This window comes from Variovorax sp. KK3 (assembly GCF_001984055.1).
In the GTDB taxonomy this organism is placed as follows: Bacteria; Pseudomonadota; Gammaproteobacteria; order Burkholderiales; family Burkholderiaceae_C; genus Variovorax.
In genome coordinates, this window is record NZ_LYVO01000068.1 from 1 (window position 1) to 41,349 (window position 41,349).

The window sequence follows — 41,349 nt, forward strand, 5'->3', positions numbered from 1 at the left end:
GGCGCAAAGCGCCGACCGCCCCAGCAGGAGCCCGGGCCGCAGACCGCCTTCGGCGGCGCGCACGCACTCAACACGCACAGCACTCAGCACACATCACGCACATCACGCACATCACGCACATCACGCACATCACTCATCCTGCTCGAACGCCAACCGCCACTGACTGTCCACCGCAAAACTGTGCGCCAGAAAGTCGACGAACTCGCGCACCTTGGCCGACGGCTGCCGCGGCTGCGGGAACACCGCGTAAAGCGTGCGCGACTCGGGTGTCCACTCCGGCAGCACCGCTCGAAGGTTGCCCGCGGCGATGTCGTCCGCCACCAGGAAGGTGGGCAGCAGTCCGATGCCAGCGCCTTCGAGCAGCGACTCGCGCAGCACCAGGCTGTTGTTGCAGCGGCAGTTTCCAGCCACACGCACCGTGCGGTCCCCGCTGGCGGCGGTGACGTGCCATTCGTCCGGCAGCTGCCCGCGGTTGTAGACCATGCAGTTGTGCCGCTTGAGTTCTTGCGGCGTCGCCGGCTCGCCGTGCCGCGCCAGGTAGGCAGGTGAGGCCACCATCGCGCGCGCCATGCGGCCGATGGGCCGCGCGCCGCGCATCGGTTCGCGGTCGTTGCCGGCGATGAGGATCGACACGTCGAAGCCGGCCTCGGCCGGGTCGACGAAGTAGTCGTTGAGCGTCAGCTCCAGCTTGACCTCCGGGAAGCGCGCCAGAAAGTCCGCGATGCTGCGCCCCAGGTGGGCCGACCCCAGCGACACCGGCGCCCGCGCCTTCAGCAGGCCGCGCGGCGTCGGGTGCAGCTGGCCGGCGGTCTTCTCGGCTTCCTCGATGTCGTCGAGGATGCGGATGCAGCTCGCGTAGTAGGTGCGGCCCGCCTCGGTGAGGCTGATGCGCCGCGTGGTGCGCGCCAGCAGCGGCGTGCCCACGTGGGTTTCGAGCGCCGCGACGTATTTGCTCACCGAGCCCGCGGACATCGCGAGCTCTTCTGCCGCATCGCTGAAGCTGTGGCGCTCCACCACCTTCCGGAACACGGCCATGCAGGTCAGTCGGTCCAAACTCTTTCCAATCTCGAAAGTGATTTTTCTCAGTCGAGATGTTTATGCCCGATAAGGAAACTGTCAACATGCCGACATAGAGCAACAACAGGCCCTCCCCACGGGGCCGCGAGGAAAAACGATGAGCCTGCGCACGCGCACCCTGCATCTCGTCATCGCGATGGGCCTGGCCTGCGGCCTCGGCGTCGCGGCCGCCGCGCCCAGCGGCACCTTGCGATTCGGCACCAACCAGCAGCTGGACGACTGGGAGACGCTCACCAAGGCCAACAGCACCTACACCTCGCTGGTCTACGAAGGCCTGGCCGAGATGGCGCCCGACGGCGTGACGATCGTGCCGCGGCTGGCCACGGCCTGGAAGGAGAGCCCGACCAAGGTCGAGATCACGCTGCGCCAGGGCGTCACCTTCCACGACGGCACGCCCTTCGATGCCGCCGCGGTGGTGAAGAACCTCGAACGCGTGCGCGACACGCCCGGCCAATGGCGCGGCGTGATGGACGGCGTGGACAAGTTCGTCGCCGTTTCGCCCACGCAGGTCGACGTGCTGCTCAAGCGGCCGTCGCCCAACCTGCTGCCCAACCTCGCGCGCCGCGGCGCTTTCATGGTCTCGCCCAAGGCGTTGGAAAGCGGCAGCTGGAAGACCGCGCCTGTCGGCACCGGGCCGTGGAAGCTCGAGGCCAAGGACGTGGTCAAGGGCCTGCGCCAAGTGGTGAGCTACTACGACGGCTACTACGCACCCGACAAGGTCGGCGTGGCCCGCATCGAAGTGACCTACATCAACGACCCCGACAGCCTCTACAACGCATTGCGCACCGGCCAGGTCGATATCGTGTGGACCAACGCCTCCATCGCCACCCGGGCCGAGCGCGAGAACATGAAGGTGAGCTGGTTCCCCTCGGTGCTCTGGCACCTGCAGATGATGGACACGGCCAAGACCTTCAACAGCACCAAGCTGCGCCAGGCGGTGTGCCATGCGATGAACCCGCAGGACTACATCGACGCCCAGCTCGGCGGCCGCGGCAAGATCCACACGCAGCGCGTGCGACAGGGCGTTCCGGGCTACGACGCGTCGATCAAGGGCTACCCCTACGACCTCGCGAAGGCGAAGCAGCTCATGGCCGAGCTGGGCAACCCCAAGCCGCAGATCACCCTCGCGAGCTTCGACAACCAGCGCACCATCGCCGAGCTGTTCAAGAGCCAGATGGCGCAGATCGGCATCGAGGTCAAGCTCGACCTGATGACCTTCGGCCAGTTCTTCAGCACCTTCCGCAGCGGCAAGTACGCCGCCGCCATCCTGACCGACTCGCAGGACACCGGCCCCTACGACTACTACCTCTATCACTTCGCCACCAACGGCGCCGGCAATCCGCTCGGGACCTCGTTCCCCGGCGTGGAGGCCGCCGTGAAGGAAGCGCTGGCCGCCGACGATCCGAAGGCCCAGAACGCCGCCTGGCAGAAGATGCTCAAGGTGGTGAACGACGAGGCGCTGGACTGCGGCTTCTTCGACTACGCCGCCTACTGGGCCTACAACCCCAAGAAGATCTCGAAGGTGGTGTCCACCATCGGCGACGTGGCGGTGTTCCGCTACACCGACGTGCAACTCGCCCGCTGAAGAAGGAAGGCCGCATGACCGCCTCCTTCGACTACACCGGCCACGGCACCGGCACCAGCCTCCTGATCGAGGGCGCCACCATCGTCAGCATGGACCCGCAGGTCGGCGACCTCGCTCGCGGCGACGTGCTGGTGCAGGGCGCGCGCATCGCCGCCGTCGGCCCCGCGCTCGAAGCGCCGGCCGGCGCCGAGCGCATCGATGCCGAGGGCATGATCCTCATCCCCGGCCTCATCGATTCGCACACCCACATGTGGCAGGCGCCGCTCAAGGGCCTGGGCGCGGGCCTGTGGGGCGCGGCCGACTACAGCCGGCACGTGTTTCCGCTGCGCGAGAAGTTCTCGGCGCTCGACATGCACGAGGCCACCTTCGCGTGCGGCGTCGAGATGCTCGACAACGGCATCACCACGGTGCTGGACTTCTGCCACAACGTGATGACGCCGGCCCATGCGGAGCAGTCGATCGCGGCGCACCGCCGCACCGGCCAGCGCATCCTGTTCGACTACGGCATGCTCGGCGCCTTCGACACGCTGGCGGCCGAGCATGGCTGGCGCCTGGCGCAGATCCGCGACCTGGCCGGCGGCATGGAGCCGGGCGGGCTGCTGCGCCTGGGCATCGCGCTGGGCTCGCTCGAATACGCCGGGCTGGACCTGGTGCGCACCGAGATCGAGCTGGGCCGCGAACTGGGGCTGCCGATGAGCTTTCACCAGAACCCGCCCGGCCAGATCTTCGCGCTGCACGAGGCCGGCCTGCTCCGCGGCGACCTGTTGCCGGTGCATGCCAACGTGGCGACCGACCACGAACTGTCGCTGCTCGCGGCGCACGGCTGCGGCATCTCGTTCACGGTCGAGGGCGAGTTCGGCGGCGGCCGGCCGATGAGCATCATCAGCCGAGCGCACCGCGCCGGCGTGACGCCTAGCCTGGGCGTGGACATTCCGTCCCGCGTGGCGCTGGACCTCTTCGCCCAGATGCGCCTGACCTTCCAGGTGCTGCGCAACGAAGAAGCCACGGTCGAGCGCATCGCCGGCCGCTGGCCGCTGGCGCGCCGCCCCGGCACGCCGCATGCACAGCCGCGCCACATGCTGCAGTACACCACCGTCAACGCCGCCCGCGCGCTCGGCCTGGGCGACGAGATCGGCCGCATCGCGCCCGGCCTGCGCGCCGACCTGGTGCTGCTGCGCACCGGCCCGTACGGCATGTCGCTGGGCGACCCCGCGGCGCACGTGGCGCTGCAGAGCTGCGCGGCCGACGTCGACACGGTGCTCGTCGACGGCCGCGTGCGCAAGCGGCATGGCCGGCTGCTCGATCTCGACCCGGCAGAGGCGGCGGCCGCGACCCGGCGGGTGCGCGAACGCGTGCTCGGGCCGGCGCATGCGGCGCAAGCGGACCAGGCGGGCCAGGCGGACCGGGCGGTGAGCGCATGAGGCAACTGGTCCTCGCGCGGCTGGCGGCGGTGCTGCCGATCCTGTTCGCGGTCTCGCTCTTCACCTTCGTGCTGACGCGGCTGACGTCGACCGACCCGGTCAGCCAGATCCTGGGCCCGGGCGCTTCTGTGGCCGACCGGGCCGAGTACGCGCGCGGCCTGGGGCTCGATCGTCCGCTCGCCGAGCAGTTCCTGGCCTGGATCGCCGGCGCGCTGCGCGGCGACCTGGGCCAATCGCTCTACACCAGCCTGCCGGTCGCGTCGTCGATGGCCGACGCGGTGGGCGTGACCCTCTCGCTCGCGCTGGCCGGCATGCTGCTCGCGCTGCTGCTCGGCCTGCCGCTGGGCATCGCTGCCGCGGTGCGCCACGGCTCCTGGGCCGACCGGGCGCTGACCCTGCTGGCCTCGCTGGGGCTGGCGGTGCCCAGCATCTGGCTGGCACTGCTGCTGTCGCTGGCCTTCGCGGTGGAACTGCAGTGGTTCGACGTGGTGGGCTACACGCCTTTTTCCGACAGCCCGTTGCAGTGGGCACGCGGCCTGGTGCTGCCGGCCGTGGCGCTGAGCGTGCACACCGCGGCGGTGATCGCGCGCCAGATGCGCAGCGCGATGATCGAGGTGCTGCAGTCGGCCTACGTGCATGCGCTGCGAGCGCGCGGGCTGTCGCCGCACGCCATCGTCTGGCGCTACGCCATCCGCAATGCGATGGTGCCGGTGCTCAGCGTGATCGCGATCCAGATGTCGGTGCTGGTCGGCGCGAGCATCGCGATCGAGCGGATCTTCGCGGTGCCCGCGCTCGGCACGCTGCTGATCGACAGTGTCGTGCGCGGGGACTTCCCCATGCTGCAGGGCGCCGTCGTCGTCATCGCACTCATCGTGCTGGCGGTCAATCTGGTGGCCGACATCGGCTACGGGCTGATCAATCCCAAGGTGCGCATCCATTGAACACCACCACCGCCCCCGCCGAGACGCTGTCTGCCATGGCCGCCCCGCCCATCGCCGCCAATGACGAATCCGCGCGCCGCGCCCGACTGCTGCCGCGGCTGAAGGCGCTGGCACGGCCCTTCGTGCTGCTGCCCGCTGCCTGGCTGCTCCTGCTGGTGGTCTGTGCGCTGGCGGCACCGCTCGTGGCGCCGTACGACCCCTTCCATCCGGACCTCAAGCACCGGCTGGAAGCGCCGAGCGCGCTCTATTGGCTCGGCACCGACGACCTGGGCCGCGACACGCTGTCGCGCCTGGTGTTCGGTGCCCGCACCGCGCTGCTGGCGTCGCTCGAGAGCGTGGCCATCGGCGCCGCGCTCGGCATCGGCATCGGGCTCGCGGCCGGCTACCTGGGCGGCTGGCTCGACCGCATCGCGATGCGCCTGGCCGACGTGATGCAGTCCATTCCCGCGGTGCTGCTGGCGCTGGCCCTGATCGGCGTGTTCGGCAAGGGGCTGACCAACGCGATGCTCGCGGTCGGTCTGATCTTCTCGGTCAGCTTCATGCGCATCACCCGCGCGGTGGTGCTGGCCGAGCGCGAACGGCTCTACGTGGATGCGGCGCGCGTGCTGGGGCTCGGTCCGTTCGCGATCATGCTGCGCCAGGTGCTGCCCAACGTGGCCGGGCCGCTGGTGGTGCAGGGCTCCATCGCGTTGGGCACCGCCCTGCTGATCGAGGCCATGTTGAGCTTCCTGGGCGTGGGCGCCGACAGCACGCAGGTGAGCTGGGGCGCGATGCTGGAAACCGCGCGCCAGTTCCAGAGCGAGCAGCCGTTTCTGCCGGTACTGCCGGGCGTGGCGATCACGCTGACGGTGCTGTCCTTCAACCTGCTCGGCGATGCGCTTCGTGACAGCCTGCTGCCGGGCGGGCCGAGGGTAGCCCGGCGCGCGGCGGCCGTGCCCGCCGCGCCGCGCTTCGAAGCCGCCGCCGACGCGGAACCGCTGCCGGCCGACACGCTGCTGCGGGTGAGCCACCTCACGGTGCGCCTGCAGGGCCCGCAAGGCGAGGCCGAACTGCTCAGCGACGTGTCGCTGCACCTTCGCCGCGGCGAGGTGCTGGGCTTGGTGGGCGAATCGGGCTGCGGCAAGTCGATCACCGCGGCCGCCGTCATCGGCCTGCTTCCGCCGGCCGCGCGCGTGGCGGCGGGCTCGGTGCGGCTGGGCCATACCGAGCTGGTGGGCATGAAGGAGTCGCTGGCGCGGCAGGTGCGCGGACGCCGCATCGGCATGGTGTTCCAGGACGCGGCCGCGGCCCTGTCGCCGGTGCATACCGTCGGCCGGCAACTCGTTGACGCGGTGCGTGCCCACAGCGCCCTCGATGCGAAGCAGGCGCGTGCGCGCGCCGTCGCGTTGCTCGAGATGGTGGGCGTGCCCGACGCCGAACGGCGCCTCGACGACTACCCGCACCAGTTCTCCGGCGGCATGGCACAGCGCGTGGTGATCGCCGGCGCCCTGGCCTGCGAGCCCGAGCTGCTCATCGCCGACGAGCCGACCACCGCGCTCGACGTGACCATCCAGGCCCAGGTGCTGGACTTGCTGATGGACCTGCGCCAGCGCCTCGGCATGTCGATCTTGCTGATCACGCACGACCTGGGCGTGGTGGCCGATGCCTGCGACCGCGTCGCCGTGATGTATGCGGGCCAGATGGTCGAAACGGGCCCGGTGCGCGAGGTGCTCGCGCACCCGCGCCACCCGTACACCGCGGCGTTGCTGGCGGCGATGCCGCGGAGCGGCGCCGGCACCGCGCTCGCCACCATCCCGGGCCGCGTGCCGCCGGCCTGGGCCTGGCCGGCGGGCTGCCGCTTCCATCCGCGTTGCCCGCACGCGGTCGAGGCCTGTGCGGCCGCGCCGGTGGCGCTGGCAGGCGGCGTGCGGTGCATCCGCGTCGAGGCGCTCGCGGCGCAGCAGGCAGAAGCGAGGGTGCTGCCATGACGACCGGCCCGCTGCTGAGCGTCGAGAACCTGTCGGTGGAATTCCACCTGCGCCACGGCATGTTCGGCCGGGCGCGCACGCTTTCGGCGGTGCGCGACGTGAGCTTCACCATCGAGGCCGGCCAGACCTTCGGGCTGGTCGGCGAGTCCGGCTCGGGCAAGAGCACGATCGGCCGCGCGATCCTGCGGCTGGCGCCGGCCACGGCGGGCCGTGTGCGCTTCGACGGCGAAGACGTCACCGCCTTCGGCCCGCGGACGCCGCTGCACTACCGGCGCGACGTGCAGGTCGTGTTCCAGGATCCGATGTCGTCGTTGAATCCGCGCCAGACGGTCGGAGAGACCATCGAGCAGGCCATCCGCCGGCATCGCCCGATGGATGCGGCGGCCAGCCGCCGCGAGGTGGCGCGCATCGTCGACAGCGTGGGCCTGGCGGCCTACCACGCGCAGCGTCATCCGCACGAGCTGTCGGGCGGGCAGCGGCAGCGCGTGGCCATCGCGCGGGCACTGGCGGTGCAGCCGCGGCTCATCGTCTGCGACGAGCCGGTGAGCGCGCTGGACCTGAGCACGCAGGCGCAGGTCATCAACCTGCTGGTCGACCTGCAGCACGAGTTCGGGCTGAGCTACCTATTCATCGCGCACAACCTCGACGTGGTGCGCCATGTGAGCCACCGCATCGGCGTGCTCTACCTGGGTCGGCTCGTGGAGACCGGGCCGGCGGCGGACGTGCATGCTGCGCCGCGCCATCCCTACACGCGCATGCTGGTGGCCTCCACGCTGGTGGCCGATCCGCAGCTGCAGGCCGAGCGCTCGCGCGAGCGCCGTCTCCAGGTGCGCGGCGAACTGCCCAGCCCGCTGGCGCCACCGCCGGGCTGTGCCTTCCACACCCGCTGCCGCTGGGCCGACGAAGGCTGCCGACAGCGCATGCCCGAGCTGGAAGCTATCGACGGCGAGAGCCGCGCGGCCTGCATCCGGCTGGCGGAGATCGAAGCGGAGGAGCTCGCTGCATGAACGCATTCCGTACACCCGGCACGTCAGATGCCGCGTTGCTGATCCGCGGCGCCACGGTGCTCAGCATGGACCCGGTGCTGGGCGACCTCGAAGGCGTCGACGTGCGCATCGAAGGCCATCGCATCGCGGCCGTCGGGCCGGCGCTCGACGTGACCGGCGCCGAATGCATCGACGCGCACGGGATGATCCTGATCCCGGGCCTGATCGACTCCCACACCCACCTCTGGCAGGGCCCGCTGAAGGGCCTGGGCGCGGGCATGTGGGGCATGGGCGACTACAACCGCCACATCTTCCCGCTGCGTGAGCGCTTCGGTGCCCAGGACGTGGGCGATGCCACCTTCGCCACCGGCGTGGAGATGCTCGACAACGGCATTACCGCCGTGCTCGACTTCTGCCACAACGTGATGACGCCCGCGCACGCCGAGGCCGGGTTGCAGGCCCACGTCCGCACCGGTCAGCGGGTGCTGTTCGGCTACGGCATGCTGGGCCGCTTCGACACGCTGGCTGCAGACCACGTGTGGCGCCTGGCGCAGGTGCGCGCGCTGGCACGCGAATGGCGCGGCGCCGATGCGCCCGTGCGCCTGGGCCTGGCGCTGGCCTCGCTGGAATTCGCAGGGCTGGAGATGGTGGCTTCCGAGATCGCGCTGGCACGCGAACTTGGCTTGCCGATGAGCTTTCACCAGAACGTCGCCGGACAGATCCACGAGCTTCACGGCGCCGGCCTGCTGGGCGCCGACATGCTGCCCGTGCACTGCAACCCGATCCTCGACGAGGAACTGGCACTGCTCGCGCAGCACGGCTGCGGCATTTCCTTCACGCCCGAGAGCGAGGTGGGCGACGGCCGGTCGACCAGCGTGATCGCCCGTGCCCACCGGGCCGGCGTGACGCCCAGCCTCGGCGTGGACGTGCCCTCGCGCGTGGCGCTCGACCTGTTCTCGCAGATGCGCTTCACCTTCCTGCTGATGCGGGCCGAGGAGGCCGAACGCGAGCGCGCGAGCGGGCGCTGGCCGCTCGCGCGCTACCCGGGCACACCCTTCATCCAGCCGCGCGACCTGCTGGCCTATGCCACCGTGAACGCGGCGCGCGGGCTGGGGCTGGGCGATGAACTGGGGCGCATCGCGCCGGGCTGTCTGGCCGACTTGGTGCTGCTGCGCGCCGGCCGCTTCAGTCCCTCGCTGGGCGACCCCGCCGCGCACGTCGTGCTGCAGGCCAACGTGGGCGACGTCGACACCGTGATCGTCGGTGGCCGCGTGAGAAAGCGCGGCGGCGTGCTCGTCGACGGCGTTCACGAACAAGCCGTGGATGCCACCCGGCGCGTGCGCGAACGGCTGTTCGGAACCACGACGACTGCGATGCATGCGACGTCTGCGACGCTTTCATGACCCCTTCATTCAACCAACCTGATTTCGAGACATGACCCGAACCCTGATCCAGAACGCCTGCGTGATTTCCATGGACCCGGCCGTGGGCGACTTCGACGAGGCCGACATCCTGATCGAAGGCGAAAAGATTCTCGCCGTCGGTCCCAAGCTGCAGGTCGACGCGGCCGAGGTGGTGGACGGCCGCGGCCGCATCGTCACGCCCGGCTTGGTCAATGCGCACATCCACACCTGGGAATACCAGCTGCGCGGCATCGGCAGCGACTGGGTGGGCAGCCGCGACTACCACGCCAACATGCACAAGAACCTCGCGACGCGCTACGGCGTGCGCGACGTCTACCTGGGCAACCTGCTCGGTTCGCTCAACCAGCTGCGCAACGGCACCACCACCATCGTCGACTGGTGCCACATCCTGCGCGATGCCGAGATGACCGACGTGGCCATCGACGCGCTGGAGGAGTCGGGTATCCGCGCCGTGTTCGCGCGCGGCACCGTGAAGCCGCCGGAGCGGCCCAACGAAGTGCCGTACCACAAGAAGCCGTTTCCGCGCGAGGAGATCCACCGCCTGCGCACCGGCCGCCTGGCCTCGGACGATCGCCGCGTGACGTTGGCGATGGCGATCCTCGGGCCGGATTGGGGCGAGTACGACGTGGCCGCGCACGACATCCGGCTGGCGCGCGAATACGGCCTGATCAACTCCGCCCACACCTACGGCCGCAAGGGAAAACGGGTGGTGGAGGACGGCTATCCGCGGCTCGCGGCCGAGGGCCTGCTGGGCCCGGACCACAACATCGGGCACGGGAACTGCTTCGACGATGCCGAACTGAAGATCGTGCTCGACGCGGGCTGCACCATCACCGCGACCAACCTCACCGAGATGCTGAACTACGAACAGCCCGCCATGCTCGGCCGGCTGGTGAAGCACGGCGCCACGCCCTCGATCGGCACCGACTGCGATCCGTACTTCAACAGCTCGATGCTGTGGGTGATGCGCCATGCCTTCCTGCACCAGCGCGAGCTGGACAACCGCAGCCTCTATGCCGAAGGCCAGTGGCCGGCGAAGACGCAGCATTCGACGCTGACCCGCGACGCGCTCTACTGGGCCACCATGGGCGGCGCCAAGGCGTTCGGGCTGGACGGCAAGACCGGCTCCATCACGCCCGGCAAGCAGGCCGACCTCGTGATGTTCGACACGCGTGGCCTCAACATCTTTCCGGCCATGCCCGGTGGAAACCCGGCCCACGTGGTCGTGATGTACGCCGAAACTTCGGACATCGAGAACGTCATGGTCGCGGGCCGCTTCGTCAAGCGCGACGGGCGCCTCAGCTTCGACGCGGACCGCCTGGCGCGGCTGAACGAGGAACTGCTGGCTTCGCGCATGCGCATGTTCGAAGAAGGCAACTATGTGTCCCGGCCCGTGGAACGCGGGCCCCAGCCGGAGCGCTTCGTCCTATGAATACATCGCGTCTGCGTCGCCTGGCCGCCACCGCGCTGGTGGCGGCACCACTGCTGCTGTTCGCTGCAATGCCTGCGGCCGCCCAGGGCAGTGCGGCGGCGGGCTGGCCGAACAAGCCGGTGCGCATCATCCACGGCTTTACCTCGGGCGGGCCGGTGGATGCGTTGGCGCGGCTCGTGGCCGCCCAGTTCCCGGAGCAGTTCGGGCAGCAGGCGGTGGTGGAGGGCAAGGCGGGCGCCGGCGGGACCATCGGCGCGAACTACGTCGCCAAGGCCGAGCCGGACGGCTACACGTTGTTCCTCATGGCCTCGGGCCATTCGGCGGCGCCGGGGCTGTACAAGTCGCTGCCCTTCGATGCGGTCAACGACTTCACGATGATCTCGATGGTGGCGCGCAGCCCCTTCGCCATCATCGCCGGCCCGGGCGCGAAGGCCGGCAGCATCCAGGAACTCGTGGCCCAGGCCAAGGCCCAGCCCAACAGCATCGACTACGGCTCGGGCGGCACCGGCAGCGGCATGCACCTGGCGGCGGTGCTTTTCCAGGCGCGCAGCGGCGTGCAGTTCACCCACGTGCCGTACAAGGGCGGCAGCGCGCCGGCGCTGGCGGTGATCGGCGGCGAGGTGCCGATCATCTTCACGTCGCTCGCGGGCATGTCGGCGCACATCGAGAGCGGCAAGGTCAAGCCGCTGGCCGTGACCTCGCGCACGCGCTTCGCGGCCTTCCCCGATGTGCCGACGGTGGCCGAGACCGTGCTGCCCGACTTCGACGTCAGCGCCTGGTATGCCTTGGCCGGGCCGAAGAACCTGCCGCCGGCCATCGTCGCGAAGCTCAACGACATGGTGCAGGCGACGCTGCGCCGTCCCGAGATCGTGCAGTCCCTGAAGCTGCAGGCGGCCGAGCCCTGGCCCACCAGCGCACGCGAGGCACAGGCTTTTCTGGCGACCGACGTGGCGCGCTGGACCAAGGTGGTGCGCGACGAGAACATCGCGCCGCCGAACTAGCCCGGAGCCGGCAGGGAGAGGCTGAAGGACACCGTCGTGCCGTAACGCGCGGCCTGAATCCGCGGTCCTCTGCGCGGTATCGCGCATGTGTCTACGATGTGCGCTCTTTCGCCATCGCAACGCACAGCAAAGGACATCCCATGCGCAGCCAAGCCGTTCGCATCGACCGCCCCGGCGGTCCCGAGGAACTGAAGATCGTCGAGGTGGAGGTCGGGGAGCCCGGCCCGGGCGAGATCCGCATCCGGCACCACGCGGTGGGCCTGAACTTCATCGACACCTACCAGCGCAGCGGGCTCTATCCGTTTCCGATGCCGCTGAACCTCGGCATGGAGGCCGCGGGTGTGGTCGAGGCGGTGGGCGAAGGCGTCACGCACCTGAAGGCCGGCGACCGCGCAGCCTATGCCAGCCAGCCGCCGGGCGCCTACAGCGAGCTGCGGGTGATGCCGGCGAAGAACGTCTGCAAGCTGCCCGACGCCATCTCCTTCGAGACCGGCGCGGCCATGATGCTCAAGGGCATGACCACGCAGTACCTGCTGAAGAAGACGCTGCCTGCCGAGGGCCTGGAGAAAGGCGACTTCATCCTGTTCCATGCCGCCGCCGGCGGCGTGGGCCTGATCGCCTGCCAGTGGGCCAAGGCGCTGGGCCTGAAGCTGATCGGCACCGCCGGCACCGATGCCAAGTGCCAGCTGGCGCTGGAGCACGGCGCGGCGCACGCGATCAACTACAGCACGGAGAACTTCGCCGCGCGGGTGAAGGAGATCACCGGCGGCCAGGGCGTGAAGGTGGTCTACGACTCGGTGGGCAAGGACACCTTCGAGGGCTCGCTCGACTGCCTGCGGCCGTTCGGCCTGCTGGCCATCTTCGGCAACGGATCGGGGCCGGTGCCGGCATTCAACCTGGGGCTGCTGGCATCGAAGGGGTCGCTCTACGTGACCCGGCCCACGTTGTTCTCGCACATGGCCAGCCGCGAGCGCACGCAGGCGATGGCAGACGATCTGTTCGCGGTGGTCGAGAGCGGTGCAGTGAAGATCCCGATCGCGCAGAGGTACAAGCTTGCCGACGTGCAGCAGGCTCACCGCGACCTGGAGGCGCGCAAGACGACGGGGTGCACGATCCTCACGCTGTAAGCGGAATCAGGACGGCGCCGGGCTGCCCCAAGGCGGCCTGTGCCCCTTCGGGGGCAGCGAGTAGACGACGTGACGGAGCGTGAGGGTCGACAGTTCACTCGATCGGGCTGAGGCGCGAGTCGCGCATGCGTGTGCGCGACAGCGCGCCGGCCGAGTCGAGGATCGGGTACGCGATCGAGCAGATGTGCGAGTTGATGCGCTTCAAGTCGCTGATCAGGTCGATGTGCAGCGAGCTGGTTTCGATGCTCGAGGTGGTGCGCTCCGTCAGCCGTTCGAGGTGCGTGGTCGCGTAGGTGCGTTCGAGGTCGCGGAACCGGGCTTTCTCTTCGAGCAGCCGCTGCGCGTCGCGCACGTTGGCGTTGAGGAACACGCTCATCGACAGCCGCAGGTTGGCGACCAGCCGCTCGTGCATCTCGACGATCTCGCGCATGCCGGCATCGGAGAAGCTGCGCTGCTTCTTGATCTTCTTGTCTTCGACGTCGATGATGATCCGCTCGATGATGTCGCCGATCTGCTCCATGTTGATGGTGAAGCTGATGATGTCGGTCCAGCGGCGGCTTTCTTCCTCGCCGAGCGCCTCGCGCGAGATCTTGGTGAGGTAGTACTTGATGGCCGAGTAGAGCTCGTCCACCGTGTCGTCCATCTTGCGCAGCTCGGCGGCCATGCGCAGATCGTTGTCGCGGATGACCTTCAGCATGCCGATCAGCATGGTCTCGACGATGTCGGCCTGGTGCAGCGCCTCGCGCGCGGCGTTGGAGATGGCCAGCGTGGGCGTCGACAGCGCCGACGGGTCGAGGTGCTGTGGACGCTGCATGGCCAGCGGCTCGGCCGGTACCGGCAACAGTTGCTTGACGAGCTTCGCGACCCAATCCGTCAGGCCGATGAAGCCGATGCTGATCACCAGGTTGAAAGCCAGGTGGAACAGCACCACCAACTGGGTGGGGTCGGAGACGTACGGCCGCACCTCGCGCAGATAGAAGCCGACGAAGGGCGCTACGATCGCCACGCCCAGCAGCTTGAAAAACAGGTTGCCGACCGTGACCTGCCGCACCGGGACGGCAGACTTGGCGGTGGTCAGCACGGCCAGCAGGCCGCTGCCCAGGTTGGCGCCCAGCACCAGGCCCAGGGCGACGTCCATCGGCACGACGTTGGAGCTGGCCATGGCGGCCACCAGCAGCACGACGGCGAGGCTGGAGTATGCGGCGATGGCGAGCACGGCGCCGATAGTGATCTCGAGCAGCACGTCGCTGCCGAGCGAGGCCAGCAGCTCGAGCACCGGCGGCGAGGAGAAGAGCGGCCCGGTGGCCTGCACCACCAGCTGCAGCGCCAGCAGCATCAGGCCCAGGCCGATGAGCACCCGGCCGATGCGCCCGGCCGGCGTCGAGCCGCGCGAGATGAAGAGCACCACGCCCGAGAAGATGAAGAGCGGTGACAGCCACGACAGGTCGGCCGAGAACAGCACCGACATCAGCGCCGTGCCCACGTCGGCACCGCGCATCACCGCAAGAGCGGCGGGCAATGCCACCAGACCTTGGCCGACGAAGGACGACGTCATCAGCGAGGTGGCGGTGCTGGACTGAACGAGGGCCGTGACGCCGATGCCCGAGAGCGCTGCCGTGAAGCGATTGCGCATGCTGTGCACCAGGATCTTGCGCAGGTTGGCGCCGAAGACGCGCAGCACGCCGGTGCGAACGAGATGGGTTCCCCATACCAGCAGCGCGATGGCCGCCAGCAGATTCAACAGGTGCTTCATTGGATGACGAAGACTATACGCCCCGTCATCCGCCTCACACCTTCTCGGTCACACGGGCGCGGCGCACGCGCAACAGCTCGTCGAGGATCAGGCAGACCGCGCCCACCGTGATCGCGCTGTCGGCGAGATTGAAGGCAGGGAAGTGGCGCCCGCCCAGGTGGAAGTCGAGGAAGTCGACCACGTAGCCATGCATCATGCGGTCGACCACGTTGCCGATGGCGCCGCCCAGGATGCAGGCCATCGAGAAGGAAAAAAGCTTCTGGCCGACGTGCGAGCGCAGCATCCAGACGATGAACACCGCCGCGCCCACGCCGATGGCGGTGAAGAACCAGCGCTGCCAGCCCGCTGCATCGGCCAGGAAGGAGAAGGCGGCGCCGGTGTTGTGGGCGCGCACGATGTTGAAGAAGCTGGCGATGTAGGTGGCATCGCCCAGCTGGTAGTGGTCGAGGATCAGCGATTTGGTGATCTGGTCGAGCACCACCAGCACCAGGGCCAGCGCCAGCCAGGGCCAGATGCCGGCGCGCGGCGTGGCGAGCGAGCGGGTCTCGGCCATCACGCAGCGCTCCTGGGCTCGCCGGCGCCGAACAGGTTGCTGGTGCAGCGGCCGCACAAGCCCGGATGCGAGGGGTCGTGGCCCACGTCGTCGCGCCAGTGCCAGCAGCGCTCGCACTTCACGGCGGTGCTGGGCGCGACCTGCGCCGACAGCGCCTCGCCCTGGGCCAGCGTGATCGCGGAGGTGATGAAGACGAACTTCAAGTCGTCACCCAGCGAAGCCAGCAGCGAATGGTCTTCGGCCGGCACGGCCAGCGCCACGTTGGCCTGCAGCGAAGAGCCGAGCCGGCCGGCAGCGCGCACGGTCTCGATCTCCTTGTTGACCAGGTCGCGGATCTCGCGGATGCGCGACCACTTGGCCAGCAGCGCCTCGTCGGGCTGGCCCAGGTCGCAGTAGACCTGGGTGAAGATCGACTGGCCGTCGCCGCAGAACTTCCAGGCCTCTTCGGCCGTGAAGCTCAGGAACGGCGCCATCCAGCGCAGCATGGCCTGGGTGATGTGCCACAGCGCGGTCTGCGCGCTGCGGCGCGCGCGCGAGCCGGGGGCGGTGGTGTAGAGGCGGTCCTTCAGGATGTCGAGGTAGAAGGCACCGAGGTCTTCCGAGCAATACACCTGCAGCTTGGACACCACCGGGTGGAACTCGTACACCTTGTAGTGGGCCAGGATCTCGGCCTGGAACTGCGAGGCGCGCGAGAGCGCGTAGCGGTCGATCTCGAGCAGCTCGCCCAGCGGCACCGCGTCCTTCGCGATGTCGAAGTCGCTGGTGTTGGCCAGCAGGAAGCGCAGCGTGTTGCGGATGCGGCGATAAGCGTCGACCACGCGCGCGAGGATCTTGTCGTCGCCGGCGATGTCGCCCGAGTAGTCGCTGGCCGCCACCCACAAGCGGATGATCTCGGCGCCCAGCTTCTTGTTGACCTCTTGCGGCTCGATGCCGTTGCCGAGCGACTTGCTCATCTTGCGGCCCTGGCTGTCGACGGTGAAGCCGTGCGTCAGCAGGCCCTTGTAGGGTGCGCGGCCGTAGAGGGCGCAGGCCAGCAGCAGCGAGGAATGGAACCAGCCGCGGTGCTGGTCGTGGCCTTCGAGGTAAAGGTCGGCCTCGGGGCCGGAGTCATGGTGCACGTTGGGGTGGGTGCCGCGCAGCACGTGCGAGAAGGTCGAGCCGGAGTCGAACCACACTTCGAGGATGTCGGTGCTCTTGGTGTAGCTCGGTGCGTCTTCGGCGCCCAGGATTTCTTCGGCGGTGACGCGGCTCCAGGCTTCGATGCCGCCCTGCTCGACGATGCCGGCGGCCTGGTCGAGGATGTCCATGGTGCGCGGATGCAGCTCGCCCGTGTCCTTGTGCAGGAAGAAGGGTATCGGCACCCCCCAGCTGCGCTGGCGGCTGATGCACCAGTCGGGCCGGTTGGCGATCATGTCGTGCAAGCGGGTCTTGCCGTTCTCGGGGTAGAAGCTCGTGTCCTCGATGGCGTCGAGCGCCATCTGCCGCAGCGTCTTGGGCGCCTTGTCCTTGGTGAACACGCCTTCGCCTTCGTCCATGCGCACGAACCATTGGGCCGCGGCGCGGTAGATCACGGGCGACTTGTGGCGCCAGCAGTGCGGGTAGCTGTGGGTGATGGTGTCGGTGGTCAGCAGGCGGTCGGCGTCGCGCAGGGCCTGGATGATGTGGGGCACCGCCTTCCAGATGTGCTCGCCGCCGAAGAGCGGAAAGTCGGCCGCGTAGGCGCCGTTGCCTTGCACCGGGTTCAGGATGTCGTCGTAGGCCAACCCGTGCGACACGCAGGAGTTGAAGTCGTCCAGGCCGTAGGCGGGCGAGGAATGGACGACGCCGGTGCCGTCTTCGGCCGTGGCGTAGTCGGCCAGGTACACCGGCGACAGGCGACGGTAGCCCGCATCCACGTCGTACAGCGGATGCTCGAATTCCAGGCCGCCGAGCTTCTCGCCCTTGACCGTGGCCAGTACCTTGCCGTCGAGTGCGTAGCGGTTCATGCACATCTCGACCAGCGAGGCGGCCAGGATCAACAGGCCGCGATCGGTGTCGACCAGCGCGTAGTCGAGCTCGGGGTTCAGGTTGAGGGCCTGGTTGGCCGGGATGGTCCAGGCGGTGGTGGTCCAGATGACGGCGAAGGCGTCCGTGGGCAGCGATGGCAGGCCGAAGGCCGCTGCCAGTTTTGCAGGGTCGTGCGCCTTGAAGGCCACGTCGACCGTGTTCGACTTCTTGTCCGCGTACTCGATCTCGAACTCGGCCAGCGACGAGCCGCAGTCGAAGCACCAGTACACCGGCTTGAGGCCGCGGTAGACGAAGCCGCGCTCGATGACGCGCTTGAAGGCACGCAGCTCGCCGGCCTCGTTGGCGAAATCCATCGTCTTGTAGGGATGGTCCCATTCGCCGAGCACGCCCAGCCGCTGGAAGTCGACCATCTGCTGCGCGATCTGCTCGGTGGCGTAGGCGCGGCTCTTGGCCTGCATCTCGTCGCGCCCCAGGTTGCGGCCGTGCTTCTTCTCGATCGCGTTTTCGATCGGCAGGCCGTGGCAGTCCCAGCCGGGCACGTAGAGCGCGTCGTAGCCCTCGAGCTGGCGCGCCTTCGTGATCATGTCCTTCAGGATCTTGTTGACCGCGTGGCCCATGTGGATCTGGCCATTGGCGTAGGGCGGGCCATCGTGCAGGATGAACTTGGGCGCGCCGTGGCGGGCGAGCCGCAAGCGGTGGTAGCGGCCTTCGTCGTTCCATTCCTTGACCCAGCCCGGCTCGCGCTTGGGCAGGTCGCCCCGCATCGGAAACGGGGTGTCGGGCAGGTTGAGGGTGGCGCGGTAGTCGGTGGCGGTGGGGGCGGCGTCAGCAGACATGATGGAGTTCGAAACAGGGCTTCGACAGGCTCGGCCCGAGTCCTTGGAAAAGGCGTCGGCGCAAGGGAAAAAAGCCGTCCGCCCTGAGCTTGCAGAAGGGCGGAAGCGCGGGCGGGCCCGGCTAAATTCGATCGCGCGTGGTCTGGCGACGGGTCTCGGCGTGGCTGGATGCAAAGAATGCACGCGCGTCGCGGCCATCCTTGGCGATGCCCGCCGTCAGGGCCTCGAGGCTCGTGTAGCGCAATTCGTCGTGCAGTTTGTGCAGCAGTTCCACCCGGACGAGTTTACCGTAGGCCCCCTCGGGGCCCAGGTGGGCGGGCCAATCGAGGCAATGGGTTTCGAGCAGCACGCGGCCGCCGTTCACGTCGTTGGCGTCGAGCGAAGGGCGCACGCCCAGATTCGCGACGCCGTGCAGCGGCAGGTCGTCCAGCCCGTGCACCAGCACCGCGAAGATGCCGCTGGCCGCCGGCTTCCAGTGCTTGAAGCGCAGGTTGAGGGTGCGGAACCCGTCGTCGCGCCCCGGTGCCGTGGCGCCCAGTGCGCGGCCCAACTTGCGGCCGTGCACCACGTGGCCGGAGATCGCGTAAGGCCGGCCGAGCAGGGCCTGCGCGTCGACCATGCGGCCCTCGGCCAGCGCGTCGCGCACGGCCGAGCTGGACACCCGGAGGCCGTGGACCTCGTAGCTGTTCATCCGCGCGACGTCGAAACCATGCGTGTCGCCGGCCGCGTCGAGCATCGCGTAGTCGCCTGCACGCCTGGCACCGAAACGGAAGTCGTCGCCCACGAGCACGTAGCGCACGCCCAGGCCTTCGATGAGGACGTGACGGATGAATTCCTCCGGCGTCTGCGAGGCGAGCCGCGCGTCGAAGGGCAGCACGATGGTCTGGTTGACGCCGCAGGCCGCGAGCGCGCCGAGCTTGTCGCGCAAGGTGCCGATGCGCGCGGGCGCGAGCTCGGGCCGCTTGGTGAGCTGGGCGAAATAGTCGCGCGGATGCGGCTCGAAGGTGAGCACGCAGCTGGGCAGCCCGCGTTGGCGCGCTTCGGTATTGAGCAAACCCAGCATGGCCTGGTGGCCACGATGGACGCCATCGAAATTGCCGATGGTCAGGGCGCAGGCCGGAGCCACGCCCGGATGCCTGAAACCCCGGAAGACCTGCATCGTTCGATATCTTTTCGATAGCACTCCGGCCCGCCGAATGGGCTCACGGAGGGCTTTTTGTCACAAAGCCGGTATATTGTGACGCAGTACGTCGCGCGTCGGCTTCGACCGGTGCCCGTTGTCCTGGTCTTTCCGTGGTTCTTCTTCCTTTTACTGTGAGGAGGCGTGTGTGAAGGTCTTGAAGCTCTCGGCCCAAGGGCTGCCCCAGTCGTGGATATCGCTGGAACAGGCGGTGATCCACTACGCGGCGGACGAGGTGCGCTGGGAGGTGGGCGCGCAGGTCGCGGTGTTCCGCGGCGGGCACAACGCTGTCACCGGCAGGCAGTCGCAGATCGCGATCAACAGCATCATCGGCACCAAGGGCGTGCCGCGTATCAACCCCTTCGCGCTGCGCCCGGGCCTGACCAACAGCAAGCTCTTTGCGCGCGACCGCAACATCTGCGCCTACTGCGGCGGTCATTTTCACGAGGAAGACCTCACGCGCGAGCACATCATCCCCTTCGCCCAGAACGGCGTCGACAGCTGGATGAACGTGGTCACGGCCTGCAAGCCCTGCAACCACCGCAAGAGCAGCCGCACGCCCGAGCAGGCCAACATGGCGCTGCTGTATGCGCCCTACGTGCCCTCGCTGTGGGAGGACTTCATTCTGCGCAACCGCCGCATCCTGGCGGACCAGATGGAGTTCTTGATGGCGCACCTGCCGCACAACTCGCGGCTGCACGCATAGGCGTAGTCAGTAGCTCAGCTCGAGCACGCTGAGTTCGCCCGCGCCGGCCGGCCAGGTCCGGCCCACCACGCGTTCGCCGTTGAATTCGCCGACAACGCTGCGCGGCGCCTCGTCCGTCAGCCTGAGCTTCGCGCTCGACACGCCGGCACCCGTCGGAGGCACGCCGGGCAGCTCGGCCCGGCCGTCGAGGCGCATGGTGTCGCGCTGCACATCGAAGTAGCCGCGTGGTCGGGTGAAGATCACGAGCGCCTTGGCATCACGGTCCGATTCGACCATTCGCTCGGGTCGCAGTTGAACGACCGCGCTGGACCGCGGGAAGGGGGTTCGATAGATGTGAGTCGTGGCGTAGCCCGGCGCGCTCAGCACGAATTCGTAAGCCGTGGCTGGCTGGGCCTGGAACGGGCCCCATCGGCCGTCCTGCGCGATGGTCTGTTCCCAGGCGGCCTGCCCACGTCGGGCACCGGTCGACGCGTCGACGGCGAAGACGGCCAGACGCGCGCCCACCAGCGGCAGGTTGTTGACGAAGCTGCCGCTGGCGGCATCGTGCGAATCGAGGCCGAGGCCCGTGACGCGTCCCGACAGCACGATCTTGTCTTCCGGCAACGGCTGCAGCGTGCGGGGCGCCGCACCCGTCAGGAAGCGCCAGGTCGCATCGAACGCAGCCGGTGAGAAAGAGGTCTCGCGATGGTCGATGCGCGGCAACGCGAGGTTGGTCGCGCCCTTGAGCGCCGGGCCATCGAAGCCGATGTTCGTGGCCGTGCCCTTGGCGCCGATCCACAGGCCGTCTGGCTGGGCGTATTTGTCGTTGTTGTCGGAGCGGATGGTCTGCCACTTCACGCCGGGCGTGACCTCGTCGCCGGCCGCGTTCTTGGGTGCGTTGAGCTTCTGGATGAAGGGGCTTAGGCCCGAGAACTCGCTGCCTTCGCGCAGCCCCTTCACCGCCCAGATGCCGTGGGCCGGGTTGCCACCGAGCACCACGTGGCTCACGAACTGGTCGCCACCGCCGTTTTGCACGTAGTTGCGGATGGTGTTGCCGCCACGCGAATTGCCGAGCAGGATCACCTTGCGCGCGCCGGTCAGTTTCAACACGCGATCGACCTCGGCTTTGAGGAACGTCATCGATTCGGCGGTGGAACTGCGCCCGGGCTGGGCTGCGCCGTCGTCGTCGCGTGCCAAAGGGAAAGGCTGGTCGACGGTGAACAGCCGCTCGCGCGGCCAGCCGTTCGATTCGAAGCGCCAGAGCGTGGTTTGCCACAGCGCCGCCGAGTCGCCGTTGCCGTGCATGAAGACGATCGGCGGCCGATCGTCGAGGGAGGGCACGGAGCTGCAGGCGGCGAGCATGGTCGTGGCGAGGCTGAAGGCGATCAGGTGTCGGCGAGTGTGCATGACCAGGTATGGGCGCGATGAAAAAAGCGCCCGCCGGCTCGAGGCTGGCGGGCGCCGCGTGCGGTCGCAAAGATACCAGCGCGGGCCGTCAGGCGAACACCCCGGCGCTGTCCTGCATGCGCGACGAGACTTCGCCCAGGTGGTGGAGCGTGTCGCCGAACACCATCTCCAGCTGCGTCAACTTCCGGAAGTAGTGGCTGCCGGCGTACTCGTCCGTCACGCCGATGCCGCCGTGCAACTGCACCGACTGCTGGCCCACGAAGCGCATCGACACGCCGAGCTGGTACTTGGCGCGGGCCACTGCCTGGCGCCGCTCGGCGGCCGGCGCATTGAGCTTCAGCGTCGCGTAGTAGCTCATCGACCGGGCCAGCTCCAATTGCATCTTCATGTCGGCCACGCGGTGGCGCAACGCCTGGAAGCTCGCGATGGTGGTGTTGAACTGTTTGCGCGTATTCATGTACTCGACGGTCAGCGCCAGCGTCTTGTCCATCGCGCCCACGCCCTCGGCGCAGGCGGCGGCGATGCCGATGTCGACCGCATGCTCGAGCGCGGGCAGGCCGTCCTCGGCGATCAGCGTGGCGGCCGCGTCGTGAAACACCACTTCGGCCGCGCGGCTGCCGTCTTGTGTGCCATAGCCGCGCGCGGCCACGCCGTCTTCGGAGCGCGGCACCAGGAAGAGGGCGATACGGCCGTCGAGCTGCGCGGGGACGATGAAGGCATCGGCCTCGTCGCCGGCCGGCACCAGGCTCTTGGTGCCGCGCAAGCGATAGGTATCGCCATCCTTCGTCGCCTTCGCCTCGCACACGTCGAGCCGGTAACGTGCCTTGCGCTCTTGGTAAGCCAACACCACCATGGCCTGGCCACCGGCAATGCGCGGCAGCCAGTCGGCCCGTGTGTCTTCGTCGGCGTGGCTAGCAAGCGCGGCGCCGGCGATCAGGGATTGGGCCAAGGGCTCGAGCACGATGCCCCGGCCGAGCTCTTCCATCACCACCATGCCTTCGACCGGGCCCATGCCGAGGCCGCCGTCGTCCTCGGGGATGAAGAGGCCGCCGAGGCCCAATTCGGCCAGTTCGTCCCAGGCCTCGCGCGAGAAGCCACCGGCGGCCTCGATGGCGCGGCGGCGCTCGAAGCCGTAGCCCTTCTCGACCCACCGGGCGACTGCGTCGCGAAGCTGCTGCTGGTCGTCGCTGAAATTGAAGTCCATCGTCTCGTTCCTTGCTGCTGTGTGGCGCTCAACCGAGGACGGTCTGAGCGACGATGTTGCGCTGCACTTCGTTGCTGCCGCCGTAGATGGTGGTCTTGCGCATATTGAAGTAGGTGCTGGCGAGCGGCGCCAGTTCGGGATGGCCGCCGGGGAAGTCGCCTTGCCAGCCTGCAGCCATGGCTTCGCGGACCAATGGCAGCGCGAAAGGGCCGCCGGCCAGCATCATGAGCTCGGAGTAGCGCTGCTGGATCTCGCTGCCCTTGATCTTCAACAGGCCGGCGATGTCGAGCGAGTTCTTGCCCGAGGTGGCTGCGGACAGCACGCGCAGCACGAGCATTTCGAGCGCGACCACGTCGACTTCGAGCTTGGCGATCTCGTCGCGGAAACGCGCGTCGTCCCAGACGTCCTCGCTTTTCGCGATGCGCTTCAGGCGTTCGAGTTCGCGCTTGGCGCGGTTCACGTCGGCGATGTTGGTGCGCTCGTGCGAGAGCAGGTGCTTGGCGTAGGTCCAGCCCTTGTTCTCCTCGCCGATCAGGTTCTCCGCGGGCACCTCGACGTTGTCGAAGAAGACTTCGTTGACCTCGTGGCCGCCGTCCAAGAGCTTGATCGGACGCACCGTCACGCCAGGCGACTTCATGTCGATCAGCAGGAAGCTGATGCCGGTCTGGGGCTTGCCTTCGTTGCTGGTGCGCACCAGGCAGAAGATCCACTCGCCGTACTGGCCGAGCGTGGTCCAGGTTTTCTGGCCGTTGACGATGTACTTGTCGCCCTGGCGTTCGGCGCGGGTCTTCAGCGATGCCAGGTCGGAGCCCGAGCCCGGCTCGCTGTAGCCCTGGCTCCACCAGACCTCGCCACTCGCGATGCCGGGCAGGAAGCGTTTGTGCTGCTCGGCGTTGCCGAAGGCCTGAATCACCGGGGCCACCATCACCGGGCCGAAGGGCACGATGCGCGGGGCGCCGGCGAGTGCGGTTTCTTCCTCGAACAGATGCCGTTGCACGGCGGTCCAGCCCGGGCCGCCGAATTCGACCGGCCAGCCGTAGCCAAGCCAGCCCTTCTTGCCGAGGATCTTGGCCCAGCGCTGCAGATCGTCTCGCGTCAGCTCGAGGGCGTGGTGCACCTTGTGGGAAATGTCTTGGGGAAGGTTGTCCTTGACCCATGCGCGAATCTCTTCGCGGAACTTCTGTTCTTCGGGCGTGAAGCTCAAATCCATGCGTGCCTCGCTGTGTTGGTCGTGCGCCGCGGCAGGCGGCGCGTCGGTCGGTCGTCGAAACCGATGGGTTTTAGCACGGTCGTGCTTGTTTGCGGTGTCCGCGCGGCGACAAAGCGAGGGGGTGGAAACGAGCACAGATAATCCCGCCTCCCATGAAGAACATCGTGATCCTGATTTCCGGCAGCGGCTCCAACATGGCCGCCATCGTGCGCGCCGCGGAGCGCGAGCAATGGGCGCGGCGCTTCAATGCACGCGTGGTGGCGGTAATCAGCAACAAGGCGGACGCGGCGGGCGTGGCACTCGCGCAGTCGCAGGGGTTGGCGACCGCTGTCGTGCCGCATTCGGACTATGCGAGCCGTGAGGCCTTCGACGCGGCGCTGGCCGATGCGGTGGATGCGCACGCGCCGGCGCTGGTGGTGCTGGCGGGCTTCATGCGCATCCTCACGCCGTGGTTCGTGGCGCGCTATCAGGGTCGCCTGCTCAACATTCACCCCTCGCTGCTGCCGGCTTTTCCCGGTTTGCACACGCACCGGCGTGCGATCGAAGCGGGGTGTCGGATTGCCGGGGTCACGGTGCATCAAGTGACGACGGAACTCGATCACGGCCCGATCCTGGCGCAGGCCGCGGTGCCGGTGCTGCCGGACGACACGCCTGACAGCTTGGCAGCCCGTGTGCTGGCGCAGGAACATCGGGTGTATCCGCAGGCGATCGCCAACTGGCTAGGAGAAACAGAATGACAAGGTTCGTGTCTCGAGAACGGGCCCTGAACGCGGCGTTACGGACTTCGCACTTGACCATGGCCTTCTTGTTGCTGGCCGGCTGCACTGCGTCCGGGCGGCCGCCCGCGAGCAACTCGCCGGTGGCGTCCCCGCCGACCGTCGCAGCGCCGGAGCCGGCGCGGGCCTGCGATGCGGACAAGGCCAAGTTCGCAGTGGGCCAGGTGGTCACTTCGCAGCTGGAAGCGACGGCCCGAACGCGTGCTGGCGCGTCGAGTGTTCGCACACTCAGGCCCGACCAGGTCGTCACGCTCGATTTCAATTCGAGTCGGTTGAACCTTGTGGTGGATGCCCGCAATCAAGTGACCGCTGTTCGCTGCGGATGAGTCGCGACGCGGCGCCGCCTCTGCCGGTGCGGTCAGTCGATGCGGGTGAAGCGCGGCTGCGGACGCCCGTCGATGTCGACCGTTTCACCGAACATGGCCGCAGGCCGCACCCACAAGCCGCGCGCGCCGTACTCTGCGCGGTAGAGCGTCATGGGTTCCAACGTTTCGCTGTGGCGTGCGGTTCCCAGCACTTCGTACTCGCCGCCTTTGTAGTGGCGGTAGCGGCCGGGCGGGGTTTCGATCAGGGGCGGCAGGTCGTCGTCGGTCGGAGGGGTCATGGATGACGATTGTGCGGGGCGTGGGTGGGCGCGCTGAGACAATCGGGCGATGCATCCCCGAGCCCTTCTCGAGGCCTGCGCCGAACTGGTCGGCCTGGCCCTCAAATTCGAACATCCCGCCGATCAGGTCGTGTCCCGCTACTTCCGCGAGCATCGCTCGCTCGGGCCGCGCGAGCGAGCGACCCTGGCCGAGACCGTCTACAACGTGCTGCGCAAGAAGCTGCTGTTCGATCATTTTTCGCCATCGGGCAGCGGGCCGAAGGAACGCCGGATGGCCATCCTCGGCTTTCACGGCCCGCGTGATTTCCTGAAAAGCGCGCTGAGCGATGTGGAGAAGCGCTGGCTCGACCAGTGCGACGCCGTTCGTCAGGAAGATCTGCTGGAAAGGCACCGGCACAACCTGCCTGAATGGCTCGTGGCGCCCCTTAAGGCGCAGTTGGGTGGCGAATTCTGGGCATTGGCGACGAGTCTGCAGGAGCCTGCTCCGCTCGATTTGCGAGTCAATGCCCTGACCGACAAGCGCGCCGATGTGCAGAAAGAACTGGGTCTGGGTGGAATCAAGGCGACAGCCACGCCGTATTCGCCCTGGGGCTTGCGCACGGAAGGCAAACCCGCTCTGACTCGGCTGGATGCGTTCGCCCGCGGCGCCATCGAGGTGCAGGACGAGGGGTCTCAACTGCTCGCGCTGCTGCTGGACGCCAAGCGTGGCGAAATGGTGGTCGACTTCTGCGCGGGCGCCGGCGGCAAGACGCTGGCAATCGGCGCAACCATGCGCAGCACCGGCCGGCTCTATGCCTTCGACACATCGGCGCACAGGCTGGATGCGCTGAAGCCGCGGCTCGCGCGCAGCAAGCTATCGAACGTGCATCCGGCGGCTATCGCGCACGAGCGCGACGACCGCATCAAGCGCCTTGCCGGCAAGATCGACCGGGTTCTGGTGGACGCGCCCTGCTCGGGGCTGGGCACGCTGCGACGCAATCCGGATTTGAAATGGCGGCAAAGCCCGGCGGCGATCGAGGAGCTGAAGGCCAAGCAGACGGCGATCTTGCAAAGCGCGTCTAGGCTCGTGAAGCCGGGGGGGCGGCTGGTCTACGCCACCTGCAGCGTGTTGCCGGAAGAGAACGAGTCCATTGCTGAGGCCTTCGGCACCGACCATCCAGATTTCGTGTTACGGGATGTGGCGCCGTTGCTGGAAGGCCTCAAACTCGCCGATCCGGAGCGCCTGTGCGCTGGAGGGGAGGGCGGGGCGCGCTATCTGAGGCTTTGGCCGCACCGACATGGCACGGACGGCTTCTTCGCTGCGGTGTGGCAGCGGAAATAGGGCGAAACCCTCAAAGAGACGCGTTGACTCCTTTGGCCACAAGGATTTAACCCCTTTTTGAGAGGCCAACCTTTAAAATAGCGAGTTCCCTGAAGGCTGCACCTTCGTGTGGCCATGGAGCACCCAACCCAATGTTTTTCCCTGACTCTGCCATCCTGAACGCGGCTGCCGACTGGCTCGCGAACGGTTTGTGGGACCTCACGTGGTGGCAGATCGCGCTGTACACACTGGTGACGACCCACATCACCATCGTCGGCGTCACCGTGTTTCTGCACCGCACGCAGGCGCACCGTGCCATGGATCTTCACGCGATCCCGTCGCACTTCTTCCGTTTCTGGCTCTGGATGGGCACCGGCATGGTCACGCGCGAGTGGGTGGCCATCCACCGCAAGCACCACGCCAAGTGCGAAACCGAAGAGGATCCCCACAGCCCGCAAACGCGCGGCATCGACACCGTCATGTGGCGTGGCGCCGAGCTGTATCGCGCCGAAGCCAAGAACAAGGAAACCATCGCCAAGTTCAGTCACGGCACGCCCAATGACTGGATGGAAAACAACGTCTACAGCCGGTTCGGATGGCAAGGCGTGGGGCTGATGCTCATCCTCAACCTGGCGCTGTTTGGCGCGGTCGGCGCCACCGTCTGGGCGGTGCAGATGCTGTGGATCCCCTTCTGGGCTGCAGGTGTCGTGAACGGCTTGGGCCACTATTGGGGATACCGCAATTTCGAGGCGACCGATGCCAGCACGAACCTGTCGCCGTGGGGGCTCATCATCGGCGGCGAGGAACTGCATAACAACCATCACACCTATCCGACTTCGGCCAAGTTCTCGGTCAAGAAGTACGAATTCGACATCGGCTGGGTCTACATCAGCCTGATGCAGAAGATCGGTTGGGCCAAGGTCAAGAAGTTGCCGCCGAGGCTGCTGATGGGTGATGTGCGCCCGGTGGCCGACGAGAAGACGCTCGAAGCGCTCATCGCCAATCGCTACGAGGTGATGGCAGGGTATGCGCGTGAGATGCGCCGTGCGACTCAGCAGGAACTGGCGCAGTTGAAAGCGAAGGGTGCTGATCTGTCGGCGCTGAAGGTGGCCAAGCGTTGGCTCCATCGTGACGACGACAAGGTGCCGGCCAATGCCCGCGTGAATCTGGTGCAGGCTCGCGCCGCCCATCCGGTGCTCGACAAGATGGTGACCATGCGCGAGGAACTGCGCCAGATGTGGCTCAACACCTCGCAGTCGCGTGAACAGTTGGCCGCCGACTTGGCAGCGTGGTGCCACCGCGCCGAAGCTAGCGGGATCGCGGGTTTGCGTGATTTCTCCACCCGTCTTCGTTCGGCGCGAGCTTGAGCGGCACGTCAGCGTTCGTGAACTGAAAAGCCGGCCTGAGGGCCGGCTTTTTTATTGCCCGCTTTAGACGCGACGTGGTCAGTAGGGTCGGTTCAGAGGCAACAAAAAACCCGCTGGATCGCAGCGGGTTTTAAGTAAGGACAGGCTGAATCACTTCAGCTTGATTTCCTTGTATTCGACATGCTTGCGCGCCTTCGGGTCGAACTTCATGATCGACATCTTCTCAGGCATCGTCTTCTTGTTCTTGCTGGTGGTGTAGAAATGGCCGGTACCCGCGGTGGATTCCAGCTTGATCTTTTCGCGTCCGCCTTTGCTCGTTGCCATGGTTCAGCTCCTTAGGCTTGGCCGCGCGACCGCAGGTCTGCGAGCACGGCGTCGATGCCATTCTTGTCGATCAGGCGCAGCGCGGCGTTGGAAATACGCAGGCGCACCCAGCGGTTTTCACTTTCGACCCAAAAACGGCGGTATTGCAGGTTCGGCAGGAACCGGCGCTTGGTTTTGTTGTTGGCGTGGGAAACGTTGTTTCCGACCATCGGGCCTTTGCCCGTGACTTCGCATACGCGTGCCATTTGGAACACTTTCTTGAACAGCTGGCATCCGGCACAAAGGCGTGGCGGGTGGGTTGCAGCTTGACCTCGCCATGGACGGGTGGCGGTATCCCGACTTCACCGGCCCCTTACTGAAGTAGCAGGGGCGAATTCGGCAAAGCCTCGGATTATAGCCACAAGGCCCAGCGAAGGTTCATAGCGTGCCGTCCTGCTCCAGGAAGCGCTGCGCATCCAGTGCTGCCATGCAGCCGGTGCCTGCGCTCGTGATGGCCTGCCGATAGACGTGATCCTGCACGTCTCCCGCGGCAAACACGCCCGGGATGCTGGTCATGGTCGCGAAGCCTTGAAGGCCGGAGCGGGTGATGATGTACCCGTCCTTCATCTCCAGTTGCCCCTGGAAGATGTCGGTGTTCGGATGGTGGCCGATCGCAATGAAGCAGCCCTTCAGATCGATCTGTTCGGTAGCCCCGGTCTGGGTGTTCTTGATACGAATGCCGGTCACCCCGGAGTCGTCACCCAGCACCTGGTCCAGCGCGCTGTGCAGCTTGAGTGCGATCTTGCCTTCCTTGACCTTCTCGTGGAGCTTGTCCACCAGGATTGGTTCCGCACGGAACTTGTCGCGGCGGTGCACCAACGTGACCTTGCTGGCAATGTTCGACAGATACAGCGCCTCTTCGACGGCAGTGTTGCCGCCGCCGATCACGCAGACCTCCTGCTCGCGATAGAAGAATCCGTCGCAGGTCGCACAGCCCGACACGCCGCGGCCCATGAAGTGCTGTTCCGACTCGAGGCCCAAGTACTTGGCCGAGGCCCCGGTGGCGATCACGAGGGAATCGCAGGTGTACGTGCCGCTGTCGCCGGTCAGGGTGAACGGACGCTTGCTGAAGTCGACCTTGTTGATATGGTCGAAGACGATCTCGGTCTTGAAGCGTTCGGCATGCTCCAGAAAGCGTTGCATCAGGTCCGGACCCTGTACGCCATGCACGTCGGCCGGCCAGTTGTCGACCTCGGTCGTGGTCATGAGCTGGCCGCCCTGGGCGATCCCGGTGATCAACATGGGCTGCAAATTGGCGCGGGCAGCGTAGACAGCGGCGGTGTAACCGGCAGGGCCCGAACCCAGAATCAGGACCTTCGCGTGGCGTGTAGGGGACGACATGAGTAGAAAACCTAGGTTTGACGCTGCATCAGCGTGTACATTTTCAAGGGTGATAGGTATGGAGTATCACCGTTCGGTTCAAGGCCGGGCGCAAGCTGTTTTAAATGCGTGCGATTGTATTAATGCATGGGCGTTTCAATTGCGCGGTAGAACCGGGGGTTGATGGATGTCGATGCTTTCCAATCTTGAATTGCTCCGTCGTGTGCCGCTGTTTTCGGCCCTCACGCCATCTCAGTCGGCGAGCATTGCCGACGCGATCGTCAAGAAGCGCTTCAAGCGTGCCGAGGTGGTCGTCGAGCAGGGCAAGAAGTCAGACGCGCTGTACATCATCCTGACCGGCCGGGCCAGGGTCATGAGCACCGACAGCCGTGGCCGCGAGGTCATCCTGGCCACGCTGCAGCCGGGCGATTACATCGGTGAGATGAGCCTGATCGACGACGAGCCGCACTCGGCCACCGTCCGCACCGAAGTCCAGACCGACGTGCTCACGCTCGGTCGCGAGGCCTTTTCGCGCTGCCTGCCCGAGAACTCCTCGATGTCCTACAACATCATGCGGGGCCTGGTTTCGAGACTGCGCCACGCTGACCGCAAGATCGAGTCGCTGGCGCTCATGGACGTCTATGGCCGCGTCGCCCGCTCGCTGCTCGAATTCGCCGTCGACGACGGCGCGGGCAACCTCAAGGTGCGCGACAAGATATCGCGCCAAGATCTGGCCAAAATGGTCGGCGCCTCGCGCGAGATGGTCAGCCGGGTCATGAAAGACCTCGAAGAGCGTGGTTTCGTACAGACCCAGCCCGACGGGTCGATGATCGTCAAGGAACGGCTCTCATCGCTGGCCTGACCATCCGGCCGGCCGCATCGCGGCGTGCCGGCCCTCTCATTGCGGGTGCCGATGACAACCTGGCCGCAATGCTGTTCGTTGTAGTTTCCGTGCGTTGCCTGCCTGCATTCGCGGGCTGGCGGCCCTGCCTTTCATGACTTATTCGCTCAACACCCTCCAGTCCTCCGCCTCGGGCGAGTCGACCCCGGTGCGCGCACGCGCGATGCGCTTTGCGCACGAGATCACGCTGATCGCCGGCTTCGTCGCGCTGCTGTTCTGGCTGCTCGCCATGCTGAGCTTCACGCCCTCCGATGCTGCGTGGTCGACCTCGGGCAGCGGCGGGGATGTCAAGAACTGGGGTGGCTGCATCGGCGCCTGGCTGGCAGACGCGAGCTATTTTCTCGCCGGCTACTCGGTCTGGTGGTGTCTGGCCGCAGGCCTGCGCGTGTGGCTGTCCTCGCTGGCAGGCTGGATGCGAGGCGGCGAAGCGGGCGCGAACGAGCCGCCCCAGCCGCCACGCGGCCGCTTCAACTCGAGCCGCCTGGCCTTCTGGTTCGGCCTGGTGCTGCTGTTGTGTGCCAGCGTGATGCTCGAGTGGTCGCGCCTTTACCGCCTCGAATCGCACCTGCCGGGCCACGGCGGTGGCGTGCTGGGCTATCTGGTCGGGCCTGCCAGCGTCAAATGGATGGGCTTCACCGGCTCCGCGCTTATTGCCATCGCGGCCGGCGTGATCGGCTCCGCCCTCGTGTTCCGCTTTTCTTGGAGCCAGATCGCCGAGCGCATCGGCGGGCGCCTGTACACGCTGTTCGAATCGCGCCGCGAAAAGCGTGAGATCGCCGAAGACATCGCGATGGGCAAAAAGGCCGTTCGCGAACGCGAGCGCGACGAGGCTGCCATGGCCGGAGAACAGGGCAGCGAGCCCGAGTTGATCGACGACGGACTCCGCACCGCACCCCGCCCCAAGCGCCGACCGCCCGCGCCGCCGGTGCAGATCGAGCCGGCCATGATCGAGGTGCCGAAAAGCGATCGCGTGGTCAAGGAGCGGCAGAAACCCCTGTTCCGCGAACTGCCCGACAGCAAGCTGCCCCAGGTCGACCTGCTCGATGCCGCACAGGGCCGGCAGGAAACCGTGTCGGCCGACACGCTGGAGATGACCTCGCGCCTCATCGAGAAGAAGCTCAAGGACTTCGGCGTCGAAGTGCGGGTGGTGCTGGCTTCGCCCGGCCCCGTGATCACGCGCTATGAAATCGAGCCGGCCACCGGCGTCAAGGGCTCGCAGATCGTCAACCTGGCGAAGGACCTCGCTCGTTCGCTGTCGCTCGTGTCGATCCGCGTGGTCGAAACGATCCCCGGCAAGAACTACATGGCGCTCGAGTTGCCCAACGCCAAGCGCCAATCGATCCGCCTTTCGGAGATCCTGGGTTCGCAGGTCTACAACGAGGGCAAGTCGATGCTCACGATGGGCCTGGGCAAGGACATCGTCGGCAACCCGGTGGTGGCCGACCTTGCCAAGATGCCGCACGTGCTGGTGGCTGGCACCACCGGATCCGGCAAGTCGGTCGGCATCAACGCCATGATCCTGAGCCTGCTCTACAAGGCCGAGGCGCGCGACGTGCGCCTGCTCATGATCGACCCGAAGATGCTCGAAATGTCGGTCTACGAAGGCATCCCCCACCTGCTGGCCCCGGTCGTCACCGACATGCGGCAGGCGGCGCACGGCCTGAACTGGTGCGTGGCCGAAATGGAGCGCCGCTACAAGCTGATGAGCAAGCTGGGCGTGCGCAACCTTGCCGGCTACAACACCAAGATCGACGAGGCCAAGGCGCGCGAGGAGTTCATCTACAACCCCTTCAGCCTCACGCCCGACGACCCCGAACCGCTGAAGCGCGAGCCGCACATCGTGGTCGTGATCGACGAGCTGGCCGACTTGATGATGGTGGTCGGCAAGAAGATCGAAGAGCTGATCGCCCGCCTGGCCCAGAAGGCGCGGGCCGCCGGCATCCATCTGATCCTGGCCACACAGCGGCCCAGCGTGGACGTGATCACCGGCCTGATCAAGGCCAACATCCCGACCCGCATCGCCTTCCAGGTGTCGAGCAAGATCGACTCGCGCACCATCCTCGACCAGATGGGGGCCGAGGCCCTGCTCGGCATGGGCGACATGCTGTACATGGCTAGCGGCACCGGCCTGCCGGTGCGAGTGCACGGCGCTTTCGTCAGCGACGACGAGGTGCACCGTGTCGTCGCCTACCTCAAGTCACAAGGGGAGCCGGACTACATCGAAGGGGTGCTCGAAGGTGGAACCGTCGACGGTGAAGGCGATCTACTCGGCGAGGGTGGCGAAGGCGGCGGCGAGAAGGACCCGATGTACGACCAGGCGGTCGAAGTGGTCCTCAAGCACCGCAAGGCCAGCATTTCGCTGGTGCAGCGCCACCTGAAGATCGGCTACAACCGCGCCGCGCGGCTGGTCGAGGACATGGAAAACGCCGGGCTGGTCAGCGCCATGAGCGGCAGCGGCCAGCGCGAAATCCTGGTGCCCGCGCGCACCGAGTGACGCGCACCGAGTGACACGCAACGATGGAAGAAGGATGCTGTTGAAAAAACTGTTCGTCATCGCATGCGCGGTCGCCGCCACCAGCGGCGCCTGGGCCGGCGGTATGGAAAGCCTCGAAGGCTTCGTGAAAAACGCGAAGTCGGGCCGCGCCGAGTTCACCCAGACCGTGACCGCACCGCCCAAAGATGGCCAGGCCGCCCGCGCCAAGGTGTCGAGCGGCAACTTCGAATTCCAGCGCCCCGGCAAGTTCAGGTTCGACTACAAGAAGCCCTTCGCGCAAAACATCGTGGCCGACGGTGAAACGCTGTGGCTCTACGACGCCGACCTGAACCAGGTGACGCAGCGCAAGCAGTCACAGGCATTGGGCTCGACCCCCGCGGCGCTGATCGCCGCCGCTGCCGACCTGCGCGCGCTGCAGGCCGACTTCGCCCTCGAGGCCGCGCCGGAGCGCGATGGCCTGCAATGGGTCAAGGCCACGCCCAAGAGCAAAGACGGTCAGCTCCAGAGCGTCCAGGTCGGCTTTCAAGGCGATGCCCTGGCCGCGCTCGAAATCCTCGACAGCTTCGGCCAGCGTTCGGTGCTGAAGTTCACGAAGGTCGAGGTCAACCCGTCGTTGCCTGCAGGCACCTTCCAGTTCAAGGCGCCGGCAGGCGCCGACGTGCTCAAGCAATAGGGTCCGGCGCCGCGCGCCATGCCGCGCCATGCCGGAGCATGGGCGACACTCGGGCTTCCATGGCCACAGTCCCCCATCAACCACTGGCCGAGCGCCTGCGTCCCAAGAACCTGGGCGAAGTCATCGGCCAGCAGCATCTTCTCGGTCCCGGCATGCCGCTGCGCATCGCCTTCGAATCGGGCCAGCCGCATTCCTGCATCCTCTGGGGCCCTCCGGGCACCGGCAAGACCACCATCGCGCGGCTCATGGCGGATGCGTTCGATGCCCAGTTCCTCAGCATCAGCGCGGTGCTCGGCGGCGTGAAGGACATCCGCGAGGCCGTCGAGCGCGCGACCGCCGCGCGCGACGGCTTGGAGCAACGCCGCACCATCGTCTTCGTCGACGAGGTGCACCGCTTCAACAAGAGCCAGCAAGACGCCTTTCTTCCGCACGTGGAGTCGGGCCTCTTCACCTTCATCGGCGCGACCACCGAGAACCCGTCCTTCGAGGTGAACTCGGCCTTGCTGTCACGTGCCGCGGTATACGTGCTGCAGTCGCTCACCGAAGACGATCTGCGCCAGATCGTCGCGCGTGCGCAGCACATCCAGGCCGTGCCTCCGATCGAAGCAAAGGCCGAGGACCGTCTCGTGGCCTATGCCGACGGCGATGCGCGGCGGTTGCTCAACACCCTCGAAACCCTCGCCGTCGCCGCGGCCGCCGAGAAGCGCGACGACATCGGCGACGAGTGGCTCCTGCGCGTGCTCGGCGAGCGCATGCGCCGCTACGACAAGGGCGGCGAACAGTTCTACGACACCATTTCGGCCCTGCACAAGTCCGTGCGCGGCAGCGACCCCGATGCCGCGCTCTACTGGTTCGTGCGCATGCTCGACGGCGGCGCCGACCCGCGCTACATGGCGCGCCGGCTGGTGCGCATGGCCAGCGAAGACATCGGCCTGGCCGACCCGCGCGCGCTGCGCCTCGCCCTCGATGCGGCCGAGGTCTACGAGCGCCTGGGCACGCCCGAAGGCGAGCTGGCACTCGCCGAATGCGTGGTCTACCTCGCCATCGCACCCAAGTCCAACGCGGTCTACCAAGCCTACAACGAGGTTCGCGCCTTCGTGAAGCAGGACGGCACCCGGCCCGTGCCCATGCATCTGCGCAACGCGCCCACCAAGCTCATGAAGCAGCTCGACTACGGCAAGGGCTATCGCTACGCACACGACGAGGAGGGCGGCTTCGCCGCGGGCGAGCGCTATTTGCCCGACGGTGTCGATCCGCCTCCCTTCTACCGTCCGGTGGAGCGAGGCCTCGAGATCCGGATCGCCGAGAAACTGCGCGAACTGCGAAGGCGCAACGACGACGCCGGTGCCTGATCTTCGGCCCGACGCGGCCGCGCATGCACAGGCCCGATACCGCCCGCATCCCCGTCGATACGCCCTTGCGCGCTTGCGGTGCCGAACAGCCCGCGCCAGCGGGAAAACCCCGGTCGCCGCGCACCGAAATGGCGATCAGGCGTGACTACAATCCCGCCCACAAACCCGCCGTCGACACATGCTGGCGGGTTTTTTGCTAAGCGAAGCCAGGGCGCTCAACCGGCGCTTCCGGCACGTCGGGCGCCTCCCGAGGGCGTCTACAACAAAAGGGATTCTCGTTATGGACATCTTGCTGCAGCAGATCATCAACGGTCTGGTTCTCGGCAGCATGTACGCCTTGATAGCCTTGGGCTACACCATGGTGTACGGCATCATCAACCTGATCAATTTCGCCCACGGCGAAGTGCTCATGGTCGGCGCGCTGACCAGCTGGACCATCATCGGCTGGATGCAGTCCGCGATGCCCGGGACACCCGGCTGGATCATCCTCATCATCGCGTTGATCATCGCCTGCGTGGTCGCCGCCACGCTCAACTTCACGATCGAGAAGGTCGCCTACCGGCCGCTTCGCAACAGCCCCAAGCTGGCCCCGCTGATCACCGCCATCGGCATGTCGATCCTGCTGCAGACGATCGCCATGATCATCTGGAAGCCCACCAACAAGGCCTACCCCACGCTGCTGCCCAGCACCCCGATCCACGTGGGCGGCGCGGTCATCTCGCCCACGCAGGTCATGATCCTGAGCGTCACGGCCTTCTGCCTCGTCGTGCTGATGTGGCTAGTCAACTACACCAAGCTCGGCCGCGCGATGCGCGCCACCGCCGAGAACCCGCGCGTCGCGGCGCTGATGGGCATCCGGCCCGACATGGTCATCTCGGCCACCTTCATCATCGGCGCCGTGCTGGCCGCCGTGGCCGGCGTCATGTACGCCTCCAACTACGGCATCGCGCAACATGCGATGGGCTTCATCCCCGGCTTGAAGGCCTTCACCGCAGCGGTCTTCGGCGGCATCGGCAACCTCGCGGGCGCGGTGGTCGGCGGCATTCTGCTGGGCCTCATCGAGGCCATTGGCTCCGGCTACATCGGTGCGCTCACCGGCGACGTGCTGGGCAGCCACTACAGCGACATCTTCGCCTTCATCGTGCTGATCATCATGCTCACGCTGCGGCCCTCGGGCCTGCTCGGCGAGCGGGTGGCCGATCGCGCCTGACGGAGGACATGCCATGAACGACAACGGCAAGAAAGTCCTCGTCTGCATCGTCGCGGCTATCGGCCTGCTGGTGCTGCCGCTGCTGCTGCAGAGCCAGGGCAATGCCTGGGTGCGCATCGCCGACATCGCGCTGCTCTATGTGCTGCTGGCCCTGGGCCTGAACATCGTGGTCGGCTATGCCGGCCTGCTCGACCTGGGCTACGTCGCCTTCTTCGCGATCGGGGCCTACCTGTTCGCACTGCTCGGCTCGCCGCACCTGACCGACACTTTCCCTGCCTTCAAGGCCATGTTCCCGAACGGGCTGCACACCTCGCTGCTGCTGGTCATACCGGCGGCCTTCGCGCTCGCGGCCCTGTTCGGCGTGATGCTGGGGGCGCCCACGCTCAAGCTGCGCGGCGACTACCTCGCCATCGTCACGCTCGGCTTCGGCGAAATCATCCGTGTGTTCCTGAACAACCTGGACCACCCGTTCAACCTGACCAACGGCCCCAAGGGCATCACCGCGATCGACTCCATCCGCTTCTGGGGCCTCAACCTCGGGCGGCCGCTGAAGATCGGCGACTACACCATCTCCTCCGTCACCCTCTACTACTACCTGTTCCTCGCGTTGGTGCTCATCACCATCGTCATCTCGCACCGCCTGCAGCTCTCGCGCATCGGCCGTGCCTGGATGGCCATCCGCGAGGACGAGATCGCCGCCAAGGCCATGGGCATCAACACCCGCAACATGAAGCTGCTGGCCTTCGGCATGGGCGCCAGCTTCGGCGGCGTCTCGGGTGCCATGTTCGCGGCCTTCCAGGGCTTCGTCTCGCCCGAGTCGTTCAGCCTGATGGAGTCGGTGATGATCGTCGCCATGGTCGTGCTGGGCGGCATCGGGCACCTGCCCGGCGTCATCCTGGGCGCCGTGCTGCTGGCCGCGTTGCCCGAGGTGCTGCGCTACGTGGCCGGGCCGCTTCAGGCCATGACCGACGGGCGCCTGGATGCTTCGATCCTGCGCCAGCTCTTCATCGCGCTCGCCATGATCATCATCATGCTGGTGCGCCCGCGCGGCCTTTGGCCGTCGCCGGAGCACGGCAAGTCGCTGCTTCGCAAGGGCGTGCCGCCATCGCCCGTGCCGGGTTCGACCCAGGCCCAGGCGCCCGGCGTGGCAACGCCGGCCGACGAGTTGCCGGGCGAAGCCTCGCGTCCCATGTCCATCAATCCGTGAACGGGGACCGCCATGACTGAAACCATCCTCGACGTTCGCGGCATCTCCAAGCGATTCGGCGGCCTGCAGGCCCTGTCCGACGTGGGCATGAAGATCTCCCGCGGCCAGGTCTATGGCCTGATCGGCCCCAACGGCGCCGGCAAGACCACCTTCTTCAACGTCATCACCGGCCTCTACACGCCCGACAGCGGGAGCTTCGAGCTCGGCGGCAAGCCCTACCAGCCGACGGCGGTGCACGAGGTCGCCAAGGCCGGCATCGCACGCACTTTCCAGAACATCCGTCTCTTCGCGGAAATGACCGCGCTCGAGAACGTGATGGTCGGGCGCCACGTGCGCACCCATTCGGGCGTGGTGGGCGCCATCCTTCGCACCGGAAAGTTCAAGGCCGAGGAACTGGCGATCGCCACGCGCGCGCAGGAACTGCTCGACTACGTGGGCATCGGCAAGTACGCCGACTACAAGGCCCGCACGCTGAGCTACGGCGACCAGCGCCGCCTCGAGATCGCCCGTGCCCTGGCCACCGACCCCCAGCTCATCGCGCTCGACGAGCCGGCGGCCGGCATGAACGCCACCGAAAAGGTCATGCTGCGCGAGCTCATCGACCGCATCCGCAAGGACAACCGCACCATCCTGCTCATCGAGCACGACGTGAAGCTGGTGATGGGCCTGTGCGACCGCGTGACCGTGCTCGACTACGGCAAGCCCATCGCCGAGGGCACGCCCGCGGACGTGCAGAAGAACGAAAAAGTGATCGAGGCCTACCTCGGCACGGGAGGACACTGACATGGCTCAAACGTTGTTAAAAGTCAGCGGCCTCAAGGTCGCGTATGGCGGCATCCAGGCCGTGAAGGGCGTGGACTTCGAGGTCCGCGAGGGCGAACTGGTCTCGCTGATCGGCTCCAACGGCGCCGGCAAGACCACCACCATGAAGGCCATCACCGGCACCTTGCCCTTCGCGGCCGGCGACATCGAGTTCCTCGGCAAGAGCATCAAGGGCCGCGGCGCGTGGGACCTGGTGGCCGACGGCCTGGTCATGGTGCCCGAGGGGCGCGGCGTGTTCACGCGCATGACCATCACCGAGAACCTGCAGATCGGCGCCTACATCCGCAAGGACAAGGCCGAGATCGCGAAGGACATCGATCGCGTTTTCGCCACCTTCCCGCGCCTGAAGGAGCGGGCCACCCAGCTGGCCGGCACCATGTCGGGCGGCGAGCAGCAGATGCTGGCCATGGGCCGGGCGCTCATGGCGCGGCCCAAGGTGCTGCTGCTCGACGAGCCGTCGATGGGCCTGTCGCCCATCATGGTCGACAAGATCTTCGAGGTGGTGAAGCAGGTATACGACCAGGGCGTGACCTTGCTGCTGGTCGAGCAGAACGCCAGCCGCGCGCTGCAACTGGCCGATCGCGGCTACGTCATGGAGTCCGGGCTCATCACCATGAGCGGCGACGCCAAGATCATGCTGAGCGATCCGAAGGTGCGTGCCGCCTATCTAGGCGAGTAACGCTCTCCTCCAGGCTCCCCCAACCTCGTGTGGTCCGCCAACCCCCTCGCCGGGGGCGACACCAGCGGCCCGGCAGAGCCGGTTCCGCGGTGTCTCACGAACGGGCGGGCTGCGCCGCCGTTGCGAAGACCTGAGCCCAGCGCCTAGTCGACCTTGGCGCCGGTCGCCTTCACGACCTTTTCGTACTTCGCAAGTTCGCTCTTCATGAAGGAGCCGAACTGCGCGGGCGTGTTCGCCACGGGTTCGGCCAGCAACGTGGCGAAACGGGTTTTCGTCTCGGGTGCGTTGAGGGCGGCGACGAAGGCGCGGTTGAGTTTTTCGACCACCGCCGCTGGCGTGCCAGCCGGTGCGACCAGCCCCCACCAGGTATCGATCGAAAAGCCCTTGAGCGTGTCCGCGACGGGCGGCACTTCGGGCAGGGCGCTGCTGCGATCGGCCGTGGTCACCGCGATCGCCTTGAGCTTGCCCGAGCGGATGTTGGGCGCCGCGGTGGCGAGGTTGTCGAAGTTGAAGTCCACCTGGCCCGACAGCAGCGCCAGCTGCGCCGGGTTGCCGCCGTTGTACGGAATATGCACGGCGAAGATGCCGGCTTCCTTCTTGAACATCTCGCCTGCCAGGTGGCCGGCGCTGCCGTTGCCGCCGCTGCCGTAATTGAGCTTGCCCGGGTTGGCCTTGCCGTAGGCGATCAGGTCGCGCAGCGATTCGATCTTCAGGCGCTGCGCCGTTTCGGCATTCATCACCAAGACATTTGGCACACGGACCATCTGCGTGATGGGAGCGAAGGCAGTGGCGGCGTCGAACGGCATCTTGCTGTAGAGCCAGGGGTTGACCGCGTTCGTGGCGGTGGCTGCGATACCGATCGTCAGGCCGTCTGGTGCGGCCTTGGCCACGGCATCGGCGCCGATGTTGCCGCCCGCGCCGGGCTTGTTGTCGATGATCACCGGGCCGAGCTGGTCCTTCACTCGCTCGGCCAGGGCGCGGGCCGTGACGTCGATGGGGCCGCCCGCGGCGTAGGGCACGACGAGTCGGATCGGCTGCTGGCTGGACTGTGCGGCGGCGGGAGTGGCGGCGAACACCGCGGCGGAGGCGGCGAGTGTAATGAGAAAGTCTCTGTGTTTCATTGTGTAAGAGGAAATGGGATTAACACTTCGTGAACTAAGTCCGGGTTGGCGTGGCTCAGATGTAACGCTTCGCTGTAGGACAAAGCCCCGCCCGTAATATCGATTCACCACACCGGGCATGGAGATTAGCAACCGAAAGTAATTAAAACTTAGGTTGGCATCCGTAGCAACGATTGCTTCACCCGGACCTCACTTTTTCTCAATGGAAGGTTTCGGATGAAAGTCATGGCGAAGAGCACGCTTCTGCTGGTAACTGCCGGCGCACTGGCCGGTTGCGGCGGAGGCTCCGGCGGAGGTGGCGGAGGGGGATTCGCGACATCGCAAGTGTCCGACGCCGCGATCGCGGCTTCGACGTCTGCAGCGGTCTCGGCCGATTCGACTGCAGCCGGTGCGGCGAACAGCAAGGACGAGGTGGTGCTCGCCAAGGCCCTCGATTCCAGCTGGACCAAGGTCGCGAACGAAGACCAGCGCTTCGCACTCGCCGCCGCGACGGTCGTCCAATACGGCGCCAATTCGACCTTCCGGGGCAAGACCCTGTCGGGCACGGTCAGATGCGACAACGCGACCTTCGGTGATCCGCTGCCCTATGTGGCCAAGGCGTGCTACGTCCAGGCGTCCGGCACGGGAGCCGCGCCCAGCCCGGCCCCTGCGCCTGCGCCTGCACCGGTGCCTGCACCCGCACCCGCACCCGTACCGGCGCCTGCCCCTTCGCCCGCACCTGCACCCGCTGCAGCGCCTGGCGCGGGAAGCCTGCTCGCCAACGAAGGCTCGGCCTTCTCCGTGGCTGCTTCCACGGTGGTGAAGTACGGCGCCAATTCGTCGTGGATCCAGAAGACGATCAGCGGGTCGGCTGCCTGCACCAACGACTACTTCGGCAAGGATCCCTTGCCTTTCGTGGTCAAGGCCTGCTATTCGGTCGGTGCGGCGGCTGCGCCTGCACCCGCGCCGGCTCCAGCACCTGCTCCAGCGCCCGCACCGTCGCCATCACCAGCGCCCGCGCCCGCGCCCGCGCCCGCGCCCGCGCCCGCACCGGCTCCCGCTGCGCCCACTCCGGCTCCCGCGGCACCCGCCCCCACGCCCGCCCCGATCTCCGGTGACGTCATCGACAGCGCCGGCCGTGTGGATGCAGCAGCGTACCGCGCCATGGCACCCCGCCTGGCCAAGGCCGAAGGCATCGCCTACCGCTACGGCGATGCGGCATCCGTGAACAACAGCGGCATCCCGACCCTTTACCAGCGCGGCGACCAGACCATGAGCTACCACGCCGGCACCTGGCAGGTTGGCGGCCCGGTCCTGGCCGATGCCGGCCTGTACTCGACCAACCACGCGCACGTGGGCTTCGTCGCAGACGACGTCAACGCACG

35 protein-coding genes and 1 pseudogene are annotated in these 41,349 nt (G+C 67.1%); 23 read left to right on the forward strand and 13 right to left on the reverse strand.

Translation table 11 applies throughout. From position 1 onward, the window contains the following. Nucleotides 1-129: 129 nt before the first annotated feature. Nucleotides 130-1,035 carry a LysR family transcriptional regulator gene (locus B0W80_RS25665; RefSeq protein ID WP_256856688.1) on the reverse strand — a complete coding sequence of 302 codons (906 nt, stop codon included), beginning with the start codon at nt 1,033-1,035 and terminating at the stop codon, nt 130-132. A gap of 139 nt (nt 1,036-1,174) precedes the next feature. Between B0W80_RS25665 and B0W80_RS25670 the strand changes: the two genes are divergently transcribed. The 9 genes from B0W80_RS25670 (at nt 1,175) to B0W80_RS25710 (ending at nt 12,961) form a co-directional block, all read left to right on the forward strand. Further along, on the forward strand, nt 1,175-2,662 hold the full coding sequence (locus B0W80_RS25670) for an ABC transporter substrate-binding protein (protein WP_077001992.1): 1,488 nt from the start codon (nt 1,175-1,177) through the stop codon (nt 2,660-2,662). Between the two features lie 14 nt (nt 2,663-2,676). Further along, complete coding sequence (locus B0W80_RS25675) at nt 2,677-4,083, forward strand: amidohydrolase family protein (protein ID WP_077001993.1); 1,407 nt, start codon at nt 2,677-2,679, stop codon at nt 4,081-4,083. Further along, the gene (locus B0W80_RS25680; protein WP_077001994.1) at nt 4,080-5,024 is read left to right on the forward strand and encodes an ABC transporter permease; all 945 of its coding nucleotides are present in this window, start codon (nt 4,080-4,082) and stop codon (nt 5,022-5,024) included. Before B0W80_RS25675 ends, B0W80_RS25680 begins: the two co-directional genes overlap by 4 nt. Then, on the forward strand, nt 5,021-6,991 hold the full coding sequence (locus B0W80_RS25685; protein WP_083745642.1) for a dipeptide/oligopeptide/nickel ABC transporter permease/ATP-binding protein: 1,971 nt from the start codon (nt 5,021-5,023) through the stop codon (nt 6,989-6,991). The genes B0W80_RS25680 and B0W80_RS25685 overlap by 4 nt, the downstream gene beginning before the upstream one ends. After that, nucleotides 6,988-7,998, forward strand: a complete 1,011-nt coding sequence (locus tag B0W80_RS25690) for an ABC transporter ATP-binding protein (protein ID WP_077001995.1) — start codon at nt 6,988-6,990, stop codon at nt 7,996-7,998. Before B0W80_RS25685 ends, B0W80_RS25690 begins: the two co-directional genes overlap by 4 nt. After that, nucleotides 7,995-9,380, forward strand: a complete 1,386-nt coding sequence (locus B0W80_RS25695) for an amidohydrolase family protein (protein ID WP_077001996.1) — start codon at nt 7,995-7,997, stop codon at nt 9,378-9,380. Before B0W80_RS25690 ends, B0W80_RS25695 begins: the two co-directional genes overlap by 4 nt. A gap of 31 nt (nt 9,381-9,411) precedes the next feature. Next, complete coding sequence (locus tag B0W80_RS25700) at nt 9,412-10,833, forward strand: amidohydrolase family protein (protein ID WP_077001997.1); 1,422 nt, start codon at nt 9,412-9,414, stop codon at nt 10,831-10,833. Beyond that, entirely contained in the window at nt 10,830-11,834 is a 1,005-nt protein-coding gene (locus B0W80_RS25705; RefSeq protein WP_143684786.1) for a tripartite tricarboxylate transporter substrate binding protein, read from the forward strand. The genes B0W80_RS25700 and B0W80_RS25705 overlap by 4 nt, the downstream gene beginning before the upstream one ends. Nucleotides 11,835-11,974: 140 nt before the next feature. Next, a complete protein-coding gene (locus B0W80_RS25710) occupies nt 11,975-12,961 on the forward strand; it encodes a quinone oxidoreductase (RefSeq protein ID WP_077001998.1) in 987 nt (328 codons plus the stop codon). A 94-nt stretch (nt 12,962-13,055) separates the two neighbouring features. Here the strand turns inward: B0W80_RS25710 and B0W80_RS25715 are convergent, their stop codons facing one another. From B0W80_RS25715 to B0W80_RS25730, 4 genes are all read right to left on the reverse strand, one after another. Continuing rightward, entirely contained in the window at nt 13,056-14,714 is a 1,659-nt protein-coding gene (locus B0W80_RS25715) for a Na/Pi cotransporter family protein (protein WP_077001999.1), read from the reverse strand. A gap of 34 nt (nt 14,715-14,748) precedes the next feature. Continuing rightward, on the reverse strand, nt 14,749-15,267 hold the full coding sequence (gene lspA / locus B0W80_RS25720) for a signal peptidase II (RefSeq protein WP_077002000.1): 519 nt from the start codon (nt 15,265-15,267) through the stop codon (nt 14,749-14,751). Further along, a complete protein-coding gene (gene ileS, locus B0W80_RS25725) occupies nt 15,267-18,110 on the reverse strand; it encodes an isoleucine--tRNA ligase (protein ID WP_077002001.1) in 2,844 nt (947 codons plus the stop codon). The genes lspA and ileS overlap by 1 nt, the downstream gene beginning before the upstream one ends. Before the next feature lie 121 nt (nt 18,111-18,231). Further along, a complete protein-coding gene (locus tag B0W80_RS25730; RefSeq protein ID WP_077002002.1) occupies nt 18,232-19,269 on the reverse strand; it encodes a bifunctional riboflavin kinase/FAD synthetase in 1,038 nt (345 codons plus the stop codon). A gap of 169 nt (nt 19,270-19,438) precedes the next feature. On the opposite strand from B0W80_RS25730, the gene B0W80_RS25735 reads away from it, so the two are divergent. Next, nucleotides 19,439-19,996 carry an HNH endonuclease gene (locus B0W80_RS25735; RefSeq protein WP_077002003.1) on the forward strand — a complete coding sequence of 186 codons (558 nt, stop codon included), beginning with the start codon at nt 19,439-19,441 and terminating at the stop codon, nt 19,994-19,996. A gap of 6 nt (nt 19,997-20,002) precedes the next feature. On the opposite strand, the gene B0W80_RS25740 is transcribed toward B0W80_RS25735, so the two are convergent. The 3 genes from B0W80_RS25740 to B0W80_RS25750 form a co-directional block, all read right to left on the reverse strand. Then, nucleotides 20,003-21,382 carry an alpha/beta fold hydrolase gene (locus B0W80_RS25740; protein ID WP_077002004.1) on the reverse strand — a complete coding sequence of 460 codons (1,380 nt, stop codon included), beginning with the start codon at nt 21,380-21,382 and terminating at the stop codon, nt 20,003-20,005. A gap of 88 nt (nt 21,383-21,470) precedes the next feature. Further along, the gene (locus B0W80_RS25745; RefSeq protein WP_077002005.1) at nt 21,471-22,586 is read right to left on the reverse strand and encodes an acyl-CoA dehydrogenase family protein; all 1,116 of its coding nucleotides are present in this window, start codon (nt 22,584-22,586) and stop codon (nt 21,471-21,473) included. Between the two features lie 28 nt (nt 22,587-22,614). Then, nucleotides 22,615-23,796 carry an acyl-CoA dehydrogenase family protein gene (locus B0W80_RS25750; protein ID WP_077002006.1) on the reverse strand — a complete coding sequence of 394 codons (1,182 nt, stop codon included), beginning with the start codon at nt 23,794-23,796 and terminating at the stop codon, nt 22,615-22,617. A gap of 152 nt (nt 23,797-23,948) precedes the next feature. Between B0W80_RS25750 and purN the strand changes: the two genes are divergently transcribed. Both purN and B0W80_RS25760 read left to right on the forward strand, forming a co-directional pair. Next, a complete protein-coding gene (purN, locus tag B0W80_RS25755; protein WP_077002007.1) occupies nt 23,949-24,533 on the forward strand; it encodes a phosphoribosylglycinamide formyltransferase in 585 nt (194 codons plus the stop codon). A gap of 59 nt (nt 24,534-24,592) precedes the next feature. Then, nucleotides 24,593-24,898, forward strand: a complete 306-nt coding sequence (locus tag B0W80_RS25760) for an I78 family peptidase inhibitor (RefSeq protein WP_083745644.1) — start codon at nt 24,593-24,595, stop codon at nt 24,896-24,898. Between the two features lie 32 nt (nt 24,899-24,930). Here B0W80_RS25760 and B0W80_RS25765 read toward each other — a convergent pair whose 3' ends face one another. Continuing rightward, nucleotides 24,931-25,176 carry a DUF1653 domain-containing protein gene (locus B0W80_RS25765; protein ID WP_077002008.1) on the reverse strand — a complete coding sequence of 82 codons (246 nt, stop codon included), beginning with the start codon at nt 25,174-25,176 and terminating at the stop codon, nt 24,931-24,933. A gap of 49 nt (nt 25,177-25,225) precedes the next feature. Here B0W80_RS25765 and B0W80_RS25770 point away from each other — a divergent pair, with 49 nt between their 5' ends. Further along, entirely contained in the window at nt 25,226-26,497 is a 1,272-nt protein-coding gene (locus B0W80_RS25770; RefSeq protein WP_077002009.1) for an RsmB/NOP family class I SAM-dependent RNA methyltransferase, read from the forward strand. Between the two features lie 131 nt (nt 26,498-26,628). Next, nucleotides 26,629-27,843 (forward strand): fatty acid desaturase, encoded by a 1,215-nt coding sequence (locus tag B0W80_RS25775; protein ID WP_077002010.1) that lies wholly within the window; start codon nt 26,629-26,631, stop codon nt 27,841-27,843. Nucleotides 27,844-27,993: 150 nt separating this feature from the next. On the opposite strand, the gene rpmG is transcribed toward B0W80_RS25775, so the two are convergent. From rpmG to trxB, 3 genes are all read right to left on the reverse strand, one after another. Further along, nucleotides 27,994-28,167 carry a 50S ribosomal protein L33 gene (gene rpmG, locus B0W80_RS25780; protein WP_007830291.1) on the reverse strand — a complete coding sequence of 58 codons (174 nt, stop codon included), beginning with the start codon at nt 28,165-28,167 and terminating at the stop codon, nt 27,994-27,996. Nucleotides 28,168-28,178: 11 nt separating this feature from the next. Further along, nucleotides 28,179-28,412, reverse strand: coding sequence for a 50S ribosomal protein L28 (gene rpmB, locus B0W80_RS25785; protein WP_077002011.1), 234 nt, complete (start codon nt 28,410-28,412; stop codon nt 28,179-28,181). Nucleotides 28,413-28,584: 172 nt separating this feature from the next. After that, nucleotides 28,585-29,547 (reverse strand): thioredoxin-disulfide reductase, encoded by a 963-nt coding sequence (gene trxB, locus B0W80_RS25790; protein ID WP_077002012.1) that lies wholly within the window; start codon nt 29,545-29,547, stop codon nt 28,585-28,587. Nucleotides 29,548-29,713: 166 nt separating this feature from the next. Between trxB and B0W80_RS25795 the strand changes: the two genes are divergently transcribed. The 8 genes from B0W80_RS25795 (at nt 29,714) to B0W80_RS25830 (ending at nt 38,864) form a co-directional block, all read left to right on the forward strand. Continuing rightward, nucleotides 29,714-30,388, forward strand: a complete 675-nt coding sequence (locus B0W80_RS25795) for a Crp/Fnr family transcriptional regulator (RefSeq protein WP_077002013.1) — start codon at nt 29,714-29,716, stop codon at nt 30,386-30,388. A gap of 133 nt (nt 30,389-30,521) precedes the next feature. Continuing rightward, nucleotides 30,522-32,921, forward strand: a complete 2,400-nt coding sequence (locus tag B0W80_RS25800; RefSeq protein WP_077002026.1) for a DNA translocase FtsK — start codon at nt 30,522-30,524, stop codon at nt 32,919-32,921. Between the two features lie 34 nt (nt 32,922-32,955). Next, a complete protein-coding gene (gene lolA / locus B0W80_RS25805) occupies nt 32,956-33,594 on the forward strand; it encodes an outer membrane lipoprotein chaperone LolA (protein WP_077002014.1) in 639 nt (212 codons plus the stop codon). 59 nt (nt 33,595-33,653) lie between these two features. Continuing rightward, nucleotides 33,654-34,946: a replication-associated recombination protein A gene (locus B0W80_RS25810; RefSeq protein WP_077002015.1), complete on the forward strand. Its 1,293-nt coding sequence runs from the start codon at nt 33,654-33,656 to the stop codon at nt 34,944-34,946. Nucleotides 34,947-35,226: 280 nt separating this feature from the next. Continuing rightward, nucleotides 35,227-36,156, forward strand: a complete 930-nt coding sequence (locus tag B0W80_RS25815) for a branched-chain amino acid ABC transporter permease (RefSeq protein WP_077002016.1) — start codon at nt 35,227-35,229, stop codon at nt 36,154-36,156. A 13-nt stretch (nt 36,157-36,169) separates the two neighbouring features. After that, nucleotides 36,170-37,363 (forward strand): branched-chain amino acid ABC transporter permease, encoded by a 1,194-nt coding sequence (locus B0W80_RS25820; protein ID WP_077002017.1) that lies wholly within the window; start codon nt 36,170-36,172, stop codon nt 37,361-37,363. 12 nt (nt 37,364-37,375) lie between these two features. After that, entirely contained in the window at nt 37,376-38,146 is a 771-nt protein-coding gene (locus B0W80_RS25825) for an ABC transporter ATP-binding protein (protein ID WP_077002018.1), read from the forward strand. Nucleotide 38,147: 1 nt separating this feature from the next. Continuing rightward, entirely contained in the window at nt 38,148-38,864 is a 717-nt protein-coding gene (locus tag B0W80_RS25830) for an ABC transporter ATP-binding protein (protein ID WP_077002019.1), read from the forward strand. A 143-nt stretch (nt 38,865-39,007) separates the two neighbouring features. Here the strand turns inward: B0W80_RS25830 and B0W80_RS25835 are convergent, their stop codons facing one another. Next, nucleotides 39,008-39,985, reverse strand: a complete 978-nt coding sequence (locus B0W80_RS25835) for a tripartite tricarboxylate transporter substrate binding protein (protein WP_077002020.1) — start codon at nt 39,983-39,985, stop codon at nt 39,008-39,010. 324 nt (nt 39,986-40,309) lie between these two features. On the opposite strand from B0W80_RS25835, the pseudogene B0W80_RS35680 reads away from it, so the two are divergent. Beyond that, a pseudogene (locus B0W80_RS35680) lies at nt 40,310-41,349 on the forward strand (hypothetical protein); the annotation flags it as partial.

What these genes read in the sequence shown, in the direction of transcription:
- lolA (WP_077002014.1), top strand. Translation starts at nt 32,956, where the DNA reads ATGCTGTTGAAAAAACTGTTCGTCATCGCATGCGCGGTCGCCGCCACC.
- B0W80_RS25665 (WP_256856688.1), bottom strand. Translation starts at nt 1,035, where the DNA reads ATGGCCGTGTTCCGGAAGGTGGTGGAGCGCCACAGCTTCAGCGATGCG.
- rpmB (WP_077002011.1), bottom strand. Translation starts at nt 28,412, where the DNA reads ATGGCACGCGTATGCGAAGTCACGGGCAAAGGCCCGATGGTCGGAAAC.
- B0W80_RS25690 (WP_077001995.1), top strand. Translation starts at nt 6,988, where the DNA reads ATGACGACCGGCCCGCTGCTGAGCGTCGAGAACCTGTCGGTGGAATTC.
- B0W80_RS25800 (WP_077002026.1), top strand. Translation starts at nt 30,522, where the DNA reads ATGACTTATTCGCTCAACACCCTCCAGTCCTCCGCCTCGGGCGAGTCG.
- B0W80_RS25775 (WP_077002010.1), top strand. Translation starts at nt 26,629, where the DNA reads ATGTTTTTCCCTGACTCTGCCATCCTGAACGCGGCTGCCGACTGGCTC.
- B0W80_RS25810 (WP_077002015.1), top strand. Translation starts at nt 33,654, where the DNA reads ATGGCCACAGTCCCCCATCAACCACTGGCCGAGCGCCTGCGTCCCAAG.
- B0W80_RS25830 (WP_077002019.1), top strand. Translation starts at nt 38,148, where the DNA reads ATGGCTCAAACGTTGTTAAAAGTCAGCGGCCTCAAGGTCGCGTATGGC.
- B0W80_RS25815 (WP_077002016.1), top strand. Translation starts at nt 35,227, where the DNA reads ATGGACATCTTGCTGCAGCAGATCATCAACGGTCTGGTTCTCGGCAGC.
- B0W80_RS25750 (WP_077002006.1), bottom strand. Translation starts at nt 23,796, where the DNA reads ATGGATTTGAGCTTCACGCCCGAAGAACAGAAGTTCCGCGAAGAGATT.
- B0W80_RS25740 (WP_077002004.1), bottom strand. Translation starts at nt 21,382, where the DNA reads ATGCACACTCGCCGACACCTGATCGCCTTCAGCCTCGCCACGACCATG.
- lspA (WP_077002000.1), bottom strand. Translation starts at nt 15,267, where the DNA reads ATGGCCGAGACCCGCTCGCTCGCCACGCCGCGCGCCGGCATCTGGCCC.
- B0W80_RS25670 (WP_077001992.1), top strand. Translation starts at nt 1,175, where the DNA reads ATGAGCCTGCGCACGCGCACCCTGCATCTCGTCATCGCGATGGGCCTG.
- B0W80_RS25680 (WP_077001994.1), top strand. Translation starts at nt 4,080, where the DNA reads ATGAGGCAACTGGTCCTCGCGCGGCTGGCGGCGGTGCTGCCGATCCTG.
- B0W80_RS25760 (WP_083745644.1), top strand. Translation starts at nt 24,593, where the DNA reads ATGGCCTTCTTGTTGCTGGCCGGCTGCACTGCGTCCGGGCGGCCGCCC.
- B0W80_RS25745 (WP_077002005.1), bottom strand. Translation starts at nt 22,586, where the DNA reads ATGGACTTCAATTTCAGCGACGACCAGCAGCAGCTTCGCGACGCAGTC.
- B0W80_RS25835 (WP_077002020.1), bottom strand. Translation starts at nt 39,985, where the DNA reads ATGAAACACAGAGACTTTCTCATTACACTCGCCGCCTCCGCCGCGGTG.
- B0W80_RS25795 (WP_077002013.1), top strand. Translation starts at nt 29,714, where the DNA reads ATGTCGATGCTTTCCAATCTTGAATTGCTCCGTCGTGTGCCGCTGTTT.
- B0W80_RS25820 (WP_077002017.1), top strand. Translation starts at nt 36,170, where the DNA reads ATGAACGACAACGGCAAGAAAGTCCTCGTCTGCATCGTCGCGGCTATC.
- B0W80_RS25695 (WP_077001996.1), top strand. Translation starts at nt 7,995, where the DNA reads ATGAACGCATTCCGTACACCCGGCACGTCAGATGCCGCGTTGCTGATC.
- B0W80_RS25675 (WP_077001993.1), top strand. Translation starts at nt 2,677, where the DNA reads ATGACCGCCTCCTTCGACTACACCGGCCACGGCACCGGCACCAGCCTC.
- purN (WP_077002007.1), top strand. Translation starts at nt 23,949, where the DNA reads ATGAAGAACATCGTGATCCTGATTTCCGGCAGCGGCTCCAACATGGCC.
- B0W80_RS25710 (WP_077001998.1), top strand. Translation starts at nt 11,975, where the DNA reads ATGCGCAGCCAAGCCGTTCGCATCGACCGCCCCGGCGGTCCCGAGGAA.
- ileS (WP_077002001.1), bottom strand. Translation starts at nt 18,110, where the DNA reads ATGTCTGCTGACGCCGCCCCCACCGCCACCGACTACCGCGCCACCCTC.
- B0W80_RS25770 (WP_077002009.1), top strand. Translation starts at nt 25,226, where the DNA reads ATGCATCCCCGAGCCCTTCTCGAGGCCTGCGCCGAACTGGTCGGCCTG.
- B0W80_RS25705 (WP_143684786.1), top strand. Translation starts at nt 10,830, where the DNA reads ATGAATACATCGCGTCTGCGTCGCCTGGCCGCCACCGCGCTGGTGGCG.
- trxB (WP_077002012.1), bottom strand. Translation starts at nt 29,547, where the DNA reads ATGTCGTCCCCTACACGCCACGCGAAGGTCCTGATTCTGGGTTCGGGC.
- B0W80_RS25700 (WP_077001997.1), top strand. Translation starts at nt 9,412, where the DNA reads ATGACCCGAACCCTGATCCAGAACGCCTGCGTGATTTCCATGGACCCG.
- B0W80_RS25730 (WP_077002002.1), bottom strand. Translation starts at nt 19,269, where the DNA reads ATGCAGGTCTTCCGGGGTTTCAGGCATCCGGGCGTGGCTCCGGCCTGC.
- B0W80_RS25715 (WP_077001999.1), bottom strand. Translation starts at nt 14,714, where the DNA reads ATGAAGCACCTGTTGAATCTGCTGGCGGCCATCGCGCTGCTGGTATGG.
- B0W80_RS25765 (WP_077002008.1), bottom strand. Translation starts at nt 25,176, where the DNA reads ATGACCCCTCCGACCGACGACGACCTGCCGCCCCTGATCGAAACCCCG.
- B0W80_RS25825 (WP_077002018.1), top strand. Translation starts at nt 37,376, where the DNA reads ATGACTGAAACCATCCTCGACGTTCGCGGCATCTCCAAGCGATTCGGC.
- rpmG (WP_007830291.1), bottom strand. Translation starts at nt 28,167, where the DNA reads ATGGCAACGAGCAAAGGCGGACGCGAAAAGATCAAGCTGGAATCCACC.